The 50535-nt window shown below is 69.3% G+C and carries 47 protein-coding genes and 5 pseudogenes; 28 read left to right on the top strand and 24 right to left on the bottom strand.

Annotated elements, in window-relative coordinates:
- Positions 1 to 137 precede the first annotated feature (137 nt).
- Positions 138 to 1397 carry an MFS transporter gene (locus GUY60_RS03120; protein ID WP_161693465.1) on the top strand — a complete coding sequence of 420 codons (1260 nt, stop codon included), beginning with the start codon at positions 138 to 140 and terminating at the stop codon, positions 1395 to 1397.
- A 192-nt stretch (positions 1398 to 1589) separates the two neighbouring features.
- Here the strand turns inward: GUY60_RS03120 and GUY60_RS03115 are convergent, their stop codons facing one another.
- Together GUY60_RS03115 and GUY60_RS03110 are read right to left on the bottom strand one after the other, a co-directional pair.
- Complete coding sequence (locus GUY60_RS03115; protein WP_161693473.1) at positions 1590 to 2249, bottom strand: hypothetical protein; 660 nt, start codon at positions 2247 to 2249, stop codon at positions 1590 to 1592.
- 5 nt (positions 2250 to 2254) lie between these two features.
- Positions 2255 to 2830, bottom strand: a complete 576-nt coding sequence (locus GUY60_RS03110) for an RNA polymerase sigma factor (protein WP_161693472.1) — start codon at positions 2828 to 2830, stop codon at positions 2255 to 2257.
- A gap of 154 nt (positions 2831 to 2984) precedes the next feature.
- Between GUY60_RS03110 and GUY60_RS03105 the strand changes: the two genes are divergently transcribed.
- The 3 genes from GUY60_RS03105 to GUY60_RS03095 all read left to right on the top strand — a co-directional run bounded on the left by GUY60_RS03105 (position 2985) and on the right by GUY60_RS03095 (position 4588).
- Complete coding sequence (locus GUY60_RS03105) at positions 2985 to 3452, top strand: cupredoxin domain-containing protein (RefSeq protein WP_161693463.1); 468 nt, start codon at positions 2985 to 2987, stop codon at positions 3450 to 3452.
- Positions 3442 to 3849, top strand: a complete 408-nt coding sequence (locus tag GUY60_RS03100; protein WP_161693461.1) for a hypothetical protein — start codon at positions 3442 to 3444, stop codon at positions 3847 to 3849. Before GUY60_RS03105 ends, GUY60_RS03100 begins: the two co-directional genes overlap by 11 nt.
- A gap of 376 nt (positions 3850 to 4225) precedes the next feature.
- Positions 4226 to 4588 (top strand): C2 domain-containing protein, encoded by a 363-nt coding sequence (locus GUY60_RS03095; RefSeq protein WP_161693459.1) that lies wholly within the window; start codon positions 4226 to 4228, stop codon positions 4586 to 4588.
- Between the two features lie 606 nt (positions 4589 to 5194).
- On the opposite strand, the pseudogene GUY60_RS39885 reads toward GUY60_RS03095, so the two are convergent.
- Together GUY60_RS39885 and GUY60_RS38460 are read right to left on the bottom strand one after the other, a co-directional pair.
- Positions 5195 to 5545, bottom strand: a pseudogene (locus GUY60_RS39885) (AAA family ATPase); the annotation flags it as partial.
- A 37-nt stretch (positions 5546 to 5582) separates the two neighbouring features.
- Positions 5583 to 5717 (bottom strand): ATP-binding protein, encoded by a 135-nt coding sequence (locus tag GUY60_RS38460; protein WP_161693457.1) that lies wholly within the window; start codon positions 5715 to 5717, stop codon positions 5583 to 5585.
- Between the two features lie 339 nt (positions 5718 to 6056).
- On the opposite strand from GUY60_RS38460, the gene GUY60_RS03085 reads away from it, so the two are divergent.
- Both GUY60_RS03085 and GUY60_RS03080 read left to right on the top strand, forming a co-directional pair.
- Positions 6057 to 6653, top strand: a complete 597-nt coding sequence (locus tag GUY60_RS03085) for a hypothetical protein (RefSeq protein WP_161693455.1) — start codon at positions 6057 to 6059, stop codon at positions 6651 to 6653.
- Between the two features lie 478 nt (positions 6654 to 7131).
- Entirely contained in the window at positions 7132 to 7824 is a 693-nt protein-coding gene (locus GUY60_RS03080) for an alpha/beta hydrolase (protein ID WP_161693453.1), read from the top strand.
- Positions 7825 to 8403: 579 nt separating this feature from the next.
- On the opposite strand, the gene GUY60_RS03075 is transcribed toward GUY60_RS03080, so the two are convergent.
- From GUY60_RS03075 to GUY60_RS03065, 3 genes are all read right to left on the bottom strand, one after another.
- Complete coding sequence (locus GUY60_RS03075; protein WP_161693451.1) at positions 8404 to 9324, bottom strand: 2OG-Fe(II) oxygenase family protein; 921 nt, start codon at positions 9322 to 9324, stop codon at positions 8404 to 8406.
- A gap of 623 nt (positions 9325 to 9947) precedes the next feature.
- Positions 9948 to 10589 (bottom strand): TetR/AcrR family transcriptional regulator, encoded by a 642-nt coding sequence (locus GUY60_RS03070; RefSeq protein ID WP_161693449.1) that lies wholly within the window; start codon positions 10587 to 10589, stop codon positions 9948 to 9950.
- A 32-nt stretch (positions 10590 to 10621) separates the two neighbouring features.
- The gene (locus GUY60_RS03065; RefSeq protein WP_161693447.1) at positions 10622 to 11701 is read right to left on the bottom strand and encodes an NAD-dependent epimerase/dehydratase family protein; all 1080 of its coding nucleotides are present in this window, start codon (positions 11699 to 11701) and stop codon (positions 10622 to 10624) included.
- 157 nt (positions 11702 to 11858) lie between these two features.
- Here GUY60_RS03065 and GUY60_RS03060 point away from each other — a divergent pair, with 157 nt between their 5' ends.
- Positions 11859 to 12569, top strand: coding sequence for a type 1 glutamine amidotransferase domain-containing protein (locus GUY60_RS03060; protein ID WP_161693445.1), 711 nt, complete (start codon positions 11859 to 11861; stop codon positions 12567 to 12569).
- An 82-nt stretch (positions 12570 to 12651) separates the two neighbouring features.
- On the opposite strand, the gene GUY60_RS03055 is transcribed toward GUY60_RS03060, so the two are convergent.
- The 4 genes from GUY60_RS03055 to GUY60_RS03040 all read right to left on the bottom strand — a co-directional run bounded on the left by GUY60_RS03055 (position 12652) and on the right by GUY60_RS03040 (position 16441).
- Entirely contained in the window at positions 12652 to 13611 is a 960-nt protein-coding gene (locus tag GUY60_RS03055; RefSeq protein WP_161693443.1) for an NAD(P)H-quinone oxidoreductase, read from the bottom strand.
- A gap of 10 nt (positions 13612 to 13621) precedes the next feature.
- Positions 13622 to 14086 carry a molybdopterin-dependent oxidoreductase gene (locus tag GUY60_RS03050; RefSeq protein WP_312866162.1) on the bottom strand — a complete coding sequence of 155 codons (465 nt, stop codon included), beginning with the start codon at positions 14084 to 14086 and terminating at the stop codon, positions 13622 to 13624.
- A 289-nt stretch (positions 14087 to 14375) separates the two neighbouring features.
- Positions 14376 to 15347 carry an alpha/beta hydrolase gene (locus tag GUY60_RS03045; protein ID WP_161693439.1) on the bottom strand — a complete coding sequence of 324 codons (972 nt, stop codon included), beginning with the start codon at positions 15345 to 15347 and terminating at the stop codon, positions 14376 to 14378.
- 479 nt (positions 15348 to 15826) lie between these two features.
- Complete coding sequence (locus tag GUY60_RS03040; RefSeq protein ID WP_161693437.1) at positions 15827 to 16441, bottom strand: TetR/AcrR family transcriptional regulator; 615 nt, start codon at positions 16439 to 16441, stop codon at positions 15827 to 15829.
- Positions 16442 to 16535: 94 nt separating this feature from the next.
- Between GUY60_RS03040 and GUY60_RS03035 the strand changes: the two genes are divergently transcribed.
- Positions 16536 to 17795 (top strand): NADH:flavin oxidoreductase/NADH oxidase family protein, encoded by a 1260-nt coding sequence (locus GUY60_RS03035; RefSeq protein WP_161693435.1) that lies wholly within the window; start codon positions 16536 to 16538, stop codon positions 17793 to 17795.
- Between the two features lie 65 nt (positions 17796 to 17860).
- On the opposite strand, the gene GUY60_RS03030 is transcribed toward GUY60_RS03035, so the two are convergent.
- On the bottom strand, positions 17861 to 19081 hold the full coding sequence (locus tag GUY60_RS03030) for a metal-dependent hydrolase family protein (RefSeq protein WP_161693433.1): 1221 nt from the start codon (positions 19079 to 19081) through the stop codon (positions 17861 to 17863).
- The gene (locus GUY60_RS03025; protein ID WP_161693431.1) at positions 19078 to 20457 is read right to left on the bottom strand and encodes an MFS transporter; all 1380 of its coding nucleotides are present in this window, start codon (positions 20455 to 20457) and stop codon (positions 19078 to 19080) included. Before GUY60_RS03025 ends, GUY60_RS03030 begins: the two co-directional genes overlap by 4 nt.
- A gap of 182 nt (positions 20458 to 20639) precedes the next feature.
- Here GUY60_RS03025 and GUY60_RS03020 point away from each other — a divergent pair, with 182 nt between their 5' ends.
- From GUY60_RS03020 to GUY60_RS03005, 4 genes are all read left to right on the top strand, one after another.
- The gene (locus GUY60_RS03020) at positions 20640 to 20942 is read left to right on the top strand and encodes a putative quinol monooxygenase (RefSeq protein ID WP_161693429.1); all 303 of its coding nucleotides are present in this window, start codon (positions 20640 to 20642) and stop codon (positions 20940 to 20942) included.
- Positions 20943 to 20972: 30 nt separating this feature from the next.
- Positions 20973 to 21812, top strand: a complete 840-nt coding sequence (locus GUY60_RS03015; protein WP_223178649.1) for a MurR/RpiR family transcriptional regulator — start codon at positions 20973 to 20975, stop codon at positions 21810 to 21812.
- Positions 21813 to 21928: 116 nt separating this feature from the next.
- On the top strand, positions 21929 to 22492 hold the full coding sequence (locus tag GUY60_RS03010; protein ID WP_161693427.1) for a hypothetical protein: 564 nt from the start codon (positions 21929 to 21931) through the stop codon (positions 22490 to 22492).
- A complete protein-coding gene (locus GUY60_RS03005; RefSeq protein ID WP_161693425.1) occupies positions 22489 to 23082 on the top strand; it encodes a TetR/AcrR family transcriptional regulator in 594 nt (197 codons plus the stop codon). Before GUY60_RS03010 ends, GUY60_RS03005 begins: the two co-directional genes overlap by 4 nt.
- Positions 23083 to 23233: 151 nt before the next feature.
- Here the strand turns inward: GUY60_RS03005 and GUY60_RS03000 are convergent, their stop codons facing one another.
- The 3 genes and pseudogenes from GUY60_RS03000 to GUY60_RS02990 form a co-directional block, all read right to left on the bottom strand.
- On the bottom strand, positions 23234 to 24832 hold the full coding sequence (locus tag GUY60_RS03000) for a succinic semialdehyde dehydrogenase (protein ID WP_161693423.1): 1599 nt from the start codon (positions 24830 to 24832) through the stop codon (positions 23234 to 23236).
- 34 nt (positions 24833 to 24866) lie between these two features.
- A pseudogene (locus tag GUY60_RS02995) lies at positions 24867 to 25520 on the bottom strand (acetoacetate decarboxylase family protein); the annotation flags it as partial.
- 127 nt (positions 25521 to 25647) lie between these two features.
- The gene (locus GUY60_RS02990; RefSeq protein ID WP_161693421.1) at positions 25648 to 26787 is read right to left on the bottom strand and encodes a PucR family transcriptional regulator; all 1140 of its coding nucleotides are present in this window, start codon (positions 26785 to 26787) and stop codon (positions 25648 to 25650) included.
- A gap of 98 nt (positions 26788 to 26885) precedes the next feature.
- On the opposite strand from GUY60_RS02990, the gene GUY60_RS02985 reads away from it, so the two are divergent.
- Entirely contained in the window at positions 26886 to 27947 is a 1062-nt protein-coding gene (locus GUY60_RS02985) for a ferredoxin reductase (protein WP_161693419.1), read from the top strand.
- Positions 27948 to 27954: 7 nt separating this feature from the next.
- The gene (locus tag GUY60_RS02980) at positions 27955 to 29073 is read left to right on the top strand and encodes a fatty acid desaturase family protein (protein WP_161693417.1); all 1119 of its coding nucleotides are present in this window, start codon (positions 27955 to 27957) and stop codon (positions 29071 to 29073) included.
- 168 nt (positions 29074 to 29241) lie between these two features.
- Here the strand turns inward: GUY60_RS02980 and GUY60_RS02975 are convergent, their stop codons facing one another.
- Positions 29242 to 30129 carry an SIS domain-containing protein gene (locus tag GUY60_RS02975; RefSeq protein WP_161693416.1) on the bottom strand — a complete coding sequence of 296 codons (888 nt, stop codon included), beginning with the start codon at positions 30127 to 30129 and terminating at the stop codon, positions 29242 to 29244.
- A 160-nt stretch (positions 30130 to 30289) separates the two neighbouring features.
- Between GUY60_RS02975 and GUY60_RS02970 the strand changes: the two genes are divergently transcribed.
- From GUY60_RS02970 to GUY60_RS02925, 10 genes and pseudogenes are all read left to right on the top strand, one after another.
- Positions 30290 to 31078, top strand: a complete 789-nt coding sequence (locus GUY60_RS02970; RefSeq protein ID WP_161693414.1) for a DeoR/GlpR family DNA-binding transcription regulator — start codon at positions 30290 to 30292, stop codon at positions 31076 to 31078.
- 171 nt (positions 31079 to 31249) lie between these two features.
- Positions 31250 to 32281, top strand: a complete 1032-nt coding sequence (locus tag GUY60_RS02965; RefSeq protein WP_376771146.1) for an ABC transporter permease — start codon at positions 31250 to 31252, stop codon at positions 32279 to 32281.
- Positions 32278 to 33207, top strand: coding sequence for a carbohydrate ABC transporter permease (locus tag GUY60_RS02960; RefSeq protein ID WP_161693412.1), 930 nt, complete (start codon positions 32278 to 32280; stop codon positions 33205 to 33207). The genes GUY60_RS02965 and GUY60_RS02960 overlap by 4 nt, the downstream gene beginning before the upstream one ends.
- A gap of 61 nt (positions 33208 to 33268) precedes the next feature.
- A complete protein-coding gene (locus GUY60_RS02955; protein WP_161693410.1) occupies positions 33269 to 34921 on the top strand; it encodes a type 2 periplasmic-binding domain-containing protein in 1653 nt (550 codons plus the stop codon).
- On the top strand, positions 34918 to 36090 hold the full coding sequence (locus tag GUY60_RS02950) for a Gfo/Idh/MocA family protein (protein WP_161693408.1): 1173 nt from the start codon (positions 34918 to 34920) through the stop codon (positions 36088 to 36090). Before GUY60_RS02955 ends, GUY60_RS02950 begins: the two co-directional genes overlap by 4 nt.
- Positions 36091 to 36153: 63 nt before the next feature.
- Positions 36154 to 37395, top strand: a complete 1242-nt coding sequence (locus GUY60_RS02945; protein WP_161693406.1) for a DUF3472 domain-containing protein — start codon at positions 36154 to 36156, stop codon at positions 37393 to 37395.
- Between the two features lie 9 nt (positions 37396 to 37404).
- Positions 37405 to 37722 (top strand): MFS transporter, encoded by a 318-nt coding sequence (locus GUY60_RS02940; protein ID WP_161693404.1) that lies wholly within the window; start codon positions 37405 to 37407, stop codon positions 37720 to 37722.
- Between the two features lie 293 nt (positions 37723 to 38015).
- Positions 38016 to 38624, top strand: coding sequence for a phosphoribosylanthranilate isomerase (locus GUY60_RS02935; RefSeq protein ID WP_161693403.1), 609 nt, complete (start codon positions 38016 to 38018; stop codon positions 38622 to 38624).
- A gap of 24 nt (positions 38625 to 38648) precedes the next feature.
- A pseudogene (locus tag GUY60_RS38740) lies at positions 38649 to 38837 on the top strand (DUF1868 domain-containing protein); the annotation flags it as partial.
- On the top strand, positions 38804 to 39547 hold the full coding sequence (locus GUY60_RS02925; RefSeq protein ID WP_312866161.1) for a beta-N-acetylglucosaminidase domain-containing protein: 744 nt from the start codon (positions 38804 to 38806) through the stop codon (positions 39545 to 39547). The pseudogene GUY60_RS38740 and the gene GUY60_RS02925, both read left to right, overlap by 34 nt.
- A gap of 238 nt (positions 39548 to 39785) precedes the next feature.
- Here GUY60_RS02925 and GUY60_RS02920 read toward each other — a convergent pair whose 3' ends face one another.
- Both GUY60_RS02920 and GUY60_RS02915 read right to left on the bottom strand, forming a co-directional pair.
- Entirely contained in the window at positions 39786 to 40031 is a 246-nt protein-coding gene (locus GUY60_RS02920) for a hypothetical protein (RefSeq protein ID WP_161693401.1), read from the bottom strand.
- 619 nt (positions 40032 to 40650) lie between these two features.
- Complete coding sequence (locus GUY60_RS02915; RefSeq protein ID WP_161693399.1) at positions 40651 to 41367, bottom strand: alpha/beta hydrolase; 717 nt, start codon at positions 41365 to 41367, stop codon at positions 40651 to 40653.
- 107 nt (positions 41368 to 41474) lie between these two features.
- Between GUY60_RS02915 and GUY60_RS02910 the strand changes: the two genes are divergently transcribed.
- Both GUY60_RS02910 and GUY60_RS02905 read left to right on the top strand, forming a co-directional pair.
- Positions 41475 to 42059, top strand: a complete 585-nt coding sequence (locus tag GUY60_RS02910) for a sigma-70 family RNA polymerase sigma factor (RefSeq protein ID WP_161693397.1) — start codon at positions 41475 to 41477, stop codon at positions 42057 to 42059.
- Entirely contained in the window at positions 42056 to 42811 is a 756-nt protein-coding gene (locus GUY60_RS02905; RefSeq protein ID WP_161693395.1) for an anti-sigma factor, read from the top strand. The genes GUY60_RS02910 and GUY60_RS02905 overlap by 4 nt, the downstream gene beginning before the upstream one ends.
- Positions 42812 to 42858: 47 nt before the next feature.
- Here the strand turns inward: GUY60_RS02905 and GUY60_RS39880 are convergent.
- The 3 genes and pseudogenes from GUY60_RS39880 to GUY60_RS02895 all read right to left on the bottom strand — a co-directional run.
- Positions 42859 to 43053: pseudogene (locus tag GUY60_RS39880) on the bottom strand (DUF1295 domain-containing protein); the annotation flags it as partial.
- A 54-nt stretch (positions 43054 to 43107) separates the two neighbouring features.
- Positions 43108 to 43544: pseudogene (locus tag GUY60_RS39875) on the bottom strand (NAD(P)-binding protein); the annotation flags it as partial.
- Between the two features lie 343 nt (positions 43545 to 43887).
- Positions 43888 to 44547 (bottom strand): fasciclin domain-containing protein, encoded by a 660-nt coding sequence (locus GUY60_RS02895; protein WP_161693393.1) that lies wholly within the window; start codon positions 44545 to 44547, stop codon positions 43888 to 43890.
- Positions 44548 to 44744: 197 nt separating this feature from the next.
- Between GUY60_RS02895 and GUY60_RS02890 the strand changes: the two genes are divergently transcribed.
- Together GUY60_RS02890 and GUY60_RS02885 are read left to right on the top strand one after the other, a co-directional pair.
- A complete protein-coding gene (locus GUY60_RS02890; RefSeq protein WP_187369917.1) occupies positions 44745 to 46337 on the top strand; it encodes a sulfite oxidase in 1593 nt (530 codons plus the stop codon).
- A gap of 42 nt (positions 46338 to 46379) precedes the next feature.
- Positions 46380 to 46709: a hypothetical protein gene (locus GUY60_RS02885; RefSeq protein ID WP_161693391.1), complete on the top strand. Its 330-nt coding sequence runs from the start codon at positions 46380 to 46382 to the stop codon at positions 46707 to 46709.
- A gap of 165 nt (positions 46710 to 46874) precedes the next feature.
- On the opposite strand, the gene GUY60_RS02880 is transcribed toward GUY60_RS02885, so the two are convergent.
- A complete protein-coding gene (locus GUY60_RS02880; RefSeq protein ID WP_161693389.1) occupies positions 46875 to 47945 on the bottom strand; it encodes a phage baseplate protein in 1071 nt (356 codons plus the stop codon).
- Positions 47946 to 48399: 454 nt separating this feature from the next.
- Positions 48400 to 50535, bottom strand: a 2136-nt coding sequence (locus GUY60_RS02875; protein WP_161693387.1) for an arylsulfatase, incomplete at its 5' end; no start/stop codon positions are given.

The raw sequence follows: 50535 nt of genomic DNA, 5'->3' as shown, positions 1-50535 counted from the left end.
GGCTTGAGGGCCGGGGTGTCGGGCATCGGCAACTCCTCGTAACGCAATTCCTATGTACGAGTTCAATCGTACTGCATGCTAAGTTCGACTCGACTCGTACTGCTGTAGGCCGGCAGGCCAGATCGGGAGGAATCGTCATGCCTGAGCCCCGGACCGCATCCGCAACCGCCGTCGGGGAACGGCGAACAGACACCGCACAGACCGCCCCGCGGTCCGCCGCTCCACTGTGGTGGGTGTGGCTCGCCGCCTGGCCGGTCACGGCCGTCTTCGTGCTCTCGAACGCGGCGACTCCGCTGTACGTGCTGTGGCAGCGCGACATCGGCTTCTCCAAGGGCACCCTGACCGTGGTGTTCGCCTTCTACATCGTCGGCCTCATCGGCTCGTTGCTCGTTTCCGGCGTCGTCTCCGACCGCGTCGGCCGCAAGCCTGTGCTGCTGCCCGCCCTGGCGTTCGCCCTGGCCGCCTGCCTGATCTTTGCGACCGCCACCAGCGTGGCCGCGCTGATCGTGGCCCGGCTGTTCACCGGTATCGCGGTCGGCGCCGTCGTCTCGGCCGGGATGGCCACGGTGACCGATGTCGCCGGGCCCGAGCGCAAGCGGATCGCCGCTCTGCTCGCCTCCTGCGCGATGGTCTTCGGCGCCGGATTCGGCCCGCTGCTCGCCGGGGTGCTCTCCGAGACGGCGCCCGCGCCGACCGTCACCGTCTTCGTCGTCGAGGCCATACTGCTCGCCACCGCGGTGCTCGCCGTACTGCGGATGCCGGTGCGCCGCCCCAAGGTGCGCGCCAAAGGCGCCTGGATCCGGATTCCCAGCGTCCCACGCGGCAAAGGCCGTCAACTCGCCCTGGGCATCGCGGTGTTCGCTCCCGGCATCACCGCCACATCCTTCGTGCTCTCGCTCGGCCCCTCACTCCTGTCCGGACTACTCGGCACCACCAGCCGGATCCTCGCCGGAACCATGGCATTCGCGATGTTCCTCGCCGCCACCGGCGTGCAGTTCGCCGTGCAGCGCCTGAAACGGCGCACCATCCTCACGACCGGCGCGGTCAGCACCACACTGAGCGTGATCACGCTGATCGTCGCCGTGCACACCTCGTCCGTACTGGCCCTGATCATCTCCGCGCTACTGGCCGGCGCAGGCCAGGGCATGGGCCAGCTCGGCGGCCTGTCGCTGCTCAACACGAGCGTCCCGCCGCAGCACCTCGCCGAGGCCAACGCCGCACTCAACGTGGGCGGTTACCTCCCAGCCGGCATCCTGCCCGTCTCCTCCGGCTACCTCAGCGACGCGATCGGCCTGACCAACGGCACCACCCTCTTCGGCGCCGTCCTGATGACCCTCGCCGTCATCGGCGGCCTGCTGGTCCGCACGACCCGCCACCAGGCGACCGACCCAGCCTGACACGGCGCAGAAACCCCCGCAGGCCCCCGGCACGCCACCACGCCTGGCCGACCGCTCAGGACGTCGGAAGGGCGGCACAGTTAACAAACGGGTCGTCAACTCAGCGTCTGCACAAGGCCAGGCACCAGCGAATCACGTCGGATACGCCGCACGACTACGGGGCAGCGTCACCAACGTCCTGCCCTCGTACACCTAGCTCGTCGGGAAGTCGGCCGTGGCCAGGATGTTGCCGTTCGGGCCTATCAGGCGGACGCCGGTCACTGTCGCCGGGTCGGTCGGGGTGGGCCCGCCCCAGTATCCGTAGCCGTCTTTGAGGGGGAAGGAACCCACCGGGACCGTCGATCCGTCGGCGTGTACGAGCAGACAGCGGACCGGGCCCCGGCCGATGCCGTCCAGGTCTACGGACATGTAGACCCAGGCCTCGTCACCGGTGTGAGCGTGGATGCGGCCCACCTCGTGGCCGTCGGAGACCAAGGCCGCCTCCCGTAGGCCGGCGTCCGTCACCTGTGAGACCTGCGGCGGCGCGGCCTCCACCGCTGTGCCGATGGCCCAGCCGCCGAAACCGCAGGCCAGGGCCGCGGCCGCGGCAGCCGCCGCAAGGCGTAGCCGTCTATGCCGCTTCGGCGCGGGCGGCGCGCCCAGGGCCCGTGCGACCCGGCTCTCGAAACCGACCGGCGGCTCGGCGCCCGGCAGCAGCGCGAGCAGACCGTCACCGACCGCCGTGAGCCGCTCGACATGTTCCCGGCAGTCCGGACAGCGGTCCAGATGGGCGACCGCCTCGGCGCGTTCGCGGGCCGACAGGACACCGAGCGCCAGTTCGGAGTCCAGCTCCCGCAGCCGCTCGCACTCCATGTCGCTCACCGCCTCTCCGTCGCTTCGAGGAGGGCTCGTACCTTGAGCGTTCCGGTCCGGATACGGGTTTTCGCCGTGCCCAGCGGTATGTCCTCCGCGGCTGCGACCTCCCGAGCGGTCATCCCGTAGATCCCGGCCATCACCAGAGCCCGCGCCTGCTCCCGGGGCAGCCCCGCCACCGCCCGCCGGACCCGCTCCGCGCTGTCGTCGGCGAGCGCCCGCCGCTCCGGTGTCTCGGTCACGGCGCCGAGCAGCGCGTCCAGTTCCTCCGGGGCGACCGGCCTGGCCCGCCGGGCCCGTACCGCGTCGATCGCGAGGTTGTGCGCGATCGCCGTCAGCCAGGACCGTACGGAACCGCGCCGGGGGTCGTACACCTGTGCGTGCCGCCAGGCCCGCTCGAAGGTCTGCTGTGCGACGTCCTCGGCGAGCTGGGGGTCACCGGTGACGGCGAGGGCCACACCGAAGACCGTGCGCTGGAAACGGCGTACGAACGCGACGGCGAGCTCCGGGTCGCCCGTCGTCAGACCGGTGAGCAGTGCCTCGTCGGGGACCCGCCCGAGGGAGAGGCCCATGCGCCACATACCAGGGATACGTTCCACCGCCCGGAAGGGATTGCCTTACCTCCAGTCTCCGCCCGCGCGATCCCGCGGGCCGCAATCCTTCGGCCCGGCAGCGTCGTACCCCTTACAGGGGAACGACCCGGAGGTACGGGGGAACGACCCGGAGGACCGACTCATGACCATCCCGCGCATCCGCCACCGCGTACTCCTCGGCGTGGCCGGCGGCGGACTGGCCGTCCTGCTCGCCGCCTGTGGGGGCGGCGGCAACGGCGGCAGCAGTGACACCAGCACCGGCAACGGCACCAGCAACGGCTCCGGCACCAAGGTCACGGCGGAGCTGTCCGACTTCCACATCAAGCTCTCGACGGAGAAGTTCAAGCCCGGCACGTACACCTTCACCGCGAAGAACACGGGCTCGCACGACCACGCCCTGGAGATCGAGGGCTCCGGCGCCGAGAACCGCAGCAAGACGCTCGAGCCCGGTCAGTCCACGACCCTCACGGTGACCCTGAAGTCCGGCTCGTACGAGGTCTATTGCCCGGTCGACGGACACAAGGACCGTGGCATGAAGACGGACATCACCGTCGGCGGATCCCCGGCGCCGTCCGGCAACACCGACACCTCTCCGGGCAATGGCTACTGACGGAGCGGGCGCGAGGCTCGTCCTGCGCCTGGCCGGCGCCGGGCTGACGGCGGCGATGGCCGCGATCCATCTGCGCCTGTGGGCCGAGGGCTACCGGGACCTCGCCACCATCGGGCCACTCTTCCTGCTCAACGGCGTCGTCGGCATCCTGCTCGCCTTGGCGCTGCTGGCCACGCCCGTGCGCTGGCTCGGTCCGGTCGCCGCCGTCACCGCGTTGTTCACGGCCGGCACGCTGGGCGCGCTGTTCCTGAGCCTCACCAGGGGCCTGTTCGGATTCGACGAGGACATCGACGCGGAGCTGGTCCGCCCGACCCTGTACGTCGAGACGGCGGCGGTGGTCGTCCTGACCACCCTGGCGGTGGCGGCCCTCAGCCACCGCCGCCGTCCTCGACGCTAGGGGAGATTCGCACCTCTGATGGCCGGACCGTCTACGCGTACAACGCCGACATCGACCACACCATGATCCTCAACGACATCAAGCGCACCGGGAAGAGGCCCCTGCACCTGGAGCCGAGCAGGACCTGGCACCACCGGATGGAGGCCTACGCGCCTGGCTCGGCTCGAACCGATGACTCCGCCTCGGCGGAGGCCACCGCGCCGCCGGCGACTGCCAAGCCTCCCGCGACGTCCGCCCGGAAGCCGAGCCGGCGGGGTCTGTTCACAAGGCTCTCAGAGCATCCGAACCGTCCAGTGGCTCTCTGCTGCTGCGGTAGCGTCCTGCAACATCGCCTGAAAGATCAGGGCTGAGGGCGAGAACGGCATATGGAGGAACGATGGCAGGCCAGGTCAGGCTCAGGTTTTCCGCAAGGGGCCTGCCAGATCACGACCCAGCGATCGGAGCGGGCACGACAGACGCCTTCCTCCGGCTCTGCGTTGGGGACGGCCTCGACTGGATCGACTGCGGCTACGAGACCGAGATCATTCAGGATGACGAAAACCCTGACTGGTCAACGACGTTCGTCCTCAACTACGACGGCGACAACCCGGCATTCCAGGTAACCGTGATCGACGATGACTCAGGTGCCGAGCATCCTGTCGGCTCAATGATCTTTTGGCTCCATGACCTGCGGGCGGGCGTCCACCAGGCTGACCTGTTCCCGCAAGGAAGCGGTCTCGTCATCGTTCAGAAGTTCTGATTGAACCGGACGGTGCTGCCGTACTGCGTGCCCTCGGGTGCGGGCAGCAGCAGAAGCCATCGGTGAGGGGCTCGTCCACAGCTGCTACTGGCCTTCCTCGACGCGGTCGTGGACGTCGTCGGCCGCTTGCCGCCCCGGCGCAGGCAAGGGCCGAGGTGGACTGGCCGGTCGTCGCATTCGTCCACTGGAACCACTTCGCCGACGACGGCTCAGGGTCCAGGCGCTGTGGGGAAGTTGGTCTGCCGGCTCCGTCCGATGCCCATCCCCTCGCGCAGCGCTTGGGCCAGGCAGCTCACGGCGCTGCGCGGTTCGGGTATCGGCAACTCGTGTCGTCCCATCGTGGTGATGCCGTCCCCCGCTAGTACCGGCGGGGGCGGTGACCAGACCGCTGATGAGAGGCGTGAAAGAGGCCCCGGACTCTCGTCCGGGGCCTCTTGGGCCGTGCACTCGGCAGGATTCGTACGTGCAACCTTCTCATCCGCAGGATCGAGCACGACGCCACGAGCAGGACCGCCATCTTCCGGCTTCGATCGCGCAGGCCAGCGATCACTTGTCTCTATCGGCCGTCGTTGCCGTCAGCAGAAGGGCGGACTCGGGCGGTGCCCGTCACGGCAGGTGGCTACTGCACGGTGACGGTGAACGGGGCGTTGTCCAGCATGCCGTTGTACATGGTCCAGACAGTGATGGTGCTCTCGGCGTTCCCACGGACGCTTTTCGGCTGTCCGCGTCGTCCGGGACGTAGCGGCTGGTGACCTTGCGGGCATTGTTGTGGGCCCGGCAGATGTCGAGGACGGGCAGGAACCGGACCGCGAAGGTGGGCCGACCGCAACGCCGGGTCCTCTCGACGAGCCCGGCCCGCACGTGCGGCTCGACGTTGGTCGAGTCGAGGAACACTCGCTCCCCGGCGTCCAACTCCCCGTCGAGCAAAGCGTTTTGGCGGGCGACGACGGACCGGGTCGCGGACTGGTCTCCCGCTGTCCCGTCTCGGGCTGAACTACCGGCGCAGCTCGTCCAGGCAGATCACGGTGTACCCGAGGGCGCGGGCGTCGGCGGCCGCCGTCGACTTGCCGGACCCGGCCGCCCCGACCGCGACGGTCAGGACGCCCTCGGTCAGGGTGCGGATCGCCAACACACGCCGCCGGCAGGCAAACTCACCACCCAACGACGCGCCGACCTTGACGCCCTGGGCATGCGGTGGTGAGAGGAGGCATGTTGGAACGGCATCAGGAACCCGTCGTGGAAGTCAGCGTCGTCAGCCGCATCGCGCGCGTAGCAGGAAGTGGCGCCGAAGGGATCAACGACCAGTCACAGCACCCTTCATAGCGCGGCCGTGCCGCCCCCAAGTCGGCGACAAACTACGCGTAGGGACGAGATCTGTGCCCCCGAAGCTGTGGCGGAACCGCCAACGCGATGACGTGTCGGAGGGGATGGCACAGTGTCCGGTGCTGATCAACAGGAGGTGGGGGCGATGGGTGACTTCTACGAGCGGATCGTCGACGTCGAGGTGACCGGCGAGGAGGCCGGGCCGCTCGCCGAGCGGATGGTCGACTGGATGGTGGGCGAGGGCCTGATCACGCGGGAGATGTCCGGTGAGGGCGTGTACAGCCTGGACGTGGACGAGGGCTATGTTCCGGGTCCGAACTGGAAGCAGGCGGTGGCCGATGCCTCGGATCCGAGCTGGCTGCCGGGACCGGTGGCCATCCTGGTCGGGCGCGATTACCACGTCGGTGGCCAGGGGTCGGACGAGGCGGAGTACGCCGTCTGTCCGCGGTGCCGGGCCAGGACCGTGATCATCAACTATCCGGAGGAGTTCGAGCCCGACGAGGAGGTCTGGCAGCCGTTCCGGGACGGCATCGCCACCTGGAAGAAGACCGGTGAAGGGAACGCGCCCTGCGCGGCGTGCGGTGCCTGCGTCCCGGTCACCGAATGGCAGTGGGACGGCAACTTCGCTGTGGGTGCCCTCGCCTTCGACTTCTGGGGCTGGCCGCCCTTCTCGGTCGGTTTCTACGAGAGGTTCAGCCGGCAGCTCGGGCACCGCACGGCTGAACACATGGGCAAGTTCTGACGGGACCCTCACGTACGGCGAGGCCCCGGCACGCACGACATCGCGTCGGTGGTGGTCATGCGGCTCAGTGAATGAAGAGAGCCGCCCTGCCGGAACTCCGGAAGGGCGGCTCTCTTCATTTTTTGGCCCTTCGGGCAGCTCAGTTGTCTGCCAGATCGCAGGCGTTGCGAGCATCCCTCGAGGTCACGCCCGCGCTGATGAGCTGCAGGACACAGATTGCGTGAGATCCCAAGGTGCCGCTGGTGCCTCTCCCGCACGCATCGACAACGGTTGGGTCAATGGCGATCCCCTTGTTGCGCAGGTACTCCTGGCAATCCCATGCGGTGGCCGAAGCCGGTGCTTTGGTGAGTGCCCTTCAACGGGACTGCGGTGCGAACTCTGGGTCACTCACCTGAAGGGTGAGTTCGGCGTGCGATGGCCGCAAGGTTGCACTCCACTTAGTGAGGCAGATCGCCCTTGCTCGCGAAAGGCAGACCTCATGGCTGAGAAGCCCGCAATCGTGCTGGTCCACGGCTTCTGGGGCGGTGCTGCCCACTGGGGCAAGGTCATCACCGAACTCCACCGCCGCGGATTCGGATCACTGCACGCGGTGGAGAATCCGCTGACCTCGCTCGCGGACGATGCCGAACGCACCCGCAAGATGGTGAAGCAGATCGACGGCCCGGTGGTGCTGGTCGGGCATTCCTACGGGGGTGCAGTCATCACAGAGGCGGGTGACCTACCCAACGTCACCGGTCTGGTCTACATCGCAGCGTTCGCTCCGGATGTCGGTGAAAGCCCGGGCCAGATCAGCCAGGAGAAACCTCCGGCGGCGTTCGAGAACCTTGCTCCGGACTCCGACGGCTACCTGTGGGTCAAGCAAGACAAGTTCCACGAGAGCTTCGCCCAGGACCTGTCAGCGGAGGAAGCGCTGATCATGGCTGTCACCCAGAAAGCGCCGCTGGGATCGACATTCGGTGACAACGTCACCGCGCCGGCCTGGCGCGCGAAGCCGACCTGGTACCAGATCTCCACCAGCGACCGCATGATCCACCCCGACAACGAACGTCGCATGGCCGAGCGTATGAACCCGCGTAAGACCATCGAACTAGACGCCAGTCACGCCTCTTTGGCCTCCCAGCCGGGCCCGGTCACCGACCTCATTGAAGAAGCCGCAGGCACGGCCGCCTGATCGCTGACTCGGCGGGGCATCGGTCCAGGCCACGAGCTCGGCCAGCCAGTTCAAGGGGCGGGACGGACTGTCCAGTGTGGTCGAAGGCCAGCGCCGCCGAGGGCCCTCTTGACCGGCCGGCACGGCACGCACCTCCACGAGGGGGCCGCCCCTGCCGCCGATGCGCGCGACGCTCGCTGAAACGCCCCACTCCGTTGAACACCGGGACCGAGTGGGGCGACGAGCAGCCCTGGCCGCTTTCAAGGATTCTCATCAGCTGGCGGGAACCAGCCTCCCGACCCACGACGACGACTGCCCGCTCGGACAGACTCCCGTCGCTGGGGTGTGCGTGGCCCTTGCTGGGACCGGGGACGTGGCCGACGTCGTGGGACCGCGCCCAGGAACGAAGCGCGCTGGCCGGTCCGAGCTTGACCTGCCGAGCCAAGTGCCCGGCCGGACCCTAGATGTGGCCGCGGCGGCGACTGCACACTAATGGCCTTCTGGAATAGGCCTGCCGCCGTCGATGCTGGTCGCAGTACGCGCAGCATGCGGCCTCACGCAAGCCACTGTTGCCCGCCGCCGTGGCCGGACGCCTCGGCCCTAACGGTCCAGGAGGGATTGCAGCAGGGACGCATACTGGTTGCCCGTGTCGAACGGCTCGTAGCGAGGCGGAGTGTCCGCGTTGGCGCACGCCCCCAACGGCGCGACGACGGTGCTGTAGGCGGGTCGGTGTTTGTACTGGATGGAGATCCGGTCGGCGCTCACCGCGCCGACCCGGTGCGTCGCCGCACGGTAGATGCCGTTCGTGGCCCGCTGCAGGTAGTCCCCGAGGAAGACGAACACCGCGTCGGGGACCAGGGGAACAGAGAGCCAGACGCCATTCTCGTCCTGCACCTGGAGGCCAGGTTCGTCCTGGAGCACGACGGTGAAGTAGGCGTGGTCGATGTGCGGTGACATCGCATAGTCGACGGTGTTGGCGATGTCGGCGCCGTGTCCGGGCCGGTAGGAGTTGAGGCCGAGGCGGTGCATGGGCGAGGCCTGACAGGAGCCGGTGAGCGCACCGTCCAGTGAGAGATCCTCGGCACAGGCCGCGAGGAGTCGGTCCCCCAGCACCACCAGGCTTTCGAAGATCGCGGAGCAGTTCGCGAACGGACCGTGGAAGAAGCCGGACGACGGCTCCACAGCAAGGGCGCGGGTGGTCCCTCCGATCCGGAACTGCTCGCAGGCCTCGCCGCCCGCGTGAGAGGTACTCCTCTCCTGCCCCACCCCTCGGTAGCCCAGGAACTGCGAACGGGCACTGGCGGCGTACGTCCGCTTCTCGTGATCGGGGCGGGCGTAGAAACGCCGCGTCTCCGCAAACGCGGGGCCCATCAATGCTTCTGGTACCCCGTGACGGCGGGCGAAGAAGAATCCCAGGCGACGGCACGCCTCCCCGAGCACGACGGCGCCTTCGCCCGAGTCCAGGTCCAGGTCCAGGTCCACCGAGGGAATGTCTGCTTCCGTGCCGTGTACCGATTCCACGCCCGTGTCACCTCCCCTGCGGGTAGAGCCGACCGTGCGCCAGCGACCCGATCTGCCCCCAGGGTCCATGCCAGGAGCCCATCGGGACAACGAGCACAAACAGGCCAGCGCCTGCGCCGGCTACGGGGCCGGGCCGGTACGGCGGAGTCCGCACAGCGCACCGGAAGTGCGGTGCACGCCGGAGGCGTGCCTTGGGCCCCGCGCACCGAAGGTGCGGCCCCGCGACGCCGTGTGGCACCGTGGCGCCGCACCAGGAACCCCCCACCCGGAAAAGGGGAGTTGGGGCGCTGCGCCTCGTACGGCCCGCCGCGTCGAGCACGGCCAGGACCACGGCCGTGGGCGGAGCTGCTGCGCCCCGACCCGCCGTACGTACGCGCCACGCGTCGGCGCACGGTGTCCGACCGCCCGCCCAGTCATTGAGGACAGCGTGGATCATCCAGAACAGCGCTGCGACTGCGTCAGGTACACCGTGACCCCAGGGCCCGTGGGGCGTGGACGGCACCGGCGGCCGTGCGGCGAGACACCGTCCCCGGAGGAGCTTCCGGGCCCGGCCGATCCTCGTATCCACCACAAAGCTGCCGCGCACCCGCGAAGACCTCGCCCACGCCACCGAACAGCACGTCTCACGACGGGACGGAAGGCCCCGGTCTGTGGGCGAGGGCGGTGAGGATCAGGGTCAGTTCTGCTTCCACCGTGGCGTCGGTGCCGGGCTCGGGTGAGGCCGGGAGGAGGGCGTGGTGGACGAGGCCGCCGCCGACCAGAATGACGGTGAGGGCCTGAGCTGTTGAGGTATCGGGCTCCGGGATCTCGCCCCGTTCGACAGCACGGTCGAGCATGGCCTCAGACCGTGCATTGATGTCGACGATCACTGCCTGGTGCAGGATCTCCCGGAGTTCGTCGTCGTGGCGTGCTTCGGCCAGTAGGGCGAGGAGCGTGGGCCCTACGCAGTCGAACAACTGCTGTTTGCGCGTGAGGAGTTCGCGCAGATCGCCTCGGAGGGTCCCGGTGTCGATCTCGCCGAGGACGTCGAGGGTGACCGTGCGTGCGATGTGCGTGACCAGGCTCCGCTTGGTCGGCCAGCGCCGGTACAGGCTGGCGGTGGAGGCGCCTGCACGCTTGGCGACCGCCGCGGTGGTCAGGGCGGCGTATCCCTTCTCGGCGACCAACTGCAGGGCTGCCTCGACGAATGCACCCTCGAGGCGCGGATCGGCCGGCCTCCCCCGGCTCGGGGACGCGGTGGCGTGGTTGTCGTTCCTGGCGGGCATGGGCTCACTTCGAGTCGGGCGGGGCCTGGGCATTACCGCTCCAGTGTCCCGGACTCGATGAGCTGGGCGAACATGTCTTCCATGGACTCCTGAGCAGGCCGGTAGCGCACGCCGAGCTTCTGGCGGCTCTTGGAGGTGTCGCTGCGGAGAGCGAAGCCGACATTGCGTCGCAAGTAGCCGCGCTCCACTCCGGCCGCCGGAGCGAACGCGACCGCGAGAGCCTTGGGCACGCCTCGGCGAGGCAGTGGATAGCTCGCACCGTAGGCGGGCAGGAGCCGGCGCCCGAGGTCGACGATGTCGGTGGCCTCCGCCACCACCAGGTGACGCCCTTCCGCCTCGGGCAGGAACGCGGCAGCCACATGCGCGTACGCCACTTCACGGACGTCGACGACCGCCAGTGCCACGCGTGGGGCGCCGAAGCGCAGCTGGCCACTCGCCAACTGCCGGGCGACGGTGTAACTCTCGCTGGTCGGCGAGGAGTTGAGCGCTGGGCCGATCACGAAGCCGGGGTTGACGGTGACGAGGCGCCAGCGGTCCTGGGCCTCGGCGATTCGCCACGCCTCCTTCTCGGCCAGGGTTTTGGAGTAGCTGTAGGGCTCGCGGGTCAGCGACGAGGTCGTGTTCCACGCCGTCTCGTTCACGGTTCGGCCGGGGAGGCGGAGCACGTCCTGAGCATCACCGATCATCGCGGCGATCGAGCTGGTGAGGACGACCCTCTCGACGCTGCCGACCCGGTTCGCGGTTTCGAGCACATTGCGCGTGCCCTGCACCGCCGGGTCCACGAGGTCTCGTTGCGGATCGCGTACGGACCGGACGAACGGCGAGGCGGTATGGATGACGATCCGGCACCCCTGCATGGCTTCCGCGTATGAGCCGTCACGCAGCAGGTCGGACGCGAACAGGCGCAGGGTGCCGGTCGACGCCTGTGCGGCGTCGAGCAGGTGCTGCACTTTCTTGGTGTTGTGGGGGTCTCGTACGGCGGCGTGGACGGTGACGCCGGCGTCGAGCAGGCCTTTGACGATCCACCCGGCGACGTAGCCGGTGGCGCCTGTCACCAGGACCGGGGTGCTCCTGTCGACGGGGATGCCGTCGAGGTCGACCTGTGTGTCCATCGGGGGTCCTTTCGCGCTGTCGCCTTCCTTGATCCACCGTGCGCCTATTTCGATACGAAGTCAATTCGTTTCGTTTTTTGCTACGCTCGGTGCAGAGCAGCTGAGGCCGCCACCGCGGCGGACCCGGACGGCAGGGGATGAGCAGGGAGGCAGGGCGATGACGAAGGTGCTCTTCGTGATCTCGGCGGCGGACCGTTGGACGCTGCGTGATGGAGCCGTACACCCGTCGGGCTTCTGGGCCGAGGAAGTGGCCGAGCCGCACCGGATCTTCAGCGAGGCCGGGTGGGACATCACTGTCGCCACTCCTGGCGGCGTGGCTCCCACCCTCGACAGACTCAGCCTCGGGATCGCCGGCGGCACCCCCTGGAAGCGCCGGGCGATCAGTCGTCACCTCGACTCGATCAGCGAGCAGCTCAATCACCCTCAGCCGTTGGCCGAGGTCGACGAGGACGAGTACGACCTCGTCTTCTACCCCGGCGGGCACGGCCCGATGGAGGACCTCGCGTACGACGAGACCTCCGGCGCACTGCTGAGCCGCCGCCTCGCCTCCGGCAAGCCTCTCGCGCTGCTCTGCCACGCGCCCGCCGCCCTGCTCGCGGCCAAGAACCCCGACGGTAGCTGGCCCTTCGCCGGATACCGCATGACGGGCCTGTCCAACACGGAAGAGAAGCTGAACCGCTTCGCCCGCAATGCCGAGTGGTTCCTCGAAGACCGACTGCGCGAGAACGGGGCCGACTACACGAAGGCCGCCCTGCCCCTGCGCCCCTACGTCGTCTCGGATCGCAACCTCCACACCGGCCAGAACCCGCAGTCTTCCGAGCGCCTCGCCACGCAACTCGTCGAGCAGCTCAGCTCGCCGTCCCGCTGAGAGGCCCGACTTCGCATCCCCCGTGACGAGGGTGCCTCCGGCGCCCTTTACGAGGCCCCAACTCCCCCACCCAGAGGAACCTTCAGGCGTTCACCAGCAGGATCTTGCCGATGTGCCGACCCGTATCGATGAGCCGGTGCGCCTCAGCGGCCTCGGACATCGGCACGGTCTGGTCGATGACCAGCTGCACAGCCCCGCTCTCGATCATCGGCCATATCTTCTTCTGGACCTCGGCCACAATGGCCGCCTTCTGCTCAGCGGAACGGGTGCGCAACGTCGTGCCGAACACGGACAGGCGCTTGAACACCATCTCCGCAAGGTTGAGTTGGCCTTCCAGACCGCCCTGCAGACCGATGACCACGAGGCGCCCGTCCACAGTCAGGGACTGGACGTTCCGCTCGAGATACTGCCCGCCGACAACGTCCAGGATGACGTCGTACGGGCCGTGTTCGGTGAAGTCCTGCGTGCGGTAGTCGACCGCGACGTCGGCGCCCAACTCCCTTGCCCTAGCAGCCTTCTCCGGGCCGCCGACGGTGGTGACCACCCGAGCCCCGATGGCCTTGGCGATCTGGATAGCCGCAGTGCCGACGCCGCCCGCCCCGCCGTGCACGAGAAGGGTCTCGCCTTCCTTGAGGCCGGCGGTCATGACGAGGTTGGACCACACGGTGGCCACCGCCTCGGGCAAGCCGGCCGCCTCCACCAGGCTGATCCCCTTGGGCACCGTGAGCAACTGCCCCGCCGGAACAGCGACCTTCTGCGCATAGCCGCCTCCGGTCAGCAGGGCGCAGACCTCGTCCCCGACCTTCCAGCCGGTCACTCCCTCACCGACGGCGCCGATGCGCCCCGAGACCTCGAGCCCGGGGTACGGGGACGTCCCCGGCGGGACCGGGTAGAGACCCATCCGCTGCATGACGTCGGCCCGGTTCAGCGCGCCGGCCACCACGTCGACGACCACTTCCCCGGCAGCGGGCGCGGGATCTTCGACATCGACGCATTCCAGGACTTCAGGCCCACCGGGTTCCTTGATCGACACTGCCTTCATGGCACTCCGTTCACATGACTGAGGCGAAGGGCTCCACGGGCGCTCCGAGGTGCGGGATGACCAGGCGGGCCGGTCCGCCGTGGTCCGGGGAGAGTGCGTACCCGTCGTAGGAATGGGCGAGCCACGCCTTGCCGTCGGTGATGTATTCCAGGGGCAGGTTCGTGGTGTAGCCGTCGAAGGACTCGGCCACGACGAAGTCCGCTGCGGTCTCCACCTCTTCGAGGAACACGTCGAGGGACACCCCCAGCCAGGCGGTGTCGAACTTCGACCACCGTGTCACGCAGTGGATGTCGACGGTGAACTCCTGCTGCGGAAGGGCCATCATCTGTTCCCACGACCACGTACGGCGCTGCTCCGCCTCGGTTGTCACGTGGAACGACCAGTGGTCGGTGGGCAGTTGGGGCGTGGGACCGGCGGAGAGGACAGGGAACGTCTCCGTCGGGTACTGCCCCGGCGGCAGTCGCCCCTCGAACACGTGGGCTCTGCCTTGGAACCCTGGCGACAAGCCGGCCATCCGGTTCACTCCTCTCGCTCGGAGTCGGCCTCCGCACGCTCCTCGTCCAGGTCGGACTGGGCTTGGGCGTGCCGCGGGGCGGCAATGTGGGACGGAAATGCGGGTACTGCAAGTACTGCGGGTCAAGGCATAAGAGTTCGCGTGCAAGTGCGCCTGACGACAGCAGACTTGACGGGTAGCGCGAAGGGCTGAGGAGCGGGCCGGCCGGCCCCGGCCGGTTGCCCGGCCGGGGCCATCGCACACGCTCGCTTCAGCTGTGCAGTGCGGCTTTCAGCGCGTCCACAGCCAGGGTCCGGGCGACGTTGGCCGCCCGGGTGTCACGCAGGCTGTCGAGGAGCAGGAAGTCGTGGACCATGCCCGCGACCCGGACCGACGTGACGTCCACCCCGGCCTCGCGCAGCTTGTTCGCGTACTGCTCACCCTCGTCACGCAGCACATCGGCCTCATCGGTGATGACCAGCGTGGTCGGCAGTCCCTTGAGCTCATCCAGGGAGGCCTGCAGCGGCGCGGCATGCACCTCGGCCCGCTGCGCAAGGTCGGTGGTGTACGCGTCCCAGAACCACTTCATCCCGTCGCGCGTGAGGTAGTAGCCCTCGGCGAACTGCAGATACGACGGGGTGTCGAAGTCCGCGTTCGTCACCGGATACAGCAGGACCTGCGCCTTGAGGTCGATCCCGCCGCGCTCCTTGTTCATCAGCGCGAAGACCGCCGACATGCAGCCGCCGACCGATTCACCGGTCACTGCGATCCGTGATGTGTCCAGTCCGTGGTCGGCGCCGTGCTTCTGGACCCACTGGCCCACCGCGTAGTTCTGCTCGACCTGGGTCGGGTACTTGTTCTCAGGCGCCCGGTCGTAGACGGGGAAGACACCTGCCGCGCCCGCTCCGACAGCGAGTTCGCGGAAAAGCCGGTCGTGGGTCTTGTCGTCGCCGAACACCCAGCCCGCGCCGTGGATGTAGAAGACCACGGGCAGCGGCCCGGTCGACCCCTTCGGCCGGATGATGCGCGTACGGACAGTGCCCCACTCGCCGGCGTCCACGTCGACCCACTCCTCGTCGACTTCGGGCCTGGGCACGCTCGGATCGCTCTGCAACCCGAGCAGGATCTCGCGTCCCTTCTCCGGCTGTACTTCGTAGATACGCGGATGCGGATCGGTCGCCTCGGCCAGCTCCTTCGCTTCCGGCTCCAGGTAGGGCGTGATCGGCGGTGGCACATCAGCCATGTTCACTCCAAGTGACGAGCCCCCCGCAGGTGCGACTCCATCGGTCACACAAGGTGGCCAAAGTCACGCAAAAGGACCACCCCCGCATCCCATCTTCAATCCCCACGCATGGGCCGCAACACGGCACAAGACTGTGCGCAGGGACCGTGGTGTCCGTGGCAGGGCGTCGCCCTCCGCCCTCGGAGCACGGAGGCGTCTCCGCCCGGCTCGTACGGGCGAGCGTCCGCGTTTGCCACCGTTCGGGCGTCTTACGCACGCCTCATGGGCCCGAGCTGAAGGATGTGCCGTTCGGTGTCGTGGCTCCCCGGGCAGGGGCGCACAGTGCGTGCGACTTGTGCGCCTCGATCCTGGCGATCAGCGCGGGGCCCGCCCGGCGAATCCGACGCGCGCTGGAACGAGTACGACCACCTCGCTCTGTTCGAGCGCTTCTCCCCCGCGCCCCAGGAATCCCGGCCGGGCAGGGCGAGGCGCCGCACCCTCTAGGCCGACACCTCGCCCCGCCCGGCCACCGCCCGCATCGCCGGAGCCGCAGTGAAGAACGCGTACACGGCGGCGCGCACCTGCTCGACGACCACCTCGGGGGTGGAGGTGTCGAGCTTGCCGTCGAGGTGCAGGAACGCCAGGCCGTGGACGAGGGCCCACACTGCGGTCGACAGGGCGCTCGCGTCCGAGCCGGGGAAGGCGTCACGGACGATGCCCTGGACGTACTCGGAAATGACGGCCGTCGCGGCGACGCGCTCCTCGCTGGTCGGGTCGCAGGGCTCGGCGAACATCGCCCGGAACAGCGCGGGGTGATCGAGGGCGAACCGCACGTAGACGACGGCGACCGCCGCGAGGTCGTCCGGCGTCGAGGGTGCGGGGTGCGCCGCGGCCAGCTGCTCGGCGAGCTCGCGATAGCCCTCCGCCGCCACCGCCGAGACAAGCGCGTCACGGTCCGCGAAGTGGCGGTACGGAGCCGTTGCCGACACCCCCGCCCGCCGCGCTACCGCGCGCAGCGACAGACCCGCGCTGCCGTCCTCTTCGAGCAGCTCACGCGCCGCCCGCAGGCAGGCGGCCCGCAGGTCCCCGTGGTGATACGCAGTGCTCTGCGGCACAGGTCACACTCCCTCATGTTTACGACGCTCACATTGTCCCCTAATGTGAACGGTGCATACATCGTAAACGATCGAAATGGAAGTGGGGAACCCAATGTCCAGCGAGCTGTTCTCGCCGCTGCCCCTGCGCTCCGGCCAGGTACTCGACAACCGGATCGCGAAGGCGGCCATGGAGGAAAACCTGGCCGGCGACGGCCAGCTCCCGGACCAGCGACTCTTCACGCTCTACCGGCGCTGGGCCGCCGGCGGCACCGGACTGCTGATCACCGGCAACGTCATGGTGCACGCCGAGGCGCTGACCGGACCCGCAGGCGTGGTGCTCGACGATGCCGCGCCGCTGAAGCCGTTCACGGAGTGGGCCGAGGCCGGCAAGTCCGGCGGCGGCTCGATCTGGATGCAGATCAACCACCCCGGCCGCCAAGTGCAGTCCGACATGCCCGGCGTCGTATGGGGCCCGTCCGATGTCGGCGTCGACCTGGGCAAGCACAGCAGCCGCTTCGGTCGCCCCACCGCCATGACGCCCGAGCAGATCGACGCCACCGTGACCCGCTTCGCGGTCACCGCGCACCGCGCCGAGAAGGCCGGCTTCGACGGCGTGGAGATCCACGCGGCACACGGCTATCTGCTGTCGCAGTTCCTCTCCCCTCTGGTCAACAAGCGCACCGACGCCTGGGGCGGATCACTCGAGAACCGGGCCCGGATCCTGCTCGACATCGTCCGCGCCGTACGTGAAGCCGTCTCCCCGTCCTTCGCCGTCGCTGTGAAGCTCAACTCCGCCGACTTCCAGCGCGGCGGCTTCGACGCCGACGACGCCCGGCAGGTGATCGCGATGCTCGAACCCCTCGGCGTCGACCTGGTCGAACTCTCCGGCGGCAGCTACGAGAGCCCCGCCATGACCGGCCGCCCCGCCGACGCCCGTACCCAGGCCAGGGAGGCCTACTTCCTGGACCTCGCCAAGGACCTGGTCACGACGAGCCCGATCCCACTCATGCTCACCGGCGGCATCACGCAGCGCGTCACCGCCGAGCGCGTCCTCGACAGCGGTGTCGCGGTCGTCGGCATCGGCACGGCCCTCGCCGTCACCCCCGACCTGCCCGACCGGTGGAGGCAGCAGCGCGAGGCCGACCGCCAACTGCGGCCCGTTACCTGGTCCGACAAGGCCATCGCCTCGGCGGCGAGCATGGCGCTCGTACGCCACCAGATGCGCCGCCTCTCCCGCGGCCGGGGCCCCAAGCCCGGAACCCACCCCGCCCGCGCAGTGGTCTCCGAACAGGTCCAGCAACGCCGGGCCCTGCGCCGCTACCGCCCCTGGCTGGCCGGAGCGGCCACGGCACAGAGCACCGCAGGGCAGTGAACCGCGTCGCTCAGGTGGTCGGGGCTCTTGCCGCCCCGGCCCGGTAGCGGCATCCGCGATGAACCTCAGACGACGTTGCCGCCCTTGATCACGTGTCGGAGGTTGTCCTGCGGGCGGGTGAGGAGGCTGATGTCGTCCAGCGGGTTGCCGTCGACGATGAGGAGGTCGGCGCTGGCGCCGATGGCCAAAGTGCCGATCTGGGACTCCAGGTTGAGCAGGCGGGCGGCGGTGCTGGTCGCCGCTCGTACGAGGTCGGCGGCCGGCTGGACTTCTGCGCGCAGGGTGAACTCTTCGAGTTGGGCGGTCCGCATGGGGCCGAGCAGGTCGCTTCCGTAGACGAGGTTGACGCCTGCGGTGTGGGCACGTTCGAGGGCGGCGAGGCCGCCCTCGTGGACGTCTGCGATCTTCCGGTGGGACGCCTCCCCCATGCCCAACTTCTTGCCGAGCTTGGCCAGTTGGTCGTAGGTGATCAGGGTGGGGACGAGGTAGGCGTCGTTCTCCAGCAGGAGGCGGATGGTCTCGTCGTCGATGAGGTTGCCGTGTTCGACGCAGCGCACGCCCGCTCGCAGGGCGCGGTTGACGCCGCGGGGGTGGTACGCGTGCACGGTCACGTACCGGTTGTGGTTCTCGGCCTCGGTGACGGCGGCGCACAACTCTTCGTCGGTGTACTGGACTTCGGAGACCTCGTCGTGGGGTGAGGCGACGCCGCCGCTGAGGAGCATCTTCAAGTGGGCGGCGCCCTTGCGGAATTCGTCGCGGGCGGCGGCTCTGACGGCGTCGACGCCGTCGGCGATACGGGAGAAGGCGGGGCGGGCCTGGCAGCAGGGCATCGCGTCGTCGCCGAGCGGGCGGAGGTCTCCGTGGCCGCCGGTCTGCGACAGCGCCTTGCCGCCGAAGACGAGGCGAGGGCCGGGCGCGAGCCCTTCCTCGATGGCTCGGGCCATTCCGTGATCGGCACCGCCCACGTCGCGGACGGTGGTGAAGCCGCGGCGCAGCATGCGCCCGGCTTCGGCCAGAGCCCGGACCGTGGCGTACCCGGGCGTCCAGGAGTCGGATTCCTGACGGTCGAGAGTGCTCAGCAGGAGATGGACGTGCGCGTCGATGAGTCCGGGCATGACGGTGGCGCCCGCGGCGTCGATGTGCCGGACGTCGTCGGTCGGGCTTGGGGCGCGGCCGGTGCCGGTGGCGGCGATCCGGCCGTCCACGGCTTCGAGCCACGAGACGTCGGTGATCTCACCGGCTTCCGGGTGCAGCAGGTGCGCATTGGTGATGAGCAGACGGTTCATGCGGTCCTGCTTTCGATGTGCTCCGGGCTGTGTCCGGTTTCGATGTGCTCCAGGCTGCGTCCGGCCGTCTTCTCGCCGAACACGGTGACGACGACGACAGCGACGGCGAGCAGGCCGACGAGGCCGAGGAACACGTTGCTGAAGCCGACCAGGCTGTAGAGGTAGCCGATGGCGATGGGCGAGAGGATGGCGCCGCACCGCCCGACCGCCGAGGCCGCGCCCATGCCGGTGGTGCGGATGGCGGTGGGGTACAGCTCCGAGGTGTAGACGTAGTACGCAGCTGCGGAGCCGTTGATGAACGCGGCGAGGAAGGCGGCGCCCACCAGGAGCAGCACCTCGTTTCCGGTGAGCGCGACCAGCAGGGCGGACAGGGTGGCGCCGGTGGCGTACAGGGCGATGACCCACTTGCGTTCGATGCGGTCGACCAGGGCTGCGGCTATGTAGTAGCCGGGCACCTGGGCGAGGGCGGTCACCAGTCCGTACAGGAAGGACTTGGTGATGGCGAAGCCCTTCGCGGTGATCAGCAGGGTGGGCAGCCAGCTGGCGAAGCCGTAGTTGACACCGGTCAGGGTGAACCAGATGACCCACAGGACGAGTGTCCGGCGGGCCAGACCGGGTCCGAAGAGGGCGGTCAGTTGGGCGACGGCCGGCCTCTTCGCCGCGGCCGGTGCACTCGATGCCTGCGGGGAGGCCGCAAGGGATCCGCTGTGGTCCCGCGGTGTCTTCCGGGACAGGCCGCTCTCGGCGTGAGCGCTCCCCGGTGCGGGGGCGGCGCTTTCGAACCGGCGGACCACCTCTTCGGCCTCAGCCAGACGCCCACGGGAGATGAGGTAGCGCGGGGATTCCGGAAGGCTCTTGCGCCACCACAGGAGGAGGACCACGGGCAGAGCGGTGATCAGTGCGGCGATCCGCCATCCGGTCTCGGCGTGAGGGCCGATCACGACGGCGGCGACGACGCCGGCCAGGATGTAGCCGAAGGAGAGGAAGCCGACCGTGCGGGCGACGAACCGGCCGCGGTAGCGGGCGGGCAGGAACTCCGAGATGTAGGGCGCGACGAGCACGCTCTCGGCGCCCACGCCGATGCCGGACAGGGCCCGCCAGATGAAGAGTTGGGTCGGGTCGGTCGCGGTGGCCATCAGCAGGCTGAAGACGGAGAAGATCAGCAGCGCGAACATCATCAGGCGCCGTCGGCCGAACCGGTCGGCGAGCACGCCGGCCCCGAGTGCGCCGATCAGATAGCCGAAGTAGAGCGAGGACAGCAGCCAGCCCGCCGGTCCGGCGTCGATGTTCCACAGGACGATGACCGCGGACAGGGCGTATCCCATCAGCGCGCCGTCGAAGGAGTCGAAGGTGTAGCCGAGGCCGCCCTGGAACATCAGTCGGCGGTGTGCTGAAGAGGGCTCCAGCCGGTCGAGCCTGTGCAACAGGTCCTCGCCGTTCAGTGCTGGTGGTGCTGTTGACGGTTGAGAAGGGTTCACTGCGCCTCCACGAACAAGGTCCGGCACTCGATGCGGCGCAAAGCTAGTTGCATAGACTCCATCTATGCAATGGTTGATGCATGAAGATTTCAGTGCTCACTCTGCGCCCCGTGCCCGCCAAGGCCGATGAACTCCTCGCCTTCTACCGACGCCACGAGGTCATCGAGGCCTCCGGGGCGCTTGAGTCACACATCCTGACCAGCGAGGATTCACAGACCCTGGTGGTCACCGCCGCGTGGCCCGACCTCGCCGCGTACACCGCGTGGCAGCAGTCACCCCGCCGGGCCGAGCTGGCGGCGGGCATGGCACCCTTTTTCAGCTCGCCGGACGCGGTGCACAGCCAGTTGTTCGACGTCGCCCATACCGTGTCGGACCGCCCATGAACGAGCGCGTCCCGTGGCCGAGGAGTTCCCGTGTCCGTGATCGAGACCTGGCTGCGCAACCAGGAGGGTTATGCGGCCCTGGGCCCGCAGGCGGAGCGGGTGGTCCGCGTACTGGTCCGCGAGCCGCACTTCGCCAGCTACGCCTCGGCGCGCGAAGTCGCCGAGCGCGCGGGGGCCAACACCTCCACCGTCGTACGCACTTGCCAGCAGCTCGGCTTCGACGGATGGCCGGCCCTCCGAGAGGGCTTGCGCGATCTGTACCTCGACGGCCTGACCGGCGCCGGTGGCGCACCGAGCACCGCCCAGGACGCCGCCGCGCGCATGCTGCAACGAGACGCCGCCAATGTGCAGGCACTCATGGCGGCAGAATCCGTCGAGGCGATCCGCCGCGTCGCCGAGGCCATCCGTTCCTCGCGCCGCACCCTCGTGGTGGGATCCGGCACCGCCGCAGCCCCCGCCCACATCCTCGGGCACCTGGGGACCATCATGGGATACGACATCCAACTCGCCCTCGGCTCCCCCACGGTGCAGGCCGCGCGACTGAGTCACCTGCAGGCCGGAGACTGTGTCATCGCCATCAACGTGTGGCGCCTCACCCGCGCCTTGCGCGGACTCACCCGCCTCGCGCGCGAACAGGGGGCGACCGTGTGCGTACTGACCGACCTGCACTCCTCTCCCCTCGCGGAAGACGCCGACCACCTGCTCGTGACCCCGATCGAGGGGCTGCACTCCACCCCGTCACTGACCGCCATGGTCTCGGCGGTCCAGGCCATCGTCGCGGAACTGGGCACCTCCGCCGACCGGCTGCGGTCGGTGGGACGTGTGGAACACGCCTGGAACGAGCTGGATCTGATGGACGATCAGCCCTGACCGGCCGCACACGACAGCCGGTCGGGCAGTTCACCGAGGAAAGCACTGCCTGAAGCGAAGGGCTGATCCTGCCGAATGCGGGGCCCACCTGACTCTACAAATGTAGAGTGCGGGGTATGAGTGGACTTGCAGGCACGTTCGTTCCCAGCCCGGACTTCGGCTCCCGGCACCAGACGGTCATTCCGGCTCCGGTGGAGGCGGTGTGGGCGGCCTGGCAGGAGATGGAGAAGGCCGGCGGCGAGGGGTGGGGACCGGTTGTCCGGGCGCTGTTCGCTGTACGGCGGCAGCTCGGGCGCGTGAAAAGCAGGGGTGGCGAGGTACCGGAGGAGGATCTGCGGGACAGCTTCCTGCTACTGGCCGAGGACGCGCCCCGGGAGCTGGTGAGGGGGATCGTGGGCCAGTGGTGGACCATGGGAGCGGCCAACGGGCGGCCGGACGTCACGGGGCCGAGCGATTTCCTGGCGTTCGATGAACCGGGTTATGCGAAGGCGACGTTCAGCATGAGATTCAGCGCCGACGCAGCCACGGGCGGCACGCGGGTCGTCACCGAGACCCGGGTCCTGTGCCTCGACGAGGCGGCTCGTCGTGCCATGGGGCGGTACTGGCGGCTCATCGAGCCGTTCAGCGGCCTCGTCCGCCGGATGATGCTCAGCAGGCTCAGGAAGCGGGCCGTCGCGTGAGCGGCGCCAGAAGCCCCCGCGTACAGGCGCTGCTGACCGCCGCGGTGGCGGTCATCGCCGATGAGGGCCTGAAAGGGCTCACCCACCGGGCGGTGGACCGGCGGGCGCAGGTGCCGGCCGGGTCGACCAGCTATTACTTCCGTACCCGCCAGACTCTGTTCGCCGGGGTGATCGCGTTCATCGCCGAACAGGAAGTGGCGGACATCGAAGCGGCAACCGTCTCCGAAGATCTGGCCGAGGCGCCGCCGGTACGCCAGATCGCCGACCGCTTCGCCGGCGTACTGGCCCACTGGCTCGGCCCCCAACGCGACCGCACCCGCGCCCGCCTGGAGATCATCCTCCTCACGGCGCGCCATCCGGAAGGCGAGCTGGGCACCGAACTGCTCCGCGCCCGGGAGAAGTTCATCGGCCAGGCGCAGCTGCTGGCAACGGCGCTCGGCAGCCCGGATCCGGAAGAGGGCGGGCGGATCGTGGTCGCCTTCACCGAGGGACTCACGTACGACGGGGTGACACGACCCGAGCCGGGCAACACCGACCGGGCGGCCCTGCGACAGATGGTGGAGAGGCTGCTGCTCGCCCTGGCCGGATAGCAGGGGGCGCTGAACGGCCGGTCAGGCGGCGGCAGTTCCGGCAGCCGGTCCACCTGGCCGACGGACTGGGCTGGTGCAGCTCTGGGCCGGTGCGGTTCAGCCGACTTGGGACGGCGCGGTTCATCGGGACCGCGCCGCCTGCTTTCTTGGTTCAGCGAACGCCTGCCGCCTTCAGGACCTTCATCGCGCCGGTCAGGATGGCCGCCCAGGTTTCGGGCGAGACACGGGTCGGCGGATAGAAGCCCTGGATGCGCTGGTGGGCGACGGTCTGGGCTTCGGTGTACTTGAGGATTCCGTCGGCTCCGTGGCGGCGGCCGAGTCCGGAGTCGCCCATGCCGCCCATCGGGGCGTCGATGCTGCCCCAGGCGGCGGCGAACGCCTCGTTGACGTTGACCGTTCCGGCATGGACGCGGGCGGCCACCGCGCGGCCGCGGGCTCCGTTGCCGCTCCAGACGCTGGCGTTGAGGCCGTACGGCGAGGAGTTGGCGAGCTCGATCGCCTCGTCCACGTCCCGGTAGGAGTAGACGGAGACGACCGGGCCGAAGGTCTCGTGGTCGTAGAGCGTCATGTCGGGGGTGACGTCGGTGAGGATGGTCGGCTCGTAGAACAGCGGGCCCAGGTCGGGCCGTGCCTTGCCGCCCGCGAGGGCGGTTGCGCCCTTGGCCACGGCATCGTCGACGTGCGTGGTCACGGTGCACAGTTGGGACGGGGTGGTGAGGCTGCCGACGTCGATGCTGTAGTCGTATGCGGCGCCGATCTTGAGCTTCTTCGTACGGGCGACGAACGCGGCGACGAACTTGTCGCGGATCGACTCCGCCACGTACAACCGCTCGATGGAGACGCAGAGTTGACCGGCCGAGGGGAAGCAGGCGTTGACGGCGCCCTCGGCGGCCTTGTCGATGTCGGCGTCGTCGAGGGCGATCATGGCGTTCTTGCCGCCGAGTTCGAGGGATGCACCGATGAGGCGCCGGCCGGCATCGCTTGCGATCTGGCGTCCGCTGGCGGTGGAGCCGGTGAACATCATGTAGTCGGCGTTGTCCATGAGCGCGCCGCCGATGGAGCTGCCGCGGCCGACCACCATCTGCCACACGTCGGCCGGCAGTCCTGCCTCACGCATGAGGCCGAGCGACCACAGTGCGGTGAGCGCGGTCTGCGTGTCGGGCTTCTGGACGACGGCGTTGCCGGCCATGAGTGCGGCGATGGCGTCGCTCGCGGCCATGCTCAGGGGGTAGTTCCACGGGGAGATGACGGTGACGACGCCCTTGGGGTGGTGCCGTTCCGTGGTGTGGGTGAGCAGGGGCATCGCGCCGCGGCGGCGCTTGGGGCTCAGGTACTTGGCGGCGTTGCGGGCGTAGTAGCGGGAGGTGATCGCGATGTCGATCACTTCGAGGCTCGCGTCGCGGCGGGTCTTGCCGTTCTCGGCCTGCATCAGGTCGAGTGCTTCGTCCTTGTGGGCCAGGACGAGGTCGTGGAAGCGCAGGAGGATCTTCTTGCGCTCGCTCAACGGCGTTGCGGCCCAGGCCTTTTGGGCAACGCGGGCGCGGCCGAAGGCTTCCTCGACGTCTGCCGGCGTGGAGACCGGAAGGTCGGCGAGCGGGATACCGGTGTACGGGGCGTTGGTGGTGACTCGTGCGGCATCCGGTGCGGCGGCAACTCGAGTGGCCAGCTGCTCGATCCAGGCCGGGGTCAGTGACGCGGGCAGGCCCGAGCCGCGGGTGAAGGTGGACGGGGTTGCGTGATCGGTGGCCATCGCAGGGCTCCTTCTTCCTGGTCTCTCCGGCGTCCTAGTTCCGGCTCCGGACCGAGGGGACCGAGGTGGGGACGGGCATGTGCAGCGCGGCCTGGCCTTCGGTCATGACGTCCAGCTGGAGAGTCCTGATCGGGCTCAGGGAGCGCAGGTCGTCGGACATACGGCCCTGCCCGAGCTCGAGGTCGAGGTCGCGCGGGAAACGCACCGTCCCGGCCGACAGCACGTTGGTCTGGTTCAGCGTCGAGTGCCATGCACCGTTGATCGACGTGTACGAGGTGAGGGACGAGACGCGTTCCCCGCTCGGGTGGACGGTCTGCGCCGGCGTGGCCACCGAGAGCGACACATCCGTACCGCCCTGGTCGTTGGCGACGCGGGCCGTCGTACGGCGTGCGTCGATGTCGACGTCGAGTCCGGTGACCCACTTGGGGAAGCCGTACCCGTCATGGCCGCGCACCTGCGCGATCTCCGAGTTGACCGGCAGCGACAGCACGTACGAATCGAGGTCGTCGTTCTTGAGAGCGGAGGCCAGGTCGAAGAAGCCGAGCTTGCCGTGGCGGGCCGGCTTCACGGCGACCCCGACGGCGGCTTCGGTGTAGAAGTCGATGTCGCACACGTCGTAGCGGAAGAACACCACCGAGATCAGGCCCACCCCGGGCGCGATCTCCAGCGGGGCCAGCTCCGCGGGCAGAGGCGACGCGGTGATCTCGTCCCGCTGGCTCTTGTCGGTGGTGCACTGGTCCCAGAACCACGCACCGAGAACGGGGCACGATTCCTGGACCGCTCGCGGACGCGGTCGTGGACGGTCGAAGTACGCGTCAGCCGGCCCGAAGACCGACCGCCAGCGTCAGTTCAAGGACCCGGTCTGGCGATGCGAGATCCGGGAACAGCTCCCGCAGCTGCGACATCCGGTACCGGACCGTCTGGGGGTGGACGAACAACGCCGCCGCCACCTCGTCCCGCCTGCCCTGGTGCAGCAGCCACTCCCGCAGCGTCTCCTCAAGGCGTCGTGCGGTCGCGTCAGGCAAGGTCCCGAGCGGTGCGAGGGCTCGGGCACGCAGGTCTGCGAACGCGTCGGCGTCGGCGCTCAGCACCAGCTCGGGCAGGTGGTCCTCGGTGTCGCGAATGTCGGAGGAGAGGGAGCGCGCGCGTACGGCTCGTGCGTACGAGGTGGACGCACGAGTCCATGGCCGGGCCGGGCCGACCACGGCGGTGCGGTCGGTCAGCTGCCGCAAGAGATGTGACCGGTCGGCATCGGGGACGAGCAGCAGTCCGGTGGCGTCCGGCAGATCGTCGAGGACGAGGGTGTTCAGGTCGAGCGCGCGATAGGCGGGCCAGGCCTGGGCGGCGGGCAGCAGGACCGCGGTCAGCGAATCCGGAGGCTGCCACCCGGCCCGTTGAACGGAGGCAAGCAGCACGTCCGGGCTCGCGCCGGCGAGGAGGTCGCGGGCCAGGTGTTCCAGGTGGCGCTCGTGGGCCCTGCCCCGGGCGGCCAGTTCGTCGGCGTGGCCCGCGGCGCTCGCGGCGGAGAGCTCGTCGATGTAGGCGAAGGTCAGCTCGGCGAACTTGGCGACCTCGGCGGCGGGCAGACCTGCGGGTACGGCACCCGCTGCCAGGCATCGCCAGGCCACGCGGGCGCCGACGCGGTAGGCGCTGAGCAGGGCGTCCATGGAACGGCCGTCGCGCACCTCGCCGCGGCCCAGCTCGTAGGCGGCGTCACCGGCGTCGCCGCCTGTGGCATTCCCGCTCGCGAGGTCCAAGTAGTGCCCCAGGGCGGTGCGGACGGCCCGGCGGATGGTGACGCCCATGCGGCCCGAAAGGGCGTGGGCGTAGGGAGGGACCTCGTCAATGATCGCCTGGACGACCTCGTCGGCGGTGGTCCTCAGCACGGCCCGAAGCGCTGTGACCGTCGTCTCATCCAGGGCCAGTTCGCCGGCCCTCCGGATTGCTTGGCTCACGTTTTTGTTCCCTGTTTGTTCTCTGCGAACAATTCTGTCGACCAGATTTACGTCCTGCGGTCAGGACTTTACGCCTTGAGGCGCACCAAGCTGGGGCTATGACGAGTACAGCCCTCCGCAGCAGGGCGTGGAAACTGCTGGAGATGGTCACGACGCCGCTGCTGCCGTCGGACTACCTCGACCTGGTCAGCCCGCTGCGTGCGGGCGCCGACCTGCGTGGGCGCATCGAGGCCGTGCACCCCGAGACGGGTGACGCCGCGACCATCGTGATCAGGCCCGGACGGGGCTGGCGCGGCCACACGGCCGGTCAGTACGTGCGGATCGGGGTCGACGTCGACGGGGTGCGCCTGTGGCGCGCCTACTCCCTCACCTCGCCGACGAACCGCCACCGCCAGGACGGCCGCGTCACGATCACCGTGAAGGCGATCCCGGACGGCAAGGTCAGCAACCACCTGGTCCGCAGGGCCAAACCGGGCACGCTGATCCAGCTCGACCACCCGACCGGTGACTTCGTGCTGCCGCAGGCCAAGCCCGCCAAGGTGCTCTACCTGACGGCCGGCAGCGGCATCACGCCCGTGATGGGCATGCTGCGCGACACCGAGTTCGACGACGTCGTCATGGTCCACTGCGCGCCCCAGCCGCAAGACGTGATCTTCCGCGATGAACTGCACGACCTGGTCGCGGACAAGAAGCTACGGCTCACCGAGGTGCACACCGACACGGACGGCATGCTCGACATCGCCCGTCTCGACGAACTCGTGCCCGACTGGGCCGAGCGCGAGACCTGGGCCTGCGGGCCCGCGGGCCTGCTCGACGCCGCCGAGGAGCACTGGACCGCGCACGGCGTCCAGGAGCGCCTGCACACCGAACGCTTCCGCCCCAGCATCGTCGTCGCCGGCGACGGTGGCGAGGTCACGTTCAGCACCACCGGCAGGACCGTCGACGCGGACGGCGCCACGCCGCTCCTTGACGTCGGCGAGGAGGCCGGCGTGCTCATGCCCTCCGGGTGCCGCATGGGCATCTGCTTCGGCTGCGTCTCGCCGCTCAAGGCGGGCGCCGTCCGCGACCTGCGCACCGGCGAGATCACCGAGGCCGAGCCGGGCGTCCTCATCCAGACCTGCGTGTCCGCCGCGGCGGGCCCCTGCGACATCGAACGGTAGGAACACCTTGACCGCCATCGACCCCACCGCCCACCTGACCGCGGAGCAGATCGAGGAGCTCGGCCGCGAGCTGGACGCGATCCGCGACGAGGTGATCGCCGGCCGCGGCGAGAAGGACGCCGCGTACATCCGTAAGGTCATCTCGGCGCAGCGCAAGCTCGAACTGGTCAGCAGGGGTGTGCTGTTGTTCTCGTTCTTCCCGCCCGCGTGGCTGCTCGGCACCGCCGGACTTTCCGTGGCGAAGATCATGGACAACATGGAGATCGGCCACAACATCCTGCACGGCCAGTGGGACTGGATGCGGGACCCGAAGATCCACTCCACCACCTGGGAGTGGGATCACGTCTCGCCGTCCGATCAGTGGAAGCACTCGCACAACGAGCTGCACCACACGTACACCAACGTGATCGGCAAGGACAACGACCTCGGCTACGGCATCATGCGCGTCGACGAGGACCAGAAGTGGCACCCGTTCCACCTCGGCCAGCCGCTGTGGAACTTCATCAACGCCTGCTTCTTCGAGTACGGCATCGCGGCGTACGACCTGGAGCTCGGCAAGAACCTGCACAAGCGCCGCCGCAAGAATCCGGAGTTCCGCGCGCGGGCCAGGGCCGTGGGCCGCAAGATCCGCAAGCAGGTGCTCAAGGACTACGTGATCCACCCGCTCCTTTCCGGCCCGTCGTTCCTCCCCACGCTCGCCGCCACGTTCACCGCGAACCTGGTCCGCAACATCTGGACCCACTCGGTGATCATGTGCGGGCACTTCCCCGAGGGCGTCCAGGTCTTCGAGCGCCGATCGATCAAGGGCGAGACGCGCGGCCAGTGGTACCTGCGCCAGATGATGGGCTCGGCCAACATCAGCGGCAGCAAGGCCATGCACTTCATGACCGGCAACCTGTCGCACCAGATCGAGCACCACCTGTTCCCTGACCTGCCGAGCAACCGGTACGCCGAGGTCGCGGTGAAGGTGCGCGCGCTGTTCGAGAAGTACGAGCTGGAGTACGTCACCGGGCCGCTGCCCAAGCAGGTGTTCTCCGCGTGGCACAAGGTCTTCCGACTCTCGCTGCCGAACAAGAAGCCCAAGGTCAAGACGCCGGACCGCGAGCAGGAGCTCGTCGCGGCCTGATTGCCGGTACTGGTTCAGCTCTCTCGGCCGTATCGGCGTATCGGCGGTACCGCGGGTTTGTGAGATCCGTTGCGGACGGTGGACGGCCGCGGCATTACGGCCCTGGGCGCGACGGGTCGTGGCGGAGAGCGAGGCCGATGGCTCCGATACGCGACTCGGCCCGAGGCATTACGACGCCGGGCGGAGGATCACGGAACGCGTCAAGTGCCTTGGCTGGTCCGGGTCCAGGCCCCGGGCCTCGGCCAGCGCCAGCGCCAGGCGCTGTACGGCGATGAGCTCGGCGAGCGGGTCGAGGCCCCCGGCAACCCAGTGGGCGCCGGTGGCGTGGACCTGTTCCTCCAGGCCCTGCGGCGCGGAGCCGAGCATCCAAGTGGCCGTTCCCGAGGTGGAGATGGAGATCGGGCCGTGCCGGTATTCCATCGCCGGGTATGCCTCGGTCCAGGACAGGGAAGCCTCCCGCATCTTCAGCGCCGCCTCGTTGGCGAGGCCCACTGTCCAGCCTGATCCGAGGAAGCTGAACTGCGTGGCGGCGAGGAGCTGTTGGGGCAGGGGTCGGGCCAGCGCCGCCCTCGCGTCCTCGATCGCGGCGGCCGGGGACTCGCCGAGGTGGGTGCGGAGCAGGGTGAGTGCGGAGGTGGCGAAGCGGGTCTGCACCACGGACTGCTCGTCGGCGAATTCGAGGACGACGGTCTCGTCCGCGGCCGACATCACGGGTGTGTGCGGGTCTGCGGTCAGTGCGGTTGTGCGGGTGGTGCCGTGCAACTGCCCGAGGAGCCGCAGCACTTCGGTGGTGGTCCCCGAGCGGGTCAGCGCCACCACCCGGTCGTAACGGCGTCGGGAGGGGAACTCGGAGGCGGCGAAGGCATCCGACTCGCCCTGGCCTGCTGCCTCGCGGAGCGCGGCGTAAGCCTGTGCCATGAAGTACGACGTGCCGCAGCCGACGACGGCGACCCGCTCGCCCGGCTGCGGGAGCTTCGCCTGCTGCTCGACGGCGAGTTCCGCGGCCCGGGTCCAGCACTCGGGCTGGCTGGTGAGTTCGGTCGCTACGTGGTGCATGAACCACTCCCGTCGACGGTGATTGATTGAAGCTGCATGCTAGAGAAGCTTTTCACTCAACTTCAAGCATCAGTTTGCCGTCTTTCCCTGCACACGCCCTGCGCCCGTCCGGCCGGTGCGATGCTGTATCCCAGGTCAGCACCACAAGGAAGAGGTACGGGTGAACCGCTACGAACGGCACACGGAGCTGCTCCGGCTGCTCGCAGAGCACAAACAGCTCGAGGTGGAGGCTGTCGCCGAGGAGCTCGGCGTCTCCACCGCGACCATCCGCCGCGACCTCGACCAGCTCGCCGAGCAGCGGCTGCTCGTGCGCACCCGCGGCGGCGCGGCACCGGCCGACGCCGCGTACGACCTGCCGCTGCGCTACAAGTCCATGCGTGACTCCGCCGAGAAGCAGCGCATCGGACGGGCCGCCGCCGCGCTGGTCGAGCGCGGCATGGTGATCGGCCTCAACGGCGGCACCACCACCACGGAGGTGGCCCGAGCGCTCGCCACCCGTGGCGACTGGGCGGACGACGGCCCGGGCGAGGAGCCATCGGTCACAGTCGTCACCAACGCGCTCAACATCGCCAACGAGCTCGCGGTGCGCCGCCACGTGAAGGTGGTGACGACCGGTGGCGTGGCCATGCCGCTCTCGTACGAGCTCGTGGGCCCGCTGGCCGGCCGGATCCTGCGGGACATCAGCCTCGACATCGCCTTCCTCGGGGTGGACGCCATCGACCCCGAACGCGGCGCCAGCGCCCGCAACGAGCACGAGGCCGACATCAACGCACTGCTCGCCGGACAGGCCGACCGGCTCGTCGTGGTGGCGGACTCCAGCAAGCTGGGCGCCAAGGCGTTCGCCCGGATCTGCGGGGCCTCCGCCGTCGACACCCTGGTCACGGACGACCGCGATCCGAAGAAGGCCAAGGAGTTCGAGGAGCGGGGCATCACCGTCGTGCAGGCTTGATCGCTTCATGCAGCCTGGATGCGCGATTTCGCAGTAAACAAAGAGTTAACGAGCACCTCTTGTCATGGATGCGCACAGGGATGCAGGATGCGGGGGACCTCAGGGCCGGAGTGCCGGCCGGGGCCCGTTCCGTTCCTGCACATGTGCGCTCCCCTCGATCGGAGGTGACCGGTGTCGGCGGCAGCCTCAACCTCGCCCAGTTCGGTCCTGCCCCACCCGCCACCGGACGACGAAGGCCCCGCCGGGCCCGGGACCCCGCGACGGCAGAAAGGCCGCGCGACGGCGAAGACGGTCAAACGCCCGCTGCGTGAACGCCTTCGGCGTGACCGGACGCTGCTTCTGCTCTGCGTCCCGGGGATCCTGTACTTCGTCGTCTTCTTCTACGTCCCCCTGGCCGGGAACGTGATCGCGTTCCAGGACTACCAGCCGTATCTGGGCTTCAAGGAAAGCCCGATGGTGGGCTGGGCGAACTTCCAGGCGCTGCTGCAGGAGCCGGAGTTCTGGACCGCCACCTGGAACACGCTGGAGATCAGCGCCGTACAACTGCTGTTGTACTTTCCGGCGCCGATCGCGCTCGCATTGTTCCTCAACTCGCTGCTATCCAGCCGCACTCGACGATTCATGCAGACCGTGGCCTACCTCCCGCACTTCCTGTCGTGGGTCGTGGTCGTCGGCATGTTCCAGCAGGCGTTCGGCGGCGCCGGCACCGTCACGTCGTATCTCAACGACCACGGCATCGACGTCGGCAACCTCATGAACAACCCTGACTCCTTCATCTTCCTGATCACCTCTCAGGCGATCTGGAAGGACGCCGGCTGGGGCGCGATCATCTTCCTCGCGGCGATGGCGAGCATCGACAACTCGCTGTACGAGTCGGCGGCGATCGACGGAGCCAACTGGTGGCGCCGGATCTGGCACGTCACGCTGCCCGGCATCCGGCCAGTGATCATCATGCTGCTCATCCTGCGCCTCGGCGACATCCTCTCCGTCGGCTTCGAGCAGATCCTGCTGCAGCGCGACAACGTCGGCCAGGAGGCGTCCGAAGTCCTCGACACCTACGTGTACTTCCACGGCGTCGTCGACGGCGACTGGGGCATGTCCACCGCGGCCGGGCTGATGAAGGGCGTGATCGGCTTCGTCCTCATCTACCTCGCGAACAAAGCCGCTCACCGCCTCGGCGAGCAGGGGGTCTACCGACGATGACCACAGAGTCCTTCGCCGCGATACTGCGCCACCGGCGCCGGCACCCAGAGCGCCCTGCCTGGATGGAGCAGCCCGGCCTGCCGGCGCAGGCCATCAAGACCGTGGTCATCATCGGGATGGTCGTGGCGGTCGCCTATCCGTTCCTGCTCTGTCTCGGCACGTCACTGGCGTCCAAGGACGAGCTCGCCGCGAACGGCGGCTACGTCCTCTTCCCCTCGGACCCCACCTTCGAGGCCTACCGCGTCGTGCTCGACGGCGGCGTCGTCACCCGGGCGGCGACGGTGAGCGTGGGGGTCACCCTCGTCGGCACACTGCTCAGCCTGCTGTGCACGATCAGCCTCGCGTACGGGCTCTCCCGCCCGGGGACGACAGCCGGAAAGCCGCTGCTGCTCCTGGTGCTCGGCACGTTCCTTTTCACACCGGGGATCATCCCCAACTACCTGGTGATCCAGGAACTGGGACTCCTCGACTCCTACGGGGCATTGATCGCACCGACGCTGCTCAACGCTTTCAACATCGTGGTGATGCGCGCGTTCTTCCAGGGAATTCCCGACGAACTGCACGAGGCGGCGAAGCTCGACGGAGCCGGCGAGTTCCGCATCCTCCGCACCATCGTGCTGCCCCTGTCCAAGGCAGTGATCGCGGTCGTCGGTCTCTTCTACGCGGTCACGTACTGGAACAGCTTCTTCAACGCGATGCTGTACATCAACGACGGCGAGAAGCTGCCGCTCCAAATGGTGCTCCGTTCGTACGTACTTCAGGGAGACACCTTCAACGCCAAGGCGCTCGGGGTCGCCGTACTCCCCTCGTCGACGGCGATGTCGATGGCGGTGCTGATCCTCGCGATCGTGCCGATCGTCGCCGTCTATCCCTTCCTGCAGAAGTACTTCGTGAAGGGCGTACTCACCGGCGCCATCAAGGGGTGAATTCCCCTCCAACCATCGCTGCCCCCCCCTCGCTTCTTCCTGCCCAACTCACAGGAGAACCATGGCTGTTCAAGGATTCAACCGCCGCACGTTCCTGGGCGCCGCGAGTGCCACCGGGCTCACGCTCGCCGCCGGCGGAACCCTCACCGCCTGCGGTTCGGGCGCCAAGGCCAACGCCGGTGCGGAGGCCTCCGCGAAGCTGAAGCTGCCGGCGTACGTGGCCGCGAACGTGCCGCAGCCCGATCTGCCGGGCAACGCACAGGGGCTCGATGCCGGTTATCTGCGGTATCCGAAGAACCTGGTGCAGCGCTCGGGGGCGAAGCCGGGTGACGGCGAGCCGATCACTGCTCTCACCGAGACCTTCACCACCATGCCGCCGGCGATGCGGCGGAACGCCTACTGGCAGGAGCTGAACAGACGCGTCGGCTCCGAGTTCCGGATGACGATCGTCAACGGTTTGGGCGAGGAGTCGGTCTACCGGTCGAAGTTCAACGCACTGATCGCGGGCGGGGAGCTTCCGGATCTGATGTGGTTCCCGCCGAACCAAGGCCTGAAGAACATCCCGCAGTTGCTGGACGCCAAGTTCCACGATCTGACGGAGTACCTGTCCGGCGACGCGGTCAAGGAATATCCGAATCTCGCCAACATCCCCTCGTACGCGTGGCAGACAGCCGTGGTGAACGGCCGGATAGCCGGTTACGCAGTCCCCTACGGTCGTATGGGTCAGGTGTACGTCGCCAACGAGGACTTCTGGAAGCCGGTCGGCGGCCTGGAATTCGACAGCGCCCAGGACTTCTTCGAGAAGGCGAAGGACCTGCTCGACACCAAGCGCAAAAAGTGGGTGCTCGAGCCGGCCTATGTCAATCACATGATGCAGTTCGCAACGTGGTACGGCCTGCAGAACAAGTGGCAGGAAAAAGACGGCAAGCTGACCTACATGTACGAGACGGACGAGTATCTCGCCGGTCTCGAATTCGCGATCAAGTGCCAGAAGGCGGAGCTGTTCTACCCCGACCCGAATCTGCGCACCACACTGGAGAAGATGGGCGGCGGATTCCTCGGCCTGCACGTCCAGTCGTTCCCCGGTTTCCTCAACGACAGTGCCATGTACGACTGGCCGGAGAAGGTCGTCGTGCCATTCGCCGCGGAGAAGGGCATGCAGCCCAGCTGGCACTACGGCTACGGTTCCGTCGGCTTCACCGCGATCAACAACAAGGTGCCGAAGAAGCGCGTCAAGACACTCCTGAAGGTCCTCGACTTCCTCAGCGCCCCGATGGGCACGGAGACCCGCCGGTTCCTCGACAACGGCATCGAGGGGAAGCACTGGGACCTGTCGAAGGACGGCGACGTCATCCTCAACGACAAGGGGAACGCCGAGGTCCTCACCACCCGCCAGGCGATCAACTTCTTCGGCAACGCCCCGCAGTCGCTGTACCTGCCGGGCAAGCCGGACGTCACCCGCGGCATCCACGAGACCGAGGTGGAGCTGATCAAGATCGCCCAGGCGGACGCGAGCACCGGGTTCTTCTCCGACACGTACGCGGGCAAGGGCCAGTCGTCCAAGACCGAACTCGAGGAGTCGGTCAAGGACATCATCGCCGGCCGCGAGCCCCTCTCCTCCTTCAAGAGCGACATCCTGCCCAAGTGGCGCCGTACAGCCGGAGACGCGATGCGCCGCGAGTACGAGACGGCCATGGCGAAGGGCAAGAAGTGACGAACGACCTCCGCATCGGCGTCATCGGCCTGGGCCTGCGCCGCTCCATCGCGAACGCCGCCCACCGTCCCGGCAAGGGCTCCGTCGTCGCCGCGGTCGCGGACCTCGACGCCGCCGTACGGGCCGACGTACCGGGTCGCTTCGAGGGCGCCTCGGTCCACGACGACCACCGGCGTCTCCTCGACGACGACACCGTCGAAGCCGTCATCGTCGCCACCCCCGACGACACCCACGAAGCCATCGCGTGCGCTGCCCTCGAGGCCGGCAAGCCCACCTTCGTGGAGAAGCCCCTCGGCATCACCGTCGAGCAGTGCGACACCATCCTGCGTACGGCGTACGAGACCGGAACCCGGCTCTATGTCGGCCACAACATGCGGCACATGGGCGTCGTCCGGCTGATGCGCGACCTCATCGCCCGAGGCGACGTCGGCGAGCCCCGGACGATCTGGGTACGGCACTTCGTCTCGTACGGCGGCGACTACTACTTCAAGGACTGGCACGCCGACCGCCGACGCACCACCGGTCTGCTGCTGCAGAAGGCCGCCCACGACCTGGACGTCGTGCACTGGCTGGCCGGCGGCTACACCTCTCGCGTCAACGCCTTCGGCGACCTGATGCTGCACGGCGACCTGCCACGCCGCGCGCCGGACACCCCCCGCCCGGACGGCTGGCTGCGGGAGTTCGAGTGGCCGCCGACCGAGCGCAGAAACCTGCACCACATCGTGGACGTCGAGGACGTCTCGATGATGAACATGCGCCTGGACAACGGCGTTCTGGCCGCCTACCAGCAGTGCCACTTCTCGCCCGACTACTTCCGCAACTACACCGTCATAGGCACCGAAGGACGACTGGAGAACTTCGGCGACGGTCCCGGCGGCGAAGTCCGCGTCTGGAACACCGGGCCGAGCGACTACCGCTCCGACGCCGACGCGGTGCACCGCATCCCCGACGCTCAGGGCTCACACGGTGGTGCCGACGGCCGGATCATGCGGGAGTTCGTGCGCTTCGCCCGCGAGGGCGGCGCGACGGACACCTCTCCGGTGGCGGCACGGATGAGCGTGGCCGCCGGGTACATGGCGACGCGATCACTGCGTGACGGCGGGAACCCGTACGACGTACCGCCGCTCGATCCGGAACTGGTCGCGTACTTCGACGGCGGCCAGAAGTGACGGCTGTTCAACTCCCCTTCCGGCCGCCCCAGTTCATTCGTCCCGCACGATGAGAGGGAGCACATGGGCTACATCAGTAAGCGCTCGAGAGCCCGTTGGACGCGAAGTATCACGGCCGCTGCGGCTGCGGCTGCGGTCCTGGCGCTGACGGGCACCACAGCCACAGCGGGCGCTCAGGATGTCGACACCGCCGCGAAGGCGGAGATCGGGCAGACGCCCGGCACGTACAGCTATTACCAATTCCCGGCCGACGTGACCGGGTTGGAGTCCGCGACCTGGTCGACCACCGTGAACACCGACCCGGGCCACCGCTCGCAGGTCTTCTGGAGCCACCAGTTCGGGTTCGACAAGGGCAACGGCGCGTACATCGGCATGCAGACCAACAAGGGCGAGGACCGGATGTTCCTGTTCTCGGTCTGGGACGTCTTCGAGTGGAAGCCGGGCAGCGAGGGCAGTTGGTGCCAGTCGTTCGGCGGCGAGGGCGAAGGCGCCAGCTGCCGGATGCGCTTCAACTGGCAGGAGGGGCACACCTTCACGTTCAAGGTGGCCCACGAGGGCGACGGCTGGTTCGGCGCGACCGTCACCGACACCACCGCCGGCACGTCCTTCAAGCTCGGCTCGATCCGCACGCCGGCCACGCAGATCGCTCCCTCGGGAATGATCGACTGGACCGAGTACTACGAGTGGAACGACACCCGCGCCACCTGCCACGACCAGCCGTTCTCCGCGGCCAGGTTCGGGCTCCCGGAGGGCGAGCGCGCCGACGGTACGAAGGTCACCGGCTCGGTCACCAGGACCACGAACAGCGGCAACCCATGTGCCCCGATGACCCGCACCGACACCCTTGCGGGCGGCCAGGGCACGGTGCAGAACCTCGCCATCGGCAATACCGTACGCGGCGCGATCCGCGCGGCGGACGGCTCCTGCATCGGCAGCACGGGCAGCGCCCCCGGCCCGGGCCCGGCCGTCGCCGCGGGCTGCGGGGGCGGCGAGGGACCGGACGGCTCGGTCGGTACGTTCGCCCAGTCCTGGGTGCTCGCGGCGGACGGCAGCGTCCGGCTGCCGTCGAACTACTGCCTGACGGCCCGCCCCGGCACGAAGGGCGTCGCCGTCGCGGACTGCGCGGGCACGGCCGCGGACGGCGCGGTCACCGACCCCCTGAAGCGGTGGTCCGTCGACCGCGAGCAGGGGACGCTGATCAACCAGTCCACCGGTGAGTACCTCACCCGAACCGACTCCGGCCTGGCCCTGACCAAGGGCACGGAGACCGGTGCGCGCGACTGGACCTTCCCGGCCACGAGCTGACAGGTCCATGTGCCCGGCCCGCGCGCCCACTTGGCGTGCGGGCCGGGCTGCGCCCGCCGCGCGCCCGGGAACACTCGGGTCGGATTCCGTCTCGAGGCCGACAGTGCCTCCCTGCTGCTGCTCACTCCCTACGCCCTCCTGGGCCGGCTCGCAGGGCCCTTCGCCGGGCGTCTGGCGTCGGCCCTCGGCTACACGACGATTCTGCGAACTGGGCTGCTCGCCAGTGCCGGTGGAATCGTCGTCATGGCGATGTTCGGCACCGACAGCCTCCCGATACTCATCGCGGGCACCGTGTTCCTGGGCCTGACGTACGCGGCGCGGGATTGAGCTTCGCCGTCCTGCCGGCCGTCCAGGCTGCTTCGCAGACGGCGGAGACCGGCTACGAACTCGGAATGCTCGCGGGCGGCGGGCTGACGGGACTTGCGTTTCTCGTGTCCTTGCTGATCGCCAAGCCGGTGGGAGCCGAAGTGCGACACTAGACGTGTCCGTGAAGTCTCACCTGCTCCGCGGCGCCTGGCGCGCTCCCCCGAGCTCGGCGGCCTTGGCTGCCGCTCCTCGGCGTCATCGCCCCGCACGCCTGAAGTGCCTGAGAGCTCGAACTGCCCCGAGAGGAATGCGCGTTGCGCCCGACGTACATCAAAATCTGTGGCCTCAGCACCGCCGAGACCGTGGACGCGGCCATCAGGGCCGGTGTCGACGCCGTCGGGTTCGTCTTCGCGCCGGGCAGCCCGCGGCTGATCGACGCCGACACGGCCCGGACGCTGGCTGCACGAGTCCCGGCGCAGGTGGAGACCGTTGGCGTGTTCCGCGCGCAGCCCGTCGACGAGGTGCTGGCGACGGCCTCACGTGCCGGGCTGACGACCATTCAACTCCACGGAGGCGAGGACGAGAATTCCTTCGAGCGGCTCCGGGCGGAGGGGTTCCGGACCATCCGCGCGCTGGACATCAGCACGTATCTTGAGCGGCCGGACGCGAGCCCCGCCGACCGGCTGCTGATCGACGCCATCGAACCCGGCGGCGGGAAACGCTTCGACACCGGGCTGCTCCAAGCGCGGCCGCCGGGCGGTTTCTGGCTTCTCGCCGGTGGTCTGGACCCGGACAATGTCGCCGCCGCCGTGCGCGCGGCTCGCCCGAGCGGAGTCGATGTCTCCAGCGGCGTGGAGTCCTCACGGGGCGTCAAGAGCGTCGAGCTGATCCGCGCCTTCGTATCCGCTGTGCGCACGGCGTGACGCCGATGGGGCACTGGTGCGCCCATGGCTTCCCGCCCCGGTGAGAAGTGGGACCTCGACGGCAACGCACAGCGCTTCCGTGGCAACACGTTCGTATGCCCCGTACCGCAGGACTCCGCCTTCTTCAAGGCTCAGACCGAAGCGATGAAGCTCATGCGGCGGTCGTCGCGGGCCGATCAGTGCGCGTGCCTGCCCCAACAGAGCATGCACATGACCGTGTTCGACGCGACCGCGCAGGACGCGATCACCAAGAACCAGCTGCCGGGCCGGCTGACCGACTGCAAGGACGTCTACGAGATCTCGCAGAATCCTGGCGCGGCTGCAGCAGATGGTCAAGAAGACCATCCGGGACACCCTGGACCCGAAGGGTCTTCGTCTGGGACAACTATCCGGTCAACGACTTCGGCAACACCAGCGGACGGCTGCTGCTCGCGCCGTACGACAAGCGCGAAGCCAGCCTCTCCGAGCACCTGTCCGGCATCGTCGCCAACCCCATGAACCAGCCGTACGCCAGCAAGGTCGCTGTGTTCGGCACCGCCGACTTCACCTGGAACGACCGGAGTTACGACGCGCGTAAGAGCTGGCCGCGGGCCATGTCCTACCTCGCGGGCGGCGACCGCACTCAAGGGCTGAAATCCTTGCGCGCGTACGCCACCGCCATCGAGAAGGCGCCCGCCACCATCCGCGAAGGAGCCGTGGAGAAGGGGCTTCACCGTGGACGCGGAGCCTTGGCTGGACGCCACCGAACTGTGGGGCGGTGCGATGGTGAAGGCGGTCGACGCACTCTCGGCACGCGACGGCGGGGACTCCCAGAGCGCAGAGCGGCTGCTCGCCGAGTCCGCCGAACTGGAGAAGCAGGCCCGCGCATTGCTCGTCGACCCGCCGCGCAACTCCTGGGGCGAGGTCATGCCCAAGGTGGGTGACGGTGTGCTCGGGACGTCTTCCTGGACAAGGCCCGAGCGGTCACGGCAGGCGAGGCCGCGGCCGCGAAGGAGCAGGCCTCCACGTCCTGACCGACAGTGCTCCCGTTTGCCCCGGTCGGGGCTGCCCACAGGGCATCCCCGACAGCGAGGCAACGGCACTACGTGGCCGGTGAGTTGAGCTCCCGAAATCCCGAATGCCCGAGCTCCCGAATTCCCAAGCTCCCGAGCTCCCGAGTCCTCAGTGAAATTTCGTCGCATGGAGCACGAGGAGCACCATGCCCACGAGCAGTGCCGCCGCGCCCGCCAGTCCCAGCCCCAGTGCCGCGCGGCGTGCTGTGCGGCAGGCGGATTCGGCGTCCTGCCGGCGGGCCGCCGCCGACATCGGCAGTGCCGCGAGGCCGTATGTCACCAGTCCGGCCGCATCGACGGTCAGGCCGAGCCCGATCCATGCCACACCTGCCGCCATCAGGGACATATCGAACATTTTGCCGCGTCCTCGGCCATCTCGCACGCCCGCCACATGCGCCTCGGACGCCACGCATACCGGCTGCTCAAGCAGGCGAAGCCGGTGGCGACCGGGACGTGTGCCGCGGCTGCAGTGGCCCTGGGAGCCCGCCGCCTTCGAGGAGGCGCTGCGTACCGGTCCTGCTGAGCGTCGGCTACAGCTCCTGCCACTGGTGCCGCTGGTCGTTGTGGTCAGCGTTCGTGCCGGCGGGCGACCTCCCGGCAGACGGGGCGCGTTGGTTGAGCTGTGCCCGGGCTGCCGACGGATGGGCCTCCACTAGCGGGTGCGTCCGCGCGGCAGTGCACGCACCAACGGCCGGCGGAACGCACGCGGACACCTGCGGGCCACAGCGGGCGGCGGCACTGTTCGACGTCTGGGCTGTCCGCTTCTCTGCGGTTCAGATGTTCCTCGAGTGCGTCCATCAACTGCCGTGGTCACGCGGACAGCACGAGGGAGGGCATCCCGGAGCGGCAGTTCCGGCGCACCGCCCGTTGCGTACGCCGCGTTCGCGCGGGGTGGGGAGGTCCGGCTCGGCCCGCTGGCTGTTCCCGGTCCGGGCCGACGGGGCCGCGCCGCCCACGGGCGCTCGCCCGGCGCGCTACCGCGGCAGGAGGCGTACGACCGCCGAGGCCGCTGTCCGGTGCCAGAGGGCGCTGTCGCGCAGCATCGCGTGGTCTCCGCCGGGCAGCAGGGTCAGGTCCGTTCGCGCGCCTGCCGTGCCGGCGCGGTGGAGGAACGCCGCAGAGGCACGTGGATCGGTGACGCGGTCGCGTTCCGCGTGGAGCACGACGACGTCCTTGTCCCGCAGGTGTGCGACGGGTTCGTCATCCGGGCACCAGGGCGCGAGGGCGACCACGGCCCGTACCGGGGGCCGGTCTGCGGCGGCGAGGGCGGCGCGGCCTCCCATCGAGTGGCCGACGAGGACCACGGGGATGTCGCCGGCGCCGCGCGCCAGTTCGTCGAGGGCGCGGCGGGTGTCGTGCAGGGCGTCGGCGGCGGTGCCGTTCCAGCCGCGCATGCGGTAGCGCACGTCCGCGAGCAGCACCGGGTCATCGGCGGGCAGAGCTGTGGCTACGGCCCGTACGAAGGGGCGCATCCGGAGGGCCGCGAGGTGCCAGGGGCGGGACGGGGCCAGGCTGTCGGCGCGGCCGCCGTGCAGGAACAGCACCGCCGCCCGGGGGCGGGGCGGGGTGCCGCGCGCGCAGCCGTGCGCAGCGAGCGCGGCCGCCGGACCGCCTGCGCCGCGCCGGCTGCTTCCCGGTCCGCGTACGGTTCCACTCCGAGCGGTGTGGTCATCGGGCGCCTGGACACTCATGCCGGTGATTCGTAGCCGCGGGTCAGGTGGATTGCCCCGCTCGACCAATCCGCGGCCCGGACGAGTCCGAATCACCTCTGACAGCCGTGCCAACCCCGGAGCAGCCCGTGAAGGAAGCCGTGTCCATCGGCGGAGACCTCTCCGCCGAGCCAGACCTGAAAGAGCTGATGGGCCGGGTCGCCCTGGGCGACCAGGGCGCCTTCGCGTCGGTCTACGACCGGGCGATGGGGCCCGTACTCGGCACCGTGCGCGCCGTCCTGCGCGATCACGCCCAGTCGGAGGAGGTGGCCCAGGAAGTCATGGTCGAGCTCTGGCGGACCGCCGCCCGCTACCGGCCGGACCGGGGCACGGCGATCAACTGGATCCTGACCCTGGCACACCGCCGGGCGGTCGACCGGGTGCGCTCCGCCGAGGCGGCCGCGGCCCGTGATCACAAGGCCGCTCTGTTGGAGCGGACGCCCGCGTACGACACCGTGGCCGAACAGGTGGAGACCCGGCTCGAACGGGAGCAGGTGCGGCGCTGCATGCGCGGGCTGACCGAGATCCAGCGCCAGGCCGTCACCCTCGCCTACTACCGCGGGCTCACCTACCGTGAGGTCGCCGAGATCCTGACGCTGCCTCTGGGCACCGTGAAAACCCGTATGCGCGACGGTCTGATCCGGCTGCGTGACTGCCTGGGGGTGACCGCGTGAACACCACTGACCTGCACACACTGACCGGCGCGTACGCGATGGACGCTCTGCCCGACACCGAGCGGACCGCGTTCGAGCGGCATCTCGCCGGGTGCGAGGCCTGCGCGCAGGAGACCGCCGAGCTGACCGCGACGACGGCCCGGCTCGGTCTCGCGGTCAGCGTCTCGCCACGGCCGGAGCTGCGGGACGAGGTGTTGCGACGGATCACGACGGTCCGTCAGGAGACGCCGCGCGAGGCCGGCGCGGCCACGTCCGTCCCGCGGGCCGCCGCGCGCCGGGTGATCCTGTCGCGCTGGGCGCTCGCCGCTTGCGTGGCGGCGGCTGCCGCCTTCGGCGGTGTCGCGGTGTGGCAGCACCAGCGCGCCGAGGACGCCCTCGACCAGGCGCGGCAGGCGGAGCAGAGCGCGGAGGGCGCCGCCGCCGTGCTCGCCGCACCGGACGCGCGCAGCGGCTCCGCGAAGCTGGGCGATGGTGCGACCGGCACGGTCGTCGTCTCCAAGAGGCAGGACAGGGCCGTGTTCGTGGTCTCCGGGATGGCGCCGCCGCCCAAGGGCAAGACGTACCAGCTGTGGTTCGAAGAGGACGGGAAGATGCGCTCCGCGGGGCTGATGGAGCCCGGCCGCAGCAAGCAGACGGTGCTGATGAGCGGTGCGGTGGGCGGTGCGTCCGGCATGGGCGTCACCGTCGAGCCGGCCGGCGGCTCCGGACAGCCGACCTCCGCCCCGGTGGCCCTGATGCCGCTGCCCGCCTGAGGCGTCCACCGCCCGGCTCCCGATACGTCGGTGGCCGGGCGGCGATGTCAACTGCGGGGCGGCCGTGGGAAGAAGCCGCTCGTCCGGGCCACGTACGCGGCGTACCCCGGACGGCCCGACATGTGCTGTTCGAGGAGGCGCTGACCGCTGCCCCGGGTCAGGAGCAGGGACATGACGAGCGACGCGACGATGACGGTGGCGGCCACGGCCAGGGAGCCGGCGGCGAGCAGGAACAGGCCCCACCGCCCACATTGCGACGCCCGTCCAGGCGAGCGGGCCCATCGGCTCCGGTACGTAGTGCGCCAGGCCGGGGATCCGCCGACGGAGAGCAGTCCGTGGTGGCGCAGGAACCGGAACAGGTACGTGGCCGGGTAGCGCTGCGCGGTGGCGGCGTCGCAGGACCAGACCGCCGACACCAACGGCGTCATGAAGGGCGTACGGAAGTACGGGGAGAAGCTCTCCCGGTCCAGGAACTCGCCCAGGGTGAGCGTCACTTCGGCATCCTGCGCGAGCAGCCGGCGCGCGGCCCGGTGGAACGCGGGCACCTGCGCGAGGAGGCGGAGGTGGTGTGCCGACCGTCGGGCGCGGTCAGGTCGTGGGTGTGAGCGTGTCCGCCGAGCCGGCCGTCGGCCTCGTACAGCGTGACGTGATGCGCGCGGGCGAGCACGTGGGCGGCGGTGAGACCGGCCACGCCGCTGCCGATCACCGCCGTGCGCGGCCGGCCCCGGTCCAGGTCCTGGTCCTGGTCCTGGTCCTGGTCCTGGTCTGCGGGAGCCGGGGCACGCTCGGCCCCGCCCGGCGTGCCGGCTGACCCCATGGACATGTCTCTCCTCTCCCGGCCGCGAGTGCGGTCTCGTGGGTGATCCGGAGCCGGGGAGATGGCGGATTGGAGAGGTGATCGGGTTTTCCGGTGAGCCACGGTGAGCGAGCCGTACGGTCCGGACGCGGGCGGCGCCGACAGGACTGTGCGACCGCGGGGACCCACTCCCGCGGCCGCACACCTCCCTCACGCAGCCCGGCGGCCGGCAGTGGACGGCCGGACTCCCCGTGGGCTCTCAAGCGTCAGCTCTCGTACGTCACTTGGGCATGAGCACCGAGTCGATGATGTAGACGTTGGCGTTGGCCGTCTTCACGTTGCCGCAGACGACGTTGGCCGAGTCGGCGACCTTGAAGGACTCGCCGGAGCCGGAGGTGGTCACCTCGGTCTTCGCCAGGGTCTCGAACGTGCCGTTCTCCAGGTCCTTCGGGGCGAGCTTCTTGCCGACCACGTGGTGGGTGAGGATCTTGGTGAGCTGCTCCTTGTCGTTGAGGACCTTGTCCAGGTCCGCCTTCGGGATCTTGCCGAAGGCGTCGTTGGTCGGGGCGAAGACCGTGACGTCCTTCGCGTTGTTCAGGGTGTCGACGAGACCGGCCTTCTTCACGGCGGTGACCAGCGTCGACAGGGCCGGGTTGTTGGACGCGGCGGTGGCCACCGGGTCCTTGGCCATCCCGTCGAACGAGCCCGCGCCGTCCTTCGGCACCGACGCACACGCCGGACCGAACGGCCCGTCCATCGCCTCGCCGTCGTCCGCGGGGGCGGAGGCCTCGGGCTCCTTCGACTTGTCCTTCGACGCGGCGGACGAGGCACTGCCGGAAGCCGTGTCCTCGGAACCGCTGTCGGAGCAGGCGGTCAGGGCCAGCGGCAGCATGACAGCAGCAGCGACAGCGACGGCGACACGACGGACACGATTCTGCATGGCAATCCCTCATCGATCGGATGTGTAAGAGCCCTGCGCTCTCATCGCCGGGAATTCGAGGCGGGTACGGAGGCGGATTGGCCCCTTCTCAAAAAAGATTCCGCCGTCACCCGTTCGAGCCAACTACCAAGCCGTGACCGGCGCGAGAACGGATTCCCCACATGACCGACAACATGGACGACGGCATGGACGACGGCATGGACGACGACAACAAAGACAAGCGGAGCCTGAAACGGCTCTCCCTCGGCGCCCTTTGCGGCCTCCTCGCCGGGTACGCGGCCATCGCGGTCGCGGAACTCGTCTCGGCAGCCGTGCGGCCCGAGTCGGGGCCGGTCGTCGCGGTCGGCGGCGCGGCCATCGACCGTACGCCGTCCGCCGTGAAGGACTGGGCGATCCGCCAGTTCGGCACCAACGACAAGCTGGTGCTGCAGCTCGGCATCCTCGCCGTGCTCTGCGGCCTGGCGCTGCTGCTCGGCGTGCTCGCGACCCGTCGGCGCCGTATCGGCTCGCTCGGCATCCTCGCCTTCGGCGCCGTCGGCGCGCTGGCCGCCACCGGCCGGCCCGACTCGACCAGCGTGGCCGACGCCCTGCCGTCCGTGGTCGGCGCGGTGGCCGGGGCAGCTCTGATGTACAGGCTGATCGGCCGCATCGGACCGGCCGAGGCCCTCGCCACCACAGGGGAGGCCGCGGACCGGCCCGGCTTCGACCGTCGCGCCTTCGTCATCTCCGCGACCGCCGCAGCCGCCGCGTCCACCGGCGCAGGGCTCGCGGGCCAGGCCCTGAACAGTTCACAGGGGCGCGGCGCGGCCGCCTCGCGCAAGGACGTGCTGCTGCCCGCGCCGTCGTCCGAGGCCGCCCCCACACCCCGCGGAGCCGCGCTGCGCGTCAAGGAGATCAGCCCGTACGTGACGTCCAACGCCGACTTCTACCGCGTCGACACCGCCCTGGTCGTGCCCAAGGTCGACGCCACCACCTGGAAACTCCGCATCCACGGCAAGGGCGTGCCCCGCGAACGGACCCTGACCTTCGACGACTTGCTCAAGATGCCGCTCATCGAACGCACCATCACGCTGACCTGTGTCTCCAACGAGGTCGGCGGCCCTTACATCGGCAACGCCCGCTGGATCGGCGTCCCCCTGGCCGGACTGCTCCGGCAGTGCGGGGTCGAACCGCCCTCACGGGGCGGGCCCGCCGACCAGCTCGTGGCACGCTCCGTGGACGGCATGACGCTCGGCACCCCCGTCGAGGACGTCATGGACGGACGCGACGCGATGCTGGCCGTCGGCATGAACGGCGAGCCGCTGCCGTTCGTCCACGGCTTTCCCGTACGCATGCTGGTGCCCGGCCTGTACGGCTACGTCTCGGCGTGCAAGTGGATCCGGGACATCGAGCTGACCACGTTCGACGCGTACGACACGTACTGGGTGAAACGGGACTGGGCGCAGCGCGCTCCGATCAAGACCCAGTCCCGTATCGACACGCCCAAGCCGTTCGCCCGCCCGGCCGCGGGCACGGTCGTGGTCGCCGGGGTGGCCTGGGCGCAGCACCGCGGCATCGACAAGGTCGAGGTCAAGGTCGACGACGGCCCGTGGGAGGAGGCCCGCCTCGCCGCCGAGGACACCCGCGACACCTGGCGGCAGTGGTCGTACGAGTGGAAGGCGACCAAGGGCACCCACACACTGACTGTCCGGGCCACCGACCGCACGGGCGAGACCCAGACCGAGCGGCGCACGCGCACGATCCCGGACGGCGCCTCGGGCCGGCACTCCGTCGTCGTCACGGTCGACTGACCCCGTGGGGGCGACGGACGGAAACCGGGAAAGGACGTGACGATGGCCTTGGTGAAGAAGGGATCCCGACACATAACAGTGGACGGCATCCCCTACCGCTGGAGGATCCGGCGGCGGCCGACCTACAGTCAGGCGCTGGTCTGGTCCCCGCTCACCTACGCGGTCGAACTCGCCGACTCACCAGGCAGCGCCCTGGTGGTCATCACCAACCAGCCGCATCCGTGCAACTGGCTGATCGAGTCGGCAAGCGCAGTCGTCCCCTCCGCGGTCGCTGACGGCATCCGCACCGCACGCACCACCGGATGGGTCCCCGAGGAACCAGGCTCGCCCTTCCACCTCGACCAGTCGGACGGCTTCGTCTCTTCCAACTGACCCCACATTCCCCAGTTGGTTCACTCTGTGAGCCAACTGGGGCGAAATGCAGCACTGGGGAAAATCGAGATCGGCATCACGGCGTCACAGCAACTGCTCATAGGGCGTCACCGACGGCAACGGCCGCGTGTCAATGACGCGACTGGGCAAACCGGCGCCGCCCGATCACAGCGCGGGCAGTCCGTAGACGGAGAATCTGCGGCCGCCAGGCGGGCCCGAAGCGAGGCCCATGCACAGGCGCGGTTCCTGGGAGCCAGTCCCGTGCAGTACCGCGAGTCCTTCCGGCTCGCGGTGCGTGAGCTCGTACCCCACCCGCGTCCGGTGCTTCTGCACCACCCTCCCCGTGCGCGTGTCGATGCAGTGGAGAAGCACCGTGTTGTCCTGACCCGTGGACTCACGCCCGGAGCCCATCAGTTGGTACACGTAGTCGCCGTGCAGCGCCATGCCCTGGAAGGGCAAACCGAGGTTCAGGTCCGGCTGCGCGACGTCGGCCTGCGGCAGGAACCTTCCGGTGGCGAAGGTGTCCAGGTCGTAGAGCGCGAAGCGGCGGCGGCCAGAGAGCACGTAGCGCAGCAGCAGGCGACGGTTGGTCAGGTCGAGGGCTACGGAGTTGGCGGTCGAGCCGGGTTGCGGACGGTAGACGGTGACGCGGCGGTCGGTGCTGTGCAGCACGGTGTTCTCGGCGTACGGGAAGCGGCCGATCGCCCGCGCGTTGCCGGAGGCCGGGTTGGCGTCGCTTTCGACCCACAGGGTCACGCCGGAGGTGCCGCTGCTTTGGGAGCTGTCCACGGCCATCGCGGTGCCGTGGCTGAAGCCCTTGAGGTACATCCGGCCCAGGGATTCACCGCTCATGGACAGTCGGTTCAGACACAGGTCTCCGGCATAGTGCCGCTCGGACTGGCGGTAGGCGCGTGACTCGCCCGGCAGCTGAACCCCGCTGGGGATGACCTGGAGTGCGTAGATATGCCTGTGCGTCTCGTCGAAGGCGAACGACTGCATCACCGTTGCGTGGTGCAGCGCCCGCCTGTGGATCAGGCGCGTACCGGAGGCGGCCAGGTTGAAGCGCACGCCCGGGGCAGCGGGGGCCGGCGCGCCGCTCCGGTCGGCGGCAAGAGCCCGGGAGGCGCCGAACCCTGCCGCGAGCATGGCACCGCCGAGGCCGAGCACAGCCCTGCGGCTCGGGGACGCCAGGCTATGCGTGGCCGGCGCTGATTCTTCCTCTTGTCTCTGGCTCATCCGGGCACTATCAACGAGCGATATACATGACGGAACGTCAGGCACGCTGCTGTATGGGGAAGTTCAGCCAAACGACCGCCTCATTGCCGTGCCCTTCGTGGGGAGGGGGAGGAGTCGTTCGTACGCGAGGCGGCGGGTCCGTTCAGTGCGCCCGAGGGCGAGTACTGGCGGCGCGGGATCGAGGCCGGTGCCGCCCGCCAATACCGGGGCCGCGAAGGGCACTTGAACGTGCCCCGCAAGCACGTCGAGGAGGTGCCCGTCGAGGACGCCGGGGCTGGCGATGCGGGGCGTGAGACCACCCCTGACGGCACCGTCCCTCGATCGCGGCTCTCGCCCGCGACCACGGCGTCAGCCGCGTCGCCCGACACGCGTCTGCGTACGTTGGCGATCCACCTGCCCAACGCGACCGGTCCCCGACAAGGCCGGCCGGCAGCGGAGCGGCCGGCCGCCTGGCTCACTCTGCGTGCAACGCAGCCCGCACCTCCGCCAGTCTCTCCGGCGCCCCGACAAGCGGGTTGCGGGGCGTCTCGATCCGTAGGCCCGCGAGGGTGCCGTTCCAGGGAGAGCGGGCCGTGTAGCGCGGTGAGACCGGGAGGCCGGTGTCGTGTGCGAGGCGGAGGCCTGCTCCTCCGTGCTGGAGGGCGACAGGGAAGGGGCCGTTGAGGGCTGTTTCGCCGACAACCGTCTCGTCGTGGCGGAGGATGAGTCGGCCTTTGCCGGTGGTGGGGTCCGGGGTGTAGGCGATCGACAGCTCGCTCGGGCCGGGTGGGACCGGGCGGTCGGCGACGGCCTCGATGAGGTCGCCGGCGCGGGAGAGGGAGAACGTGAGGCGGCCGTCGGCGACGTAGAGGGCGAAGCCGCCGTTGCGGTCTCCGAGGGCGCAGAGGACACCGTCGGTCCCCTGGGGTGCCTCGGCGGTCATCCGGAAGCCGGCGGCGAGCAGCGGCAGCGCCTCGTCCTGGACGGGGCCGGCGCCGGGGCGGTAACGGCGGGTGTTGCCCGGCGGCCAGGCGGGGCGGATCCATTCCTCCGGTGCGACAAGGAGGCCGTCCTTGACGGGGAGGACGTTGTTGCGTTCGGCCTCCGCCAGCCAGCGGCTGCGTAGCCGGTCGACGACGTCGGGGTGCTCGGCGGACAGGTCGACCGCCTCGGAGAAGTCGTTCTCCAGGTCGAAGAGGGCCCAGTGGTCGTCCTCGAATCGGCGGCTGCCGGTCAGCAGTTGCTCCTCGTCGAGGATGCCGTTGGAGATGTGGTCGGTGGTCGCTTTCCAGCGGCCGTGTACGAGGGAGCGGGAGCCGAGCAGTTCGAAGTACTGGGTGGGGTGGCCGCTTGGTTCGGCCGGGTCGGCGAAGGTGGCGAGGAAGCTGGCGCCGTCGAGGGGCAGTTGCCGCACACCGTCCACCTCCTCCCGTATGTCGACGCCGGTCGCCTGGAGGAGGGTCGGGAGGATGTCGGTGGCGTGGACGAACTGGTCGCGGACGGCGCCGTGTTCGGAGGCGGGGATGCCGGCCGGCCAGTGGGCGATGAGCGGGGTGCGGGTGCCGCCGAGCCAGCTGTAGCGCTTCCACAGCCGGAAAGGGGTGTTGCCGGCCCAGGCCCAGCCCCAGGAGTAGTGGTTGTACGTGGTGGGGCCGCCCCAGTCGTCGTAGTGGGCGAGGTTGGCTTCGAGGGACTCCGGGAGGCGGCAGCTGAAGCGGTGTTCGTTGTACGAGCCGTCCGCGCCGCCCTCCGCGCTCGCCCCGTTGTCGGACATGACGAGCACGATCGTGTTGTCGAGCTGCCCGGTTTCCTCCAAGTGCTCGATCAGACGGCCTATTTGGGCGTCGGTGTGGGTGAGGAAGCCGGCGAACACCTCCTGCTGGCGGGCGTACATGCGCCGCTGGTCGGGGGTGAGGTCGTCCCAGGCTGCGACACCTTCCGGACGCGGGGTCAGCGTGGTCCCCTCCGGTATGACGCCGGAGGCGAGCTGCCGCGCGAAGATCTCCTCGCGCCAGGCGTCCCAGCCGTGGTCGAAGCGGCCCCGGTAGGGCTCGACCCACTCGGGGGCCACGTGGTGCGGGGCGTGCGTGGCGCCCGGCGCGAAGTAGAGGAAGAACGGCTTGCCGGGGGCGGAGTGTTCGAGGTCGGTCAGGTAGCGGATGCCGGTGTCCGCCAGGTCCTCGGTGAGGTGGTAGCCCTCGCCGGGGGGTGCGGGCGGGTCGATGTAGTGGTTGTCGCGGACGAGGCTGGGGGCCCAGTGGTTGGTGTCGCCGTTGAGGAATCCGTAGAAGCGCTCGAAGCCGAAGCCGAGCGGCCAGTGCGTGAAAGGGCCCGCGTCGGAGCGCTCGCCGCGCGGGGTGAGGTGCCATTTGCCGACGGCGAGGGTGGCGTACCCCTGGTCGCGCAGGAGCCGGGGCAGCGGGGCCGCGCTCCTCGGGACCCGTGCGCTGTAGCCGGGGTGGGCGAGCGGTACGTCGGTGAGGAAGCCCATGCCGACGGCGTGGTGGTTGCGGCCGGTGAGCAGGGCGGCGCGCGTGGGCGAGCACATGGCGGTGACGTGGAACCGGTTGTAGCGCAGGCCCCCGGCGGCGAGCCGGTCGAGGTGCGGGGT

Origin of the sequence: Streptomyces boluensis (genome assembly GCF_009908195.1) — a bacterium.
GTDB classification, from domain to species: domain Bacteria; phylum Actinomycetota; class Actinomycetes; order Streptomycetales; family Streptomycetaceae; genus Streptomyces; species Streptomyces boluensis.
Note: the sequence above shows the minus strand (reverse complement) of the source record. Positions and strands in the feature narration are given on the sequence as shown.

Coding starts and splice junctions, on each gene's coding strand:
- GUY60_RS03120 (WP_161693465.1), top strand. CDS start 138: ATGCCTGAGCCCCGGACCGCATCCGCAACCGCCGTCGGGGAACGGCGA.
- GUY60_RS03115 (WP_161693473.1), bottom strand. CDS start 2,249: ATGGAGTGCGAGCGGCTGCGGGAGCTGGACTCCGAACTGGCGCTCGGT.
- GUY60_RS03110 (WP_161693472.1), bottom strand. CDS start 2,830: ATGTGGCGCATGGGCCTCTCCCTCGGGCGGGTCCCCGACGAGGCACTG.
- GUY60_RS03105 (WP_161693463.1), top strand. CDS start 2,985: ATGACCATCCCGCGCATCCGCCACCGCGTACTCCTCGGCGTGGCCGGC.
- GUY60_RS03100 (WP_161693461.1), top strand. CDS start 3,442: ATGGCTACTGACGGAGCGGGCGCGAGGCTCGTCCTGCGCCTGGCCGGC.
- GUY60_RS03095 (WP_161693459.1), top strand. CDS start 4,226: ATGGCAGGCCAGGTCAGGCTCAGGTTTTCCGCAAGGGGCCTGCCAGAT.
- GUY60_RS03085 (WP_161693455.1), top strand. CDS start 6,057: ATGGGTGACTTCTACGAGCGGATCGTCGACGTCGAGGTGACCGGCGAG.
- GUY60_RS03080 (WP_161693453.1), top strand. CDS start 7,132: ATGGCTGAGAAGCCCGCAATCGTGCTGGTCCACGGCTTCTGGGGCGGT.
- GUY60_RS03070 (WP_161693449.1), bottom strand. CDS start 10,589: ATGCCCGCCAGGAACGACAACCACGCCACCGCGTCCCCGAGCCGGGGG.
- GUY60_RS03065 (WP_161693447.1), bottom strand. CDS start 11,701: ATGGACACACAGGTCGACCTCGACGGCATCCCCGTCGACAGGAGCACC.
- GUY60_RS03060 (WP_161693445.1), top strand. CDS start 11,859: ATGACGAAGGTGCTCTTCGTGATCTCGGCGGCGGACCGTTGGACGCTG.
- GUY60_RS03055 (WP_161693443.1), bottom strand. CDS start 13,611: ATGAAGGCAGTGTCGATCAAGGAACCCGGTGGGCCTGAAGTCCTGGAA.
- GUY60_RS03045 (WP_161693439.1), bottom strand. CDS start 15,347: ATGGCTGATGTGCCACCGCCGATCACGCCCTACCTGGAGCCGGAAGCG.
- GUY60_RS03035 (WP_161693435.1), top strand. CDS start 16,536: ATGTCCAGCGAGCTGTTCTCGCCGCTGCCCCTGCGCTCCGGCCAGGTA.
- GUY60_RS03030 (WP_161693433.1), bottom strand. CDS start 19,081: ATGAACCGTCTGCTCATCACCAATGCGCACCTGCTGCACCCGGAAGCC.
- GUY60_RS03025 (WP_161693431.1), bottom strand. CDS start 20,457: ATGTTCCAGGGCGGCCTCGGCTACACCTTCGACTCCTTCGACGGCGCG.
- GUY60_RS03020 (WP_161693429.1), top strand. CDS start 20,640: ATGAAGATTTCAGTGCTCACTCTGCGCCCCGTGCCCGCCAAGGCCGAT.
- GUY60_RS03010 (WP_161693427.1), top strand. CDS start 21,929: ATGAGTGGACTTGCAGGCACGTTCGTTCCCAGCCCGGACTTCGGCTCC.
- GUY60_RS03000 (WP_161693423.1), bottom strand. CDS start 24,832: ATGGCCACCGATCACGCAACCCCGTCCACCTTCACCCGCGGCTCGGGC.
- GUY60_RS02985 (WP_161693419.1), top strand. CDS start 26,886: ATGACGAGTACAGCCCTCCGCAGCAGGGCGTGGAAACTGCTGGAGATG.
- GUY60_RS02975 (WP_161693416.1), bottom strand. CDS start 30,129: ATGCACCACGTAGCGACCGAACTCACCAGCCAGCCCGAGTGCTGGACC.
- GUY60_RS02960 (WP_161693412.1), top strand. CDS start 32,278: ATGACCACAGAGTCCTTCGCCGCGATACTGCGCCACCGGCGCCGGCAC.
- GUY60_RS02955 (WP_161693410.1), top strand. CDS start 33,269: ATGGCTGTTCAAGGATTCAACCGCCGCACGTTCCTGGGCGCCGCGAGT.
- GUY60_RS02945 (WP_161693406.1), top strand. CDS start 36,154: ATGGGCTACATCAGTAAGCGCTCGAGAGCCCGTTGGACGCGAAGTATC.
- GUY60_RS02920 (WP_161693401.1), bottom strand. CDS start 40,031: ATGTTCGATATGTCCCTGATGGCGGCAGGTGTGGCATGGATCGGGCTC.
- GUY60_RS02915 (WP_161693399.1), bottom strand. CDS start 41,367: ATGAGTGTCCAGGCGCCCGATGACCACACCGCTCGGAGTGGAACCGTA.
- GUY60_RS02895 (WP_161693393.1), bottom strand. CDS start 44,547: ATGCAGAATCGTGTCCGTCGTGTCGCCGTCGCTGTCGCTGCTGCTGTC.
- GUY60_RS02890 (WP_187369917.1), top strand. CDS start 44,745: ATGGACGACGACAACAAAGACAAGCGGAGCCTGAAACGGCTCTCCCTC.
- GUY60_RS02885 (WP_161693391.1), top strand. CDS start 46,380: ATGGCCTTGGTGAAGAAGGGATCCCGACACATAACAGTGGACGGCATC.
- GUY60_RS02880 (WP_161693389.1), bottom strand. CDS start 47,945: ATGAGCCAGAGACAAGAGGAAGAATCAGCGCCGGCCACGCATAGCCTG.